We start from the raw sequence: 57,671 nt of genomic DNA, 5'->3' as shown, positions 1-57,671 counted from the left end.
TACCATGGGCAGAAGGGCCACTACGGCGTCGCCCTGCTCTCCCGCCAGGCTCCACTGACGTTGCACAAAGGCTTCGAGAGCGACGAGGAAGACGCCCAGCGGCGTTTCATCTGGGGCACCTTCGCCGATGCCAACGGCGTGCCGGTGACCATCATGAACGGTTACTTCCCCCAAGGCGAAAGCCGCGACCACCCGACCAAGTTCCCGGCCAAGGAGCGTTTCTACAACGACCTGCAGCAACTTCTGGAAAGCCGTTTCAGCAACGACCAGCCCGTAGTGGTGATGGGCGACGTGAACATTTCCCCGGAAGACAGCGACATCGGCATCGGCCCGGACAACATGAAACGCTGGCTGAAAACCGGCAAATGCAGCTTCCTGCCGGAAGAGCGCGAGTGGATGGCACGCCTGAAGAACTGGGGCCTGGTGGACAGCTTCCGGCACCTGAACCCGGACGTCACCGACCGCTTCAGCTGGTTCGACTACCGCAGCCGCGGTTTCGAAGACGAGCCCAAGCGTGGCCTGCGCATCGACCTGATCCTCACCTCCCATGGGCTGCTGCCACGGGTCAAGGATGCCGGGGTGGATTATGAACTGCGCGGCATGGAGAAACCTTCGGACCATGCGCCGATCTGGCTGCAGTTGAGCTAAATCCAGGGCATACACAAACCTTGCACAAGCCTGTGGGAGCTAAGCTTGCTCGCGATGAACGATGACACGGTCCCGCCGTTAAACCGAGTCGCCTGGATCGCGAGCAAGCTTTGCTCCCACAGAACGCAGCTTCTGACAAGTCGCACGCCTGTCACTTTTCAGTAACCTGACTGACTTAATCTTCCGGCACTTCCTCAGGTTCAGAAGGTGTCGGCATGCGGCTGCGCGTTGTTTTTTTCATGGGCCTCTGGCTGCCGCTTACGGCATGGGCCAGCGGCCTGCCGATTCCCGAACACGGCCCCGCGCTGCGCCTGCAAGGCTCGAACACCATCGGCGCCACGCTGGGGCCGGCGCTGGTCAAGGCGCTGATGGTGGATCAGGGGCTGCTCAAGGTCCGTACCGAAATCACCGACCGTGAGAACGAGCAGCGTATCGTCGGCCAGGCCGCCGATGGTCGGCGGGTGGAAATCGACATTGCCGCCCATGGTTCCAGCACCGGGTTTTCCGCCCTCAAGCACGCCAGCGCCGAACTGGCGGCCTCTTCGCGACCAATCAAGGACAGCGAGCTCAGGGAGCTGGCACATCTGGGGGACCTGAAAAATCCCAGCGCCGAACAGGTCATCGCCATCGATGGCCTGGCGATCATTCTTCATCCACAAAACCCGCTGCGCCAGCTCGACACCCGGCAACTGGCGAAGATATTCAGCGGCGAGGTAAACACCTGGGAATCGGTGGGCGGCGCCGGCGGCCCGATTCATCTCTACGCCAGGGATGAGCAATCCGGCACCTACGACACCTTCAAGGAACTGGTGCTCAACCGACAGGGAAAACGCCTGGCCCCTTCTGCCCAGCGCTTCGAATCCAGCGAACAGCTTTCCGACGCTGTCAGCCAGGACCGGCAAGGCATCGGTTTCATCGGTTTGCCCTACGTGCGCCAGGCCAAGGCGCTGGCGATTGTCGACGGCGACTCCCAGCCCATGATGCCGCTGACCCACCTGATCGCCACCGAAGACTACCCTTTGTCGCGCAGGCTGTTCTTTTACCTGCCACCGCAAGAAACCAACCCGTGGGCCGAGGCACTGGTTGAGTTCACCCAAAGCGAAAAGGGCCAGGCCATCGTCGCGGCCAACGGGTTCATCGCACAAACCGTCCAGGCCATGGCCGTCACCCCCAATGCGCTGATGCCTGAGGGTTATCAGGCCCTGAGCCGCCATGCCCAACGGCTGTCGGTCAACTTTCGCTTCGAAGAAGGCAGCGCCAGCCTCGACAACAAGGCCCAGCAGGACCTGGGGCGTGTGCTCGCCTATATAAAGCAGCACGACAAGCTCGACCGCCGAGTGACGCTGGTTGGGTTTGGCGACGCCAAGGACGACCCGGCACGCGCCGACCTTCTATCCCGGTTGCGGGCCATGGCAGTGCGGCGCGAATTGGTCAAACACGGTGTGGCGCTGCGCGAAGTACGCGGCTTCGGCGCCCTGATGCCGGTGGCGGCCAACAGCGAGGATGAAGGCCGGGTGAGGAATCGGCGGGTGGAGGTCTGGGTTTACTGACACCGAAAGGCCAAATGTTTATCCCGCCAGCCACGGCGTAGGACCTGACCGCCTCGCCTTGCGCCGTTGCCTACAACTACGCCAGAATCCGCCGGCTTGTGCGCCTTGGGGTCGGGCTTTATCGTTTTCCGGTCGCTGACGAATCAGCGATCGGGTTTGGTAGCCCGGTTTTCCTGGTGCACGTGCAACCTGACGCAGGGGATTTCTATGCCCTCTGTTTTATGGTGGTCATGCGCAGGGCGTCCTCGGACGCGCCGGGTTGCCAGGTAACCGGTCTACCAACCTTCGTATGGCCACCTCCCTTCGTTTGGTAGCGAAAGGGATGGCTCCAATTTCTTACCTGGAGTTTCATCTATGTTCAAACCAACACCTAATCCGCCAGACACCGATCCAACCACCCTCAACACCAAAGAATTCGACAAAGCCGCCGACCGCGCCCTCGACTTCTACCTCAAGCCCAAACCCACCAAGCCCGAGCCTGCTCCAAGCCAAGTCTTCACCGTCGTCAACGGCATCGACACCGAAGCCCTGCTCGCCAACCTCAGCGAAACCCTGGCCTCGGCCAATGCCATGGTCAGCGACCTGGCCTTCGATCTGGAAGGTTCCCGGCGCCACGTCGCCCTGGGCATTCAGCAACTGATCGAACTGAGCGGCTTGCTGGCGAACCGAGCGCTGGATAACGTCGACCCACGCTAGCCGCTACCACACACTCCCACTGTGAGAGCGGGCTTGCTCGCGAAGGCGGTGTGCCAGTCAGCACTTGATTGGCAGGCAGATCGCCTTCGTGAGCAACCCCGCTCCGATTACATCGCGAATTCATTTCCAACATAAGCAACTATTAAGTCCAGCAAGAGTTCTTCAGGCAGACCCGCTCCACGACAACACTTATCGCACTTGTTTACACATCACTTCTTGCCAACTTTTATTCCAAAATCCATAGTCCGGCGCCTCACACAAAACCAAGTACGAGCAGTTCGCCATGAAGTTCACCACTATCACCACCGCAGCCGCCATGCAAAAAATGAAGAATTTCATTATTGCCTGCCCTACGGAAAAACTGACTTATGCAAAAAAACGCTTTCAGCAGCTTGGATATCATTCCGCCTTGGAAATGTCTGACGAAGACATTCTCAGCGCATTAAAACCCAATGAACACAACATGCAGGCTTTTATTCAACAATACGAGGCCGTTAAAGACACCCCCCTTATCGATTTGCCCCTTGACACTCGACTTCTTAACTTGAGCAACAGTTTTATCAACACTGCCGTACCCCCGGCGATAGAGTTGATTCTCGCCACCCTTGACGAAAACACACCCTCACCAGCCTGCATCTCCCAGCACATCAGCACGCACATAGATGATCTGTTCAATGACCGGGAGCATCTGCGAAAAAAGCTCCGCTTGATATTGTCACTGATCCAGCAACCAATACTCCAATCAGAAATCATCTACACAGACCTGAACACTTTCCGTCATATTTACCAACCCATTACATCCCCTGACGCAACAGAGTCTGAAGAAACCTACGGCCTGGCCTTCCTGGATCTCATGGGAGTTGAATTATGCATCCTGATTAATCAGCCCTGCATTGAGTTGAACGCACGGCATACACCTAAGATTGCAGGATTCCAGAACGAGTTTTATCTATACACCCTACTGCATGAGCTGACGCATTTACTGATTGGATCGAATGACGACTCCTACAATACGCCCACCGAGGAAACAGAAGATATCAACCTCTATTCCACTGCCAACCTCAAACCACACGAAATCGACAACGCGGACAACTATTGCACCTTAATATTCATCACCCTCGCCCTTATGCATAAGCGGGGGTACCTGGACCTCACTCAATTCTAAGAAAAAATCAATCCGCTGCTCTGGTGCAATTGACTGAGCGAAGGTGCCTTTGCGCCGATAGGAACCGATGTCAGCCGCGCTACCTCCAGCGTGAAACGCTTGGTCCATCATCCTCAAAGATTGGGGAGTGCTTAAGCCTTGCGAAATTTTAGTGCGAGCCCAAAAACCTGCTACATTTTATTTTAGCACGCAGGCAATACGCCAGATGCTACTTATATATGAGCCTATATTTTCCGCTCATAGGCAACAGAGTTAAAGAGGGAATTCCGCAAAGAACTGATTGATGCCGCTGCCCGCTCGATGACAACAAACCTATCTACATGGAGTTCATAGATGATTCGTCAACCCTGCGCTGTAATCGGTAATCTTGCCGCCGCTGTTGTTGTTTTGCTAACCGCAACCAATGTAGTCCACGCAGAGGCGCCCCATAGCTTTACTATTAAAAACAATAGCAGAGACACAATAAGCATAACCAGCATGCATGGATATTGTATAAAATCAATAGATACACCGCAGCCTATTGCCCCGGGAGGAACCGCAACCGTGAACTGGGTCGACTCCAACAATAGCACTGAAATTGAATGGATGGCTGCGCACGGACCCCATAGTGCTCGCACTCGCGCCGTCCACCCCAACTCCAAGGGAATAGATGGATTTATGTGCGCTGACGCACAAAAATGGGTCGTTTTTCAAATGAGTAATTACGCGGGATCCTATGGAATGGTTCATCGCAAAATAAGCGGCGACTGGTATAACGGCCAATTTTGGGCTGTGTCCGCCGAGATAACCTCTGACGGAGGCTGGCAATGGATAGATTCGAACCAAGTTCCCGACTCTGGCGTTTCAGCCTCTTGCAGCCATATGAACACAGGATGCTTCGGGACATTTGGCGAAATGGTCAGCAATGGTAAGGACAGTTATAACTGGCCCCGCATTTATAAAACAGAGGACGGATATCAATTTCAATTCAACTAATCCTTCGCGATCAAAGACAGTTCACCATGCCGCTCCCTATTCGGCTTGGTGGTCTTGCCAGAAAATCCCCAGCTAGAACATAGCGCTATCCGTGCCAATGGTGCTGGGTATGTGGCGTTTTTGGCGGAAGAGGTTCGTATTCGCTGGCTGTAACGCCCATTCTTGCCTGCTTGCGTAAAAGCATAGCGGGCATTGAATGGCATGGTTTGGCGTACGATTTGCCCCATTTTTGCCCCCCGGGCCGATTAGAATCCGAGTTTTTGTCTGGCGGAGCATAATTACACCACTATGTGGGCGGGTTCTGCTTGGTGTTTAGAGATAATAAAGTCGGGGGGTTTATGCTTATGACTACCTGAATTTCTCGCTAAAACGCAAAAAATCAGAAGCGACTCAGAGCGAGATAGCGGATACCCCCAAAATCATTCACCTGGCCAGGTATCCAGCGTGGATGGAATACCAGTAGCAGGAGCGGATCCATACATAGTAGCGTTGCGCCTCTACGCCCCCAATCGGGTGAACGTGCAACGGAGCAGGCAAATGGATTTTGTAGAACGCTTGAACGCAATGTCAGCTAAGGTTAATCAGCTAGCGTCGACGATACAAACTGAGGAAGCAACAAAGACTGCTTTTGTCATGCCGTTCATTCATACCGTGCTGGGCTATGATGTGTTCGACCCATCCGAAGTCGTCCCCGAATACGTTTGCGATGTCGGCACGAAAAAAGGAGAAAAGATTGATTACGCGATCTTGAAAGACGGCCAAATCCAGATATTGATCGAAACAAAAAAAGTCGGCGAGCCGCTCAATATTAACCATGCGAGCCAACTTTTCCGATATTTCCATGTCACCACTGCCCGAATCTCCATCCTTACAAATGGAAGGTTCTATCGGTTCTACACTGATCTTGATGCACCAAACAAAATGGATGAGAAGCCATTTTTAGAAGTCGATCTGCTTAATATTGATGAGCACGTCATCCCTGAGCTTCAAAAGCTTACGAAATCCGCTTTCGATGTTGATTCAATCATCAATGCCGCAGGCGAACTGAAGTACGTGGGAAACATAAAAAAGGAAATAGCTAAGCAGTTCACCCAGCCTGATGATGATTTCGTTCGTTTCTTCGCATCGCGTGTCTACGAAGGGGTTATCACCCAAAAAATCCGAGATCAGTTCACTCAGCTCACCAGGAAAGCCGCTTCCCAGTTTCTCAGTGACCAGATCAACGACAGATTGAAGTCAGCGATGAGCAAAGCCACGTTTCCCACGCTCGCAGAATCGGTCGTCGCTGAAAATCAGGCTGAAGCCCAAGAGGAGCCTGAAGACCGCATTCTGACTACGATGGAGGAGTTGGAAGGTTTTCATATCATCAAAGCGATTGTCCGGACCGTCATAGACGCAAAGCGCATAGCTAGCAGAGACACGCAGAGCTACTTCGGCATCCTCCTAGACGACAACAACCGAAAACCTATCGCAAGACTTCACTTCAATCGTAGTCAAAAATATCTTGGGATTTTCGACAAAGACAAAGTCGAAACGCGCCATCCTATTAACTCGCTGGACGAGATCTATGAGTTTTCAGCCCCGCTGAAAGAGACGATCTCTTTTTACCAAGAAATCTAAGCAAGGATTTCCCAGTCTTTGTTCTGCAAGCCCAAGGGCTGGGATAACGCTTATTTTTGCGCGTTCATGACCTCTGTAGCTTGGGATTTGAAGGCCGTATTTTCGGGCTGTAAAGCCAGAACTCACGCTTGCGTAGTAAATGCATACTGGGCATTGAGTGGCGTGGTTTGGCGTGCGGTTTTCCCCAAGGCTCGGGACACATCCGCACGAGATAGACCGATGATGGATTGGACGGATTAATCGCAACGCCCACCGCCCTGCTTGCTTAGAACCGCTTTTTGAATCCCTCATGTAGCAAATTCTTAGCAATCGCGGCTTGGCTTCTTTGATTCGGGCGGTGCTGCTCGAATACACGTTTTTGGGGATCGGTACTCGGAAGACAGGTTAACAATTCACATCTGCCAGCCCAATCCGTGGCCGCCGAATTGCCTCTCTGTTGCCGCCCCCGCTATGATCGTTGGCTTATGCCACAAAAATGTCCCGTGGCGTTGAGGGAGGGAAAAACGATGGCATATTTGTGGGAACCAGTATGTGGATTGTATTCAAGCACGGCGTCGTTCTTTCCATGCCTAGGATGGCTGGAAAATTTTGGTAATTCGTCACTTTTCACAACTCTCTTTGGTGCATTGGCTGGAGCATATGCAGGTGCATGGGCTGCTCAGCGCATCGCAGCGAAAAGTAAACTCCAAGAAGAACTCCTTAGAGAGATTCGCAGCACCAATTCGGCATTATTGTTAGGTCAAGCAATTTTCAATATTGGCCTATCAAGCAAAGTACACAGTGCTCTACCACTCAAAACCGCTTACGAAGAAGAAGTTAAAATTTTTAAAGAGAATCCTGAGGATTTTATCGAGAAACTGAAAGGTCCAGTAAATCTGGAAAAGGTAACCTGCGTAACCATACCAATCAGCGCCTTACACACGCTCGTACTTACTGAAATCTCATCATCTGTAGGTGCCGTGCGGGCCCTTCTTCATCTGAAAATTGCTGTTGATAGCCACCTTGACGCTTTGGCAAATCGAAATGGCATTATTGAACTCTTCATCAATAAAACACTCCCCAAGGACCTCAAGTTCGAAGATATGTATTTTGGCGAGCCTCGCGACGGTGTAACGCACAGAGGATATGCCGACAGCATCAGGGATATATATACAACTGCAGATGACATTATTTTCTTCAGTAAAAAGCTATGTGAAAGCCTTCACCTACACGCCATGGAACTAAGAGACAGGTATCGAAGAGTCTCAAAAAACCGTGTGACAATTTCGAAGTTAGTAATCGACCCCAATATAGATCCTAGCCTGATACCCGGAGACGATTCATATTCAAAGTGGATTGCTGGCTATCAACCTACCCATACGAAAATCAAGGCGCCCTGGTGGCGTCCGTGGCGAAAGTAAGACTCTTTCCACCGTTGATTTCATTCAATGAATAGACTAAGAGTCTAATCTGGCAAGTAGTTCATCCATCATGTCTCTAAGCACATTACGAAGTGGCTGCTCGCCCTCGCCACCGAGCGTTTTTGCCCATTCGTTAATGTGAAGCTCGAAGCTAAATTTTTGCGTGCGAGGATCAGAATCAGCTTTTTTTGCCTTTTCCAAAGCTTCAACCAATCCAATTTTCCCCGCTTCCACCATACACATCAACCTTTCGAACTCATGCACGGTTAAAAAGTAAATATTATCCTCAGGAATAAACTCCTGCGCAGAATAACTGCTTCGTATTTTATCTAGCTCCTGCCTACCAACAACTTTTGCCAAGGTCATCCCATTGCCAACATAAAGCTCTTTGTATGTCACAGCTAGCAAATAGGTTGTATCTCGCTTACGAATCACTGGATGATTATCATTTAACAAAGCTAAGCGATGGGAAACTTCGTGCCCCTGCTGGAAAGCTTTGATAAGTGATGTTTGGGTTGCGCGACGCACATCTCCACGTTGCAACGCAACCATACCAGCCTGTGACATTTCAACACCTTTAGCATCTATTAGGACGTTTGCATTTCCGTCCACGGCCATAAAATCTACTAGCTTCCCTTCTCCTGCAAGAATTTTTTTTAGTTCTTTTTCATCAGCGACCTGCAATTTTGATTTGCCCAGCCAACTACCAACGTATCCTTCGAAAGCTTTGCCAAAAGGGTTATTAAATTTATTAAGATCATCGCGCTTGAGGAAGTCGTATATAAAGTACCCTAAAGAACGCTCAAGAACATGAGGGGAGACACACCAATATTCCGAACCAACATTAATAAGTGGAAAATTCAGAAAAAACGTCTGCTGCAAGAACTCATTAGGATGCCGGCAATCTTCGTCCTTCCCTACAACAGCTTGATGCAACTGCGAAACTTCAATAGAGATCAATCGTAAAAAAGCGTCTACCTCCACAGGTGAAAAAGAAGATGACAACTCAAAAAAAACGGTCCGCTTTAAAACCGGACCATCTCTATCGATAAGTGCAATTAGCGATAATGCTAAACGTAAAAAAATTTCTACTGAAAGGCCAGACACTTTTAAAAACCGGGTTTTGAAATAGTGATTTTTTGGAACCTTTGCAAATAGTATCTCTTGCCGAGCAACATCACTCATGCCGCTCTTTACTTGATGAAAAAATTGCTGATAGGCCAAAGCCCGCATGAATAGTCGAACATCAGCATACTCATTAGGCATACGCCCGCTATCCGTAAGATCATATATGCACTGCAACATTTCTTGCATTTCTTGCTGTGAAATATCCGGCCTTCTAATCGGATTATTTACAAGAGGATCTAGATACACCCACTTAATCAACAACAGAATTAACCAGGGGTGCTTAGACACCTGTCCAAACTTGCCCTTGGTAGGCGCATACAAATATTCAAGCGAGCAACGCAGTATGCTAAGAGCATTATAGCATCGAAGTTTTGACTGAATATTTTGAACCCTCTCTTCAAATTTCTTCATTTTTTCGCCCCCATTATCGCCCCTCAAATCATTACTCAACTTATATCTTAAATACTAATAATCATCTACAGTTAACAACCCATAGCTGATTCAGCATTGTTGTGTAGCTCTGGCTCATCATCTCCCGTCGCATCTCCCAATCCGGATTAACTCGCACACTGGCAGACCGCAGCATTCCCCTGCCCCATCGCCCGTTGATCTGATCCAACACTGCCATCAACTTTGTGGCATTAGCAGGCTGGGAGGTCGCAAACAGGTCGTCGGTGTACTCCCCCGGCTGACAGAGGTTCATCAACAGCACCTCAGCCTTGCTGTACTTGAAGCCTGGCCGGAACACCCGGTCGAGCGCGTCTACCGCTGCCTTGGTCAGCAGCCGCACATCGTCGGTGGGGTACGGCAGGTCAATCAACACGCCGTTGGCGTACTTCGCCTCCTCCGGGTTGAACATGCCGGTGCGGATACTGACGCGGATCTTCTTGCAAAGTGACTTCTGCGCCCTGAGCTTTTCCGAAGCCCGCATCATGTAGGTGGCTACCGCCTCCTTGATCGGTGCCAGCTCCGTGAGCCGCTTACCAAACATCCGACTACAGCAGATTTCCTGCTTCGGTGGGTCCGGTTCATCCAGCTCCAGGCACGGCGTGCCGGCCAGCTCCCGGGAGGTCTTCTCGATCACCACGCTGAACTTCTTGCGAAGCGTCCACGGGTCGGCCTTCGCCAGGTCCATCGCGGTCTTGATACCCATGGCGTCCAGGTGAAGCTTCATCTTGCGACCGATACCCCAGACCTCAGACACGTCGGTGTTGCGCAGCACCCAGTCGCGCTTGAACGGGTCGCAAATGTCGACCACGCCGCCCGTTTGCACCTGGAGCCGCTTGGCCGTGTGATTCGCCAGCTTCGCCAGGGTTTTGGTATGAGCGATCCCCACCCCGACCGGGATACCGGTGCAGCGCAACACATGGCTGCGAATCATGCGGCCGAGAGCATCCCGGCCGTCGATGCCGGTGAGATCCGCAAAGGCTTCGTCGATGCTGTAAACCTCGACAGCAGGCACCATTGATTCAATAAGGGTCATAACGCGCTCGCTCATATCGCCATAGAGCGCGTAGTTCGACGAGAACGGAACGATGCCGTGCTTCTGCAGCTTGTGCTTGATCTGGAAATACGGCTCGCCCATTTTCACGTAGGGCTTGGCATCGTAGCTGCGGGCGATCACACAGCCGTCGTTGTTACTCAGCACCACGATGGGCACGCGGGCCAGGTCCGGGCGAAACACTCTTTCGCAACTGGCGTAGAAGCTGTTGCAATCGATCAGGGCGAAAACTGGTTGGGCTTTAGACATGGCTGCGCACGCTGCAGGTGATGACGCCCCAAACGACCAGCTCGTCGCCCTCGAGCACGTACCTCGGTGGGTACTTTGGGTTCTCCGACAGGAGAATTACCTCCTTCCCACGAATGCAAAGGCGTTTGCATACGGGTTCGTTGTTTAGCAGCGCCACGACGATGTGGCCATGCGCAGGTTCCATCGCACGATCCACAACGGCTAGGTCCCCTTCAAAGATCCCAGCGCCCTGCATGCTCTCCCCGGCGATGGAAACCAGGTAGACATGCGGGGCGCGAATGTTCAGAACCTCATCCAATGAGATGTGCGCTTCGATGTGGTCCGCTGCCGGGGAAGGAAACCCGGCGGGTACTCGAAACGAACACAAAGGCAGCTTCAAGCCACCCGTAGCGATAGGGCCTAGAACTGAAAAGCTCATGACGCACGACTTCCAAAATACTGTACGAACATACAGTTAACTTTGTACAAGTTTCTTGGTCAATTTGTATAGGAAAAATCTGACAGGCGGGTCAGCCCATCCGCGGGAGATTCTTGCAGTACGGGGGATGGCGGGTTCATCGATTTAACTCTGGCCCAACCGATTGGCTCTCCATCCTCGCCATCCCATTCCTGTTAAACTGCGCTCCCATCGCATTTGTCACCTCAGATCCTCATGCCCTCACACACAGCATCACCGCAAGCCCTTTCCCGCCGCTTCAGCGTGGCCCCCATGATGGACTGGACTGACCCCCACTGCAGGTTCTTCCTACGCATCCTCTCCAAGCACGCCCTGCTCTACACCGAGATGGTCACCACTGGCGCGTTGCTCAACGGCGATCACGAGCGTTTCCTGCGCCACCACGAAGCCGAGCACCCCCTGGCGCTTCAACTCGGCGGCAGTGTCCCGGCCGACTTGGCCGCGTGCGCGCGGATGGCTCAGGAGCATGGCTATGACGAGGTCAATCTCAACGTCGGCTGCCCAAGCGATCGCGTGCAGAACAACATGATCGGTGCATGCCTGATGGGGCATCCTGAACTGGTGGCCGATTGTGTGAAGGCGATGCGTGATGCTGTGTCGATTCCGGTGACGGTCAAGCATCGGATCGGGATCAACGGGCGGGACAGTTACGAGCAGTTGTGTGAGTTCGTCGGGACGGTGCGTGACGCCGGTTGTACGAGTTTTACCGTGCATGCGCGGATTGCGATTCTGGAAGGGCTGTCGCCCAAGGAGAACCGTGAGATCCCGCCGCTGCGGTATGACGTGGCGGCACAGTTGAAGAAGGATTTCCCGGAGCTGGAGATTGTGCTCAACGGCGGGATCAAGACGCTGGAAGCCTGCCACGAGCATTTGCAGACATTCGACGGTGTGATGCTGGGACGCGAGGCGTATCACAACCCGTATCTGCTGGCCGAGGTGGATCAACAACTGTTTGGCAGCAGCGCGCCTGTCATCAGTCGGGCCGAGGCGTTGGCGCAGTTGCGGCCTTATATCGCCAAGCACCTGGACGCCGGCGGGGCGATGCATCACATCACTCGCCATGTACTGGGGCTGGGTACCGGGTTTCCTGGGGCGCGCCGTTTTCGGCAGTTGTTGTCGGTGGACATCCACAAAACCAAAGACCCGTTGGCGCTGCTGGATCAGGCGGCGGGCATGCTGGAAGGACGCTAACTGTCACTTGCTTTGAACCTGAGTCCTGTTTTGGCATCGTATCTACCGATACCCGCCCCGGCCTTTCAAACATCCGTTTTCAGGTTGTTGCCGCTGGGGCCATCGATCCCCCTTCACGCCCTTGAGTGGCTGCCGGCCCTCGGGTAATGTCAACAGACCCATAGGACAGAGCACGCTCATGACTTCCAAGCTGGAACAACTCAAACAATTCACTACCGTAGTGGCCGATACCGGCGACTTCGAAGCCATCGCCCGCGTTAAACCCGTGGATGCCACCACCAACCCTTCCCTGCTGCTCAAGGCCTCGGCCATTCAAGGCTACGCCGAGCTGCTGAACGCCTGTGTGGCCGATTGCAAGGGCGATGTAGGCCTGGCCAGCGACCGTTTTGGCGTGGCGGTCGGGCAAGAGATTCTCAAGGTGATTCCGGGGCGTATTTCCACTGAAGTGGATGCGCGTCTGTCGTTCGACACCGAGGCCATGCTGAAACGTGCGCATCGCCTGATCGACCTGTACGAAAAGGCCGGCGTTGGCCGCGATCGCGTGCTGATCAAGATCGCGTCCACCTGGGAAGGTATTCGCGCCGCCGAGCAGCTGGAGCGTGAAGGCATCCAGTGCAACCTGACGCTGCTGTTCTCCTTCGCCCAGGCTGCGGCTTGCGCCGATGCCGGCGTGTTCCTGATTTCGCCTTTTGTCGGCCGCATCTACGACTGGTACAAGAAGGCCAACGGCAACGACTACACCGGTGCCGATGATCCGGGCGTGCAGTCGGTGACGCGTATCTACAACTACTACAAGGCCAATGACTACAAGACCGTGGTCATGGGCGCAAGCTTCCGCAACCTCAACCAGATCGAGCAACTGGCCGGCTGCGACCGCTTGACGGTCAGCCCGGATCTGCTGGAGAAACTGGCCGCCGACGAGGGCAAGCTGGAACGCAAACTGGCGCCTGGACAAGCCGGCGAAGCGCGCTTGAGCCTCAATGAAGCGCAGTTCCGCTGGTTGTCCAACGAGGACGCCATGGCGACTGAGAAACTGGCTGAAGGCATTCGTCAGTTCGCCCGGGACCAGGAGAAGCTTGAGGCGTTGCTGCAAGCCAAGCTTTGAGGTGATTTCGAAGTAATAAAGAGGGCGAACCTGGGTGGGTTCGCCCTTTTTTATAGGCTTGGGAAGGTGGCGGCTGGCCGGGCGCCATCGCGAGCAGGCTCGCTCCCACAGGGGGCGCTGGGCAGATAAACATTGTGGGAGCGAGCTTGCTCGCGATGAGGCCCGCTCAGTCTACGCAAACCTATGAATCAGGGCCGCTCCAGCGCACTCACCAGGTCATGGAACGCTTCACGATTGGAGTCGTTCAGCCCCATGAGGATCTTATGGGCTTCCAGCACCTTGATCCGCACTTCCTCTTCCGATTGATCCTGATCGGGCAGATCGTCCAGGCACTCAGGGCATGGCACGGGATCGCCGACGATATTGAATACCTGGTCAAAGCCCATGGATTGCAGCAACCGGGTGATGTCGTTGTGGGTGGTGACCACGGTCGGCAGCAGGCCGACCTTTTGCCGCGACAGGATCGACAGCTTGGCCAGCAGGCCCAGAGTGGTACTGTCGATGCTGCGGGTTTCGGTCAGGTCGATCACGATGGCGTTGAAGTTCAACGCGGTGAAGATCCGCTCAATAGTCGCATCCAGCGCCGAACAGAGGGTCAGGCGCACTTCACCGACAAACTTCAGGACAAAGGTGCCGTCCTGCTCGGCGAACTGGATTCTACCGGTACTCATCAAAGATTCCTGCTCAACACTAACAGGGCGATATCATCCGGCATCTCCCCTAGCGTGGCTAATCCAAACACTTGACGCAAGCCTTCCAGGCTGCCGCCCGCTGCGCTTACCCGTTCAGGCAAGGCCGCTTCTTTCTCTTTGAGTGTAGGTTCTGACAAAAGGTCCAGAATGCCATCAGACATCAGCGTCAAACTGAAGGTCGGTGGCAGTTCCAGTACGTGGTCTTCGTAGGTGGCCTCGTTGAACAGGCCCACCGGCAAACCACGCCCTTCCAGGTAACGAACACTGTCAGGCGTATACAACACAGGCAACGGCAGATGACCGCCGATGCTATAGGTCAACAAACCCGTCTCCTCGTCGATGACCCCACCGACCATTGTCACGTGTTTGCCCAGCTTACAACTGATCAGGCCCCGGTTGATATGACCAAGGACTTCTGATGGCTTGAACTCAGGCAACGTGCCGTTGCGCTTGGATTCGAACAGCAGGCGCGTGGTCATGAACTTCAACAGTACCGTGACGAACGCTGACGAAGCGCCATGGCCGGAAACGTCCGCCAGATAGAACGCCACTCGACGTTCATCGACCCGGAAATAGTCGACGAAATCTCCCGACAGATACAAAGACGGGATGATCTGGTGGGCAAAACGGAAATCGTCGACGGTCCAGGGACTGACCGGCAACATGTTCATCTGCACCTGGCGGCCGGCGTTCTGGTCTTCCTGCAACAGGTTCAGGCTGGCTTCCAGCTCGCGGTTGGCGGTTTCCAGCTTTTCGCGATAACGCTGGTTCTCCACCAACAGGCGCGAACGGTCCAGGGCCCGGCGCACCGAGTGCTCGAGCACGGCCAAGTCTTCAAGGGGCTTGATCAGGTAATCGGCCGCGCCCAGGCGCAACGCCTCGACCGCGTCGTTCATCACGCCCGCACCCGAAACCACGATGACCGGGGTCTGCGAGGAAAGCTCGGTGACTTGGCGAATGAGTTCGAGTCCGCCCATCTGCGGCATGCGCAGGTCGCAGATGACCAGGTCGGGCTTGTCTTGCTCGAATACCTGAAGACCCTGTTGACCGTTGCTGGCCTGCAGGACGCTGAAACCACTGTCTTCCAAGTAGGCTGCGAGGCTGGCTCGCACCACTTCGTCATCATCGATTATCAGCAGCGTGGCACTGGTTTTTGGCATGTGGGCAAACGGCGCCAGAATTAGGTTGGCGTAGCGGGCTGGGCAACTGGGCCTGGCGCTCACTACTGGATTCGCTTTCTAGCCTCTCTGTCGTACCGGATGTAGGCCCTTGTCCTACACACAGTTACATCAGAGGTGCCCTTCTAAGGCGCAGACGGTACTCCCATCCGCGGGGCGTTTCAAGCTCATGCAGATAGCCGCTTGCCGTCTTGGTTTGTCAAAGTACAGAGAGTTATAAGAACCGAGCGAAGCGTAACTCAATGGAAGGTTCGATCCCTGCTTAAACAGTGCCTCAAAACAAAGAAGGCGGCCCTGAGGCCGCCTTCCTGGGGTTACCGGGCGAAATTAAAAATCATCTTCGACCTGGCCATCCTTGACCTTGAATTCACGGTTCTGCAGGAAGGCGTTGCGGATAAACACATACTTGTCGCCACTCACCAGTTTTTCGGCGGACAACAGGCTGGCGCGGGTATCGACGATGTTCAGGCCGTAGATCGAGTTACGCACCGAAACGTTGTCGATGTAACGATAAGGGGCCGTGTAGTCATCGACAAGCTTGGCCGGCGCGTCACGCAAGGTGCTTGGTCCCAACAACGGCAGCATCACGTACGGGCCACTGCCGACTCCCCAATAACCCAGGGTCTGGCCGAAATCTTCATCGCTGCGTTGCAGGCCCATATGGGTGCCCACATCGAAGAACCCCAACAGACCGAAGGTGGTGTTGAAGATCAACCGGGCCGTGTCGACGCCGGCTGCGGCCGGCTTGGCCTGCAGAACATTGTTGGCCAGATTGCCTACGTCGCCGATGTTGCGGAACATGTTGTGGATGCCGTCTTCGAGGAACTGCGGCGTCACGTACTGATAACCCTGGGCCAGCGGCTTGAGGGCGTAGGTATCAACGGTGTCGTTGAAGGTAAAGATCGGGCGGTTGATGCTTTCCCAAGGATCGTCTTCCGTTGCGGCCTGGGCGGCGAAGGGGACTAGCAGGACGCAGGCAGACAAACACAGCTGAGCTAGACAATGGCTCCAGCGCATAGGGAAAACTCCTTGGATTATTCAGGCAAGGGCGCCGAGCCCAGGCGGTAAGGGCGCTAGTATAAAGCGGAACGCTTGGATAGACAGCACTGAAAGAGAAGCTGCTCGTAGGATTTTTCCGCACCCGGCGCCTTCATTTCACTGTCATTGGACTGTCATTGAGGCACGTTAGGCTGCGGGATATTTCAAGGACGTTCCCATGCCCCGCGCCGAAACCCTGCCCCTGCCCGCACCCAGCCTGACCGCCGTACTGTTTGGCTTGAGCGGTTGTCTGGTGGATTTCGGGGCAAGGGCGCGACAGTCAGGCGCAGTGCCCACCGAGCATTCGCAGCCAACCCCCGGCGCCCTCGAAAGCCTGCGCCTTTTGCAGCTTCAGGAGATTCCCTGCGCCTGGCTCGACGAACTGCCACCTGCCATCATTCATAGCCTGGCTGCTTCGTTACCGGCGTGGATCAAATCGCCGCAACTTCCAGCAACAAATTATCCGTGGCCGGCCCCGCATGCCTGCTGGCAGGCCTTGATGGCGTTGAACGTCCAGCAATTGGACGGTTGCGTGCTGGTCAGCGGCGAGCCGCGCTTGTTGCAGTCGGGGCTCAATGCCGGCCTGTGGACCATCGGCCTGGCGTCCTGCGGCTCGCTGTGTGGCCTGGCGCCGAACGAATGGCAGCTCCTGAGCCAACAGGAACGAGAGACCAAGCGCGCCAAGGCCACCGTGCAGTTGTTCGGCCTGGGCGTGCATTCGGTGATCGATCACCTGGGTGAACTCGACACCTGCCTGGCGGATATCAGCCTGCGTCGGCTCAAAGGTGAAAAGCCCTGACCGAGATCATGCAGGGTGCACGAGGGTGGATTACTCTTAAAGCAAGCCACGGACTTTTGACGCACCGTCGCGGTCCATGGCTGTGCCTATCAATAAAGGGAGTACGCCAATGCCTGCCCGCGAATTGCAGAAACAACTTGATGAACTGCGCGAGCAATTGGAACAGAACCCGCCGCTTTCCGAACCGGAGCGCGAGAATCTGCATCAACTGATGATTCAGCTCGAAGCCGAGATCGAACTGGATAATTCGCTTCAGAATGCCGACCTGGTCGATGGTGTGAACCTGGCCGTCGAGCGCTTCGAACTGGATCACCCCACTATTGCCGGGACGTTACGCAACATCGTACAAGCCTTGGGCAACATGGGAATCTAAACCCGCCAGATGCAAAAAAGCCCCGCTATTGATAGCGGGGCTTTTCATTTTTCACGATATGAAATGCAATCCCCTGTGGGAGCGAGCCCGCTCGCGATAGGTGGCTCAGCCAACATCAATGCTGAATGTGCCTGACTCATCGCGAGCAGGCTCGCTCCCACAGGATTATTTATTGCCGGACCAGGCGATGGTTCGGCAGCTGCACCTCTTCGGTACTGCGATACGGGTTGATGTCCAGCCCACCCCGCCGCACATAGCGCGCATACACCGTCAATTTTTCCGGTTTGAGCAAGCGTTGCAGGTCGAGAAAGATCCGCTCCACGCACTGTTCGTGGAAATCCGAATGCTGGCGGAAGCTGACGATGTAGGCCAACAGGCTGGCAGGGTCCAGCGCCGCACCGCGATATTGCACCGCCACGCTTCCCCAGTCCGGCTGGCTCGTCACCGGGCAATTGGATTTGAGCAGATGGCTGTGCAGGCTTTGCTCCACGATGCGCGAATCATCGCAGCGCAGCAGCTCCGGGCGCGGATGCTCGTAGGAGTCGACGGTGATGTCCAAGTCATCGATGCACACGCCGGGTAATGCCACGACCCCTTCACTTTCCACGTCCTTGAGGCTGCGGATGCGCACGCCCACCGGTTTACCGGCGGCCGCCGACAGGTCCTGACGCAAGGTCGCTTCCAGGCTCGCGGTATCAGCGAATGGCGTCTGGTTCAGCGAGTTGAGGTACAGCTTGAAGGATTTGGATTCGATGATGTTCGGTGAATCCGCCGCGATTGCGAATTCACCAATGGCCACCACCGGTTTGCCAGACGGCAGCAGCCATGACAGCTCGAAACAGTTCCAGAAATCCACGCCCTTGTACGGCAGGGTCTCGGCCGTCAGGCCCAGTTCCGCCCATTTCGCGGTGCGCGGGATCGGAAACAGCAGTGACGGCGTGTACGTGGCGATGTATTCGCTGGATTTGCCCAGCGGCGAATGTTCGGCTGCGGGATGCATGACGGAAACCTGACTGAAGAATCAGCCAATTCTATCAGCCTTTGCCCCAGCCTTTGAGTGCTTACTGACTGACTGTCAGCTTGCCTTTCATCCCGGCCTGGTAGTGGCCGGGCACATTACAGGCGAACTCCAGCCGCATGGCCTTGTTGAAGGTCCAGGTCAGCTCGGCGGTTTTGCCCGGCTCCACCAGCACACTGTTGGGGTCTTCATGGCGCATGCCGGCCTCCCCGTGCCCCATGGAGTCATGGGCCATCCCTTGCTTCATTGCGGTCGGGGTCAGTTGTCCGCTCTGTTGCATCTTGAGCATTTCCTGCTGATGCTGGGCGTGCATCGCGGCATTGCCCAGGTTGAACTCATGCAGCAACTGACCTTTATTGATCAGCACGAACCGAACGGTCTCGCCAGCCTTGATATCAAGTGCACCGGGGTCGAAGGTCATGTCCCCCATCACCACATCGATGCTGCGACTGGCCTTGGCCGCCGAGGCAGGCTGGCCGAAATCAAAATGGCCCGGTGACGCCCACGTGGGCGTACTGAGCACCAGTGCAAAGGCGGTCAGGATCAAGCGGTTTGCCATTAACATGTCCATACTCCTGTCAGATTCAGCGTGTGAGAACTCTATCTCTGCACACCTGCCAATCGGCTTACGGCTCGATTACAACTTTGTCAGGTAGAGCCACGGCTACGTCCGACGCGGTATAACGCCCTCGTTCCAACAACGCCTTGAGCTGCCTATGAAACTGCTGATCGTCGAAGACCAAACCAAAACCGGCCAATACCTGCGCCAGGGCCTGACCGAAGCCGGGTTCAACGCCGACCTGGTGGCCGATGGCATTACCGGCCAGCAATTGGCCTTGAGCGGTGAATATGCCTTGCTGATCCTCGATGTGATGCTGCCCGGCCGCGATGGCTGGCAGATTTTGCAGGCCGTGCGCGGGGCCGGCCTGGATACGCCGGTGCTGTTTCTCACCGCGCGGGATGCGGTCCAGGATCGCGTGCATGGCCTGGAGTTGGGCGCCGACGATTACCTGGTCAAACCCTTTGCCTTTTCCGAACTGCTGGCGCGAGTCCGCAGCCTGTTGCGCCGTGGTAGTTCGACGCCCCAGGAAACCAGCTTGCGACTGGCGGACCTGCGCCTGGACCTGATCCGCCGCCGCGTCGAACGCAGCGGCCAGCGCATCGACCTCACGGCCAAGGAGTTCGCGTTGCTGGAAATGCTCCTGCGTCGCCAGGGCGAGGTCCTGCCCAAATCCCTGATTGCTTCCCAGGTCTGGGATATGAATTTCGACAGCGACACCAACGTCATCGAGGTCGCGATACGGCGCCTGCGAATCAAGATCGACGACGATTTCCCCAGCAAGCTGATCCACACCGTGCGGGGCATGGGGTATGTCCTTGAAGAGCGCAACCTGTGAGGGGGCGTTGGTCGCTGAGCAGCCGGCTGGCGCTGCTGTTCGCCGCCTGCACCGCCGTGGTCTCCCTGTTTGCCGGCGTGCTGTTCAGCCGTGGCAGCGAGGCGCACTTCATCGAGCTGGATCAGCAACTGCTCGAAGGCAAACTGATCGGCCTGCGTCGCGCCCTGCAGGGGCTTGATGCCGAGCAAACCCAAAACCGTCTGGCAGATGAACTCAGTCGCCAGGCCGACCTGGCCTTGCGCATCAAGGATAGCGATGGCGTGCGCTGGTACGACAGTTCGCTGCGGATTCCGGCTCAGTTGCCGGAGCGTCCCGGCCTGTCCACCCTCAGCGATGCCGACACTGACTACCGGGTATTGAATGCACCGCTGTACCCCGACCGCCCGGACTCGCCGCAACTGACGCTGCTGCTGGACATCACCCACCACCAGCATTTCCTGCAACGCATGCAGCGCCTGATCTGGCTGACGGTCGGCCTCTCGGCCCTGGCTACCGCCCTGCTCGGGGCCTGGGCCGCCCGGCGCGGCTTGCGACCGTTGCGGCGTATGGGGGCCATCGCCGGCAGCGTCTCGGCCCGCTCTCTCAATGCCCGACTGCCGGAAGAACACATGCCCGCCGAACTGGCGGAACTGGCCCACAGCATCAATGACATGCTCCGACGTCTCGATGATGCGTTTCAACGGCTCTCGGCGTTCTCTGCCGACATCGCCCATGAACTGCGCACCCCTTTATCGAACCTGCTGACCCACACCCAGGTCACCCTCACCCGCGAACGCTCGCTGGAGGATTATCGCGAAGCACTGCACAGCAATCTTGAAGAGCTGCAATGGATGGCGCAGTTGGTCAACGACATGCTCTATCTGGCCAAGGCTGACCACGGCTTGCTGGCACCCAGCCGCGAACCGCTGGAACTGGCTCAGGAAGTGGATCTGCTGCTGGAGTTTTTCGCCCCGCTGGCCGAAGACGCCCACGTCCGCTTGAGCCGTGAAGGCAACGGCCGCATCGACGGAGACCGCAGCATGTTGCGCCGGGCCCTGTCCAATTTGCTGGACAATGCTTTGCGCTTCACGCCTGACGGTGGCGAAGTACGGGTACATATTGTCGAGGGCGCTGGGCAGATGCATGTGAACGTGGAGAACAGCGGTGACGGGATTTCAGCGCATTTGCTGCCGCGTTTGTTCGACCGTTTCTATCGCGCCGACCCGGCCCGCCAGGAAGGCAGCAGTGAACACGCCGGGCTGGGGCTGGCCATCACCCGCTCCATCGTCCGCGCCCATGGCGGGCAGATCCGCTGCGAATCGGCCGATGGCTGGACGCGGTTTTTGATCGAGTTGCCGAAGGAAGATTAAGCCCAACGCAAACCCTGGTGGCGAGGGGATTTATCCCCGCTGGGCTGCGAAGCGGCCCTAAACCCTGGCACCTGGGTGTAGCAGGCAGGTTGAGTTGACTGTATTGGGGCTGCTTCGCAGCCCAGCGGGGATAAATCCCCTCGCCACAGAGAGTGTCGCCCTTGGCACAAGGTTTTGCGCTGATTCAGGAATAGCGCAACGCCTGTGCCGGCTCGACCTTCGCCGCACGCCAGGCCGGGTAAACCGTGGCGAGGAAGCTCAGGATGAACCCGGCCGAGCAGATCAGCACTACATCACCGCGTTGAAGCTCCGAAGGCAGGTTGCTGACGAAATACACGTCGGAACTGAAAATATGCTGGCCAGTGACCCTTTCCACCCAACCCACTAAATCACTGACGTTCAGTGCCGCAATCACCCCCAGCACGCCGCCAATCAGCGTGCCGACCACGCCAATCACCGTGCCCTGGACCATGAAAATCGCCATGATCTGCCGCGGCGTGGCGCCGATGGTGCGCAGGATCGCGATATCCGCGCCCTTATCGTTCACCACCATGATCAGGGTCGCGATGATGTTGAAGGCCGCCACCGCGACGATCATCAACAACAGCAGGCCGATCATGGTTTTTTCCATCTTCATGGCACTGAACAGGCTGCCCTGAGTGTGGGTCCAGTCGTCGGCCTTGTAGTCCGCGCCGAGGCCCGTGGCGATGTCGCCGGAAACTCGCGGCGCGGCGTACAGGTCCTTGACCGCCAGGCGCACACTTTGCACCTGCTTTGGCTGCCAATGTTGCATTTGCGCGGCGTCGGCCACGTGGATCAGCGCCATGGAGCCATCCAGTTCGGCGCCTACCTTGAACACGCCGACCACATTCAAGCGCTGCATCCGCGGGGTGATGCCGCCCGGCGCAGTGCTGATTTCCGGCACGATCAGGGTCAGTTTGTCCCCGACGTTCAAACGGAAGCGCCGAGCAGTGATTTCGCCGATCACCACGCCAAACTCGCCCGGTTTCAAGGCATCGAGACGCCCCTGGACAATATGCTGGGCGACAATGGACACCTTGCCCTCCTGGGCCGGGTCGATGCCGCTGATCTGGATCGGTTGCATCGCGCCTTTATGGCTGAGCATGCCTTCCATTTCAGTGAACGGCACGGCAGCGATCACCTCAGGATTTTTCAGCGCCGCGGCAGCCACCGGCTGCCAGTCGTCGATCGGCTTGACGCCGACGATGGTGGCGTGGGGCACCATGCCCAGGATGCGCGAGCTCATTTCGCGCTGGAAGCCATTCATCACCGACAGCACCACGATCATCGCCAGCACCCCCAGGGCGAGGCCGATCATCGAGGTCATGGAAATGAACGAAACAAAGCGATTGCGGCGCTTGGCGCGGGTATAGCGCGTGCCGATGAAGATCGATAACGGTCTGAACATTCGCGGGGCACCGTATGAAAATAAAAGACCCGGCGCTTGCAGCAAGCGCCGGGTTTCGGTCGGTCAAATGGGCGTCAGGCAACCTTCCTGCAAGTGCAGGACGCGGTCCATCTGCCGGGCCAGGTTCATGTCGTGGGTCACCACCAGGAACGCGGTACGCATTGAGGTACTGAGTTCCAGCATCAGGTCCTGAATGCCTTGGGCGGTGTGGGAGTCGAGGTTGCCGGTCGGCTCGTCGAGCATCACCAGCCCCGGCTTGTTGACCAGGGCCCGGGCAATCGCCACGCGCTGGCGCTCGCCACCGGACAACTCCGCCGGCTTGTGCTCCAGACGATGGCCCAACCCGACCCGCTCCAACAACGCCGTGGCCCGCTGGCGGGCTTCAGGGATCGCGGTGCGACCGATCAGCAGCGGCATGCAGACGTTCTCCAGCGCGGTGAACTCGGGCAGCAAATGGTGGAACTGGTAAACGAAGCCCAGGGAACGGTTACGCAGCAGGCCACGGGCCTTCTCGTTCAGCGCCGAGAGTTCTTCGCCGGCCAGCCAGACACTGCCGGCAGTCGGTGTATCGAGGCCGCCCAACAGATTGAGCAAGGTACTTTTGCCCGACCCGGACGTACCGACAATCGCCACACGCTCGCCCGGATGCAGCTCCAGCTGCAAGCCCGACAACACTACCACCGATTCCGGCCCCTCCTCGTAGGATTTGCCCAGGTTACGGCAGCTCAAGATTGCTTTTTCACTCATACCCGACTCACTCATAACGTAACGCCTCCGCAGGCTGGGTGCGCGCGGCACGCCAGGCTGGATACAGGGTGGCGAGGAAACTCAGGACCAACGCGGCGCCGCAGACCATCAACACATCGTCTGTCTGCAACTGCGACGGCAGGTAGTCGATGAAGTACACGTCGGCGTTGAGAAACTTGTGCCCGATCAGGCCTTCGAGAGCGGCAATCGCGGCGCTGACGTTCAGCGCGGCAAACATCCCGACCAAGGCGCCGACCACCGTACCGATCACGCCAATGACCGTGCCCTGGACCATGAAGATCCGCATGATCTGCCCCGGTGTAGCGCCAAGGGTGCGCAGGATGGCGATGTCGCCTTTCTTGTCATTCACCACCATCACCAGAGTGGAGATGATGTTGAACGCGGCAACGGCGACGATCAGCAGCAATAGCAGGCCGATCATGGCTTTTTCCATGCGGATCGCCTGGTACAGGTTGCCGTGGGTGCGGGTCCAGTCTCGGGCGTAGTAGCGGTCTTCGCCGAGCTGCTGGGCGATGGTCCACGCGACGCGCGGCGCCTGGAACAGATCATCGAACTTCAGCCGCAGGCCCTGGACCTGATCCGGCTTCCAGCGATGCAGGCGCGCCAGGTCCTGAAGGTTGGTGACGCCCAGGTAACCGTCCAGCTCGCCGGCGCCGACATGGAAGATGCCGACCACGGTAAAGCGCTTCATGCGCGGGAACATACCGCCCGGGGTCACGGTGACTTCCGGTGCCACGAAGGTCAGCTTGTCGCCGATGGCGGCGCCGAGCTTGGCAGCGGCCTTGTCACCGATGACGATGCCAAAGCTGCCCGGCGCCAGGTCGTCGAGTTTGCCCTGCTTCATGAAGTTGTCGATGATCGACACCTGCCGCTCAAGCCCAGGGTCAATGCCATTGAGCAAGACCTTGGAAACCTTGCCATTGTGGGTCAGCAGCCCCTGCATCTGGGTGAACGGCGCAACCGCCAGCACCTGCGGGTTCTGCTTGACCTTGGCGGCCAGGCTCGGCCAGTCGCTGATGGCTTCGCCGGTTTCGAGGGTGGCGTGGGGCACCATGCCCAGCACGCGAGTGCGCATCTCATGGTCGAACCCGTTCATCACCGACAGCACGACGATCATCACGACCACGCCAAGGGCCAGCCCGATGATTGAAGTCAGGGAAATGAACGATACGAAATGATTGCGACGTTTTGCACGGGTATAACGCGTGCCGATAAATACGAAGAGAGGTCTGAACATGTCGGGGCTTGTTCGGAGGGAAAAGGAACGTCCTTGTGGCGGGGGTCACAAACCAGCTTTACACTCAGACCACCGCCGCTACCATGGGTTCGCCATGTCGACATTAGATGAAGAAGATCGCCGCGAATACTACCGTATCGAGGACACGATCGCACTGGAAATTCGGCCCCTCTCCATTCCTGAAGCTGCTGGCCAGGAAGTGTTGCAGGATGCTTCTCCACTGTTCAATCTGCTCAGCGAATTGCACCTGAGCGAATTCGAATCGCAACACCTGCTGCGCCAGATCAGCGAGCGCGAGCGCAGCATCGCGGCTTACCTCAAGGCGATGAACAAACGCATCGACCTGCTCAGTCAGGTCATTGCCCTGACGGCGCTCGGCGAAATCGGCGAACCGCAGCCGGTGATCATTTCCGAGGGCGGCATCGACTTCCAATACCCCACCCCCATTGCCGTCGGCGCGCACCTGTCGATCAAGATGGTGCTGATGCCCCAGGCCCTGGGGCTGTTGCTCCGGGCCCGGGTCACTCATTGCGACCCCAAGGGCGACGGCTATGACGTGGGCACCGAGTTCGAACGCCCCACCGACGCCCAGCGCCAGTTGCTGGCCCGCTACATCCTGCAGAAACAGGCGCAAGAGCGACGCCTGGCGCGGGAACTGAACGAATCCGGCATCAATAAGGAAGAACCGTGACCCTCATTTATGGCCACCGTGGCGCCAAGGGCGAAGCGCCAGAAAATACCCTGACCGGTTTTCAGGAGTGCCTCAAGCACGGCGTGCGCCGATGCGAGCTGGACCTGCACCTTTCAATGGACGGCGAGTTGATGGTGATCCACGACCCGACCCTCAAGCGCACCACCGATCGCCGGGGCAAGGTGGTGGAGCATTCGGCCGCCGAGCTGGTGACCTACGATGCGCGCAAGGGTGGCCCGGGCTGGATCAAGCCGTGCCCGATCCCGCGCCTGGAGGAGCTGTTCGAAAAATGTGATTTCGAGCATTGGCAACTGGAGGTCAAGAGTGCCTCACGCACCCGCGCCGCCGCCACCGTGCTGGGGATCCGCGAAATGGCCCAGCGTTTCGGGTTGCTGGACAAAATCACCATCACCTCCAGCTCCCGGGAAGTGCTCAAGGCTGCCCTGGACCTGACCCCGGACATCTCCCGCGGGCTGGTGGCCGAATACGCCTGGCTCGACCCACTGAAGGTCGCCCAGAGTTACGGCTGCGAGATTCTGGCGCTCAACTGGACGCTGTGTACGCCGGAACGCCTGATCAAGGCCCAGCGTCAGGGGTTGCATGTATCAGTGTGGACCGTCAACGAACCCGCGCTGATGCGCAGGCTCGCCGACTTCGGCGTTGACAGCCTGATTACAGACTTTCCCGGTTTGGCCACTGCCACCCTCGAGAATTGCTGAAATCGGTCTCCCCGGCCGGCTCAGGCCACCGGCCGGAGCCGCTCAAAAAAGCCGGTTGAGCCCGTCATAGGCCGCTACCCGATAGGCTTCGGCCATGGTCGGGTAGTTGAAGGTCGTGTTGACGAAGTATTTCAGCGTGTTCAACTCGCCCGGCTGGTTCATGATCGCCTGGCCGATGTGAACGATCTCCGACGCCTGGTAACCGAAGCAGTGCACGCCCAGCACTTCCAGCGTCTCGCGGTGGAACAGGATCTTCAGCATGCCCTGCGGCTCTCCGGCGATCTGCGCCCGCGCCATGCTCTTGAAGAAGGCCTTGCCCACTTCATAGGGCACCTTGGCCTGGGTCAGCTCCTGCTCGTTCTTGCCGATCGAGCTGATCTCCGGAATGGTGTAGATGCCGGTCGGTACGTCGTTGACGAAGCGCCAGCTCCCGTTGTCGACAATGCTGCCGGCCGCTGAACGGCCCTGGTCATGGGCGGCGCTGGCCAGGCTCGGCCAACCGATCACGTCACCGGCACCGTAGATGTTCGTCACACAGGTGCGGTAGTTCTCGTCAACTTCGATCTGGCCACGGCTGTTGACCTTCACGCCGATGTTTTCCAGGCCCAGGGTGTCGGTGTTGCCGGTACGGCCGTTGCACCAGAGCAAGGCGTCGGCCTTGATTTTCTTGCCGGACTTGAGGTGCAGGATCACGCCGTTGTCCACGCCTTCGACGCGGTCGTAGTCCTCGTTGTGCCGCACGGTGATGTTGTTGTTGCTGAAGTGATAGCTCAGGGCCTGGGAGATTTCCGAGTCCAGGAAGCTCAGCAACTGGCCGCGGTTATCCACCAGTTCCACCAGCACACCCAAGCCGCTGAAGATCGAGGCGTATTCGCAACCGATCACCCCGGCGCCGTAGACAATCAGCTTACGCGGGGTGTGGCCCAGGCTCAGGATCGTGTCGCTATCGTAGATACGTGCGTGGTTGAAATCGATATCGGCCGGACGATACGGGCGCGAGCCGGTGGCGATGATGATGTGCTTGGCCACCAGCTTTTCGACCACGCCATTGCCGCAGACCACTTCAACGGTCTGCTCGTCGGCAAAGCTGCCGGTGCCGAAGAACACGTCGACCCGGTTGCGGGCGTAGTAACCGGTGCGCGAGGCGACTTGCTTGGAGATCACCTTCTCGGCGCTCTTGAGCACGTCCGGGAAGGAGAACCAGCGCGGCTCGCCGATGGCGCGGAACATCGGGTTGGTGTTGAACTGCATGATCTGCCGGACCGAGTGACGCAAGGCCTTGGACGGGATGGTGCCCAAGTGGGTGCAGTTGCCACCGACCTGCCGACGGCTGTCGACCATCGCGACCTTGCGCCCTGCCTTGGCGGCGTTCATTGCCGCGCCCTCTCCCGCCGGGCCGGAACCCAATACCACCACGTCGTAGTTGTAGACAGCCATGCGTACTCCTCAGAACAGGCCGCGGCGCCACATTTGGCACCACGGCTAAATCATGCCGGCCAGCGACATGAAGGAACAATTTGGGGCCGGTTCATGAGCCCGGCCACAGTCTATAGAAGCGTCAACGCCGCGCACATTACCCCTTGGTCGCGTCGTAGGCTAGGGGGCGTTCTCAATTAGTTTCCCCACCGCGTTGTGCCTTAAAGCGGGCCAGGCAAGGCGCAGGCCGCTGGGAATGGTGTTCCCTTTCCAAGGCCTGCAACGCAGCATGGCCCGCTTTAAGGCGCAACCCGGAGGGCCGGGCCTGCTGTTGTGCAGGGCTGCGTTGCTCGAAGCTTATTTGGAATGACCAAACCACGCTTCTCGCGCCTTGCCCTGCACAACCGCAGACCCGGCGCGGTGGGGAAACTAATTGAGAACGCCCCCTTTGCCTGCGCTATTTCGCCACAGGTGCGCTTTCAGCGCGCTGTCATCATTGGGTTTTTCCGCCAGTCATCCGTTCAAATGCTTCATTGGTGCGAACGATGAAACGGTCATTGTCCCGCAATACGAAAAATACCCCGATGCCATGCTTCTGGGCATAGTCCCAACCCCGTTCAGGACCGAGAATCAGCAACAGCGTCGATAGTCCATCGGCCATCAACGCCGAAGGATGAATCACCGTGACTGACGCGAGGTTGTGTAGGACCGGTGCACCGGTGCGCGCATCAAAGGTGTGGGAATAACGCCTGCCGCCCTGTTCGAAATATTTGCGGTAGTCGCCCGAGGTGGAAACCCCGTAGCCGTTGACCTCGATGACGCGCTCAGCCACCCGCCGGTCGTCCCGGGGTTCTTCCAGGGCGATACGCCAGGCGGCACCATCGGGTTTGCGTCCGGCGGCCTTGAGTTCGCCAGTGACCTCGGCCAGATAGCTGTCGATGCCCAAGGCCTTGAACCGGCTGGCGATCCGGTCGACGGCATAACCGGCGGCGATACTGTTGAAGTCGACTTCCACCGCGGCGTCTTTGCACAAGCGGTCGCCGTCGATGCGCAGATGAGCATGCCCGACGCGTTGGCGCACCTGGGCCAGGGCTTCTGCGGTCGGTACTTTCTCTGCTCGGGACTGGGGACCGAAGCCCCACAGGTTGAGCAGCGGCTCCACCGTCAGATCGAAAGAACCGTCGCTTTGGGAGGACAACTGCTCACCCACGCGGATCAACTCCAGGACAGGGCCAGGCATGATCTGGCAGCTATTGGCCGGCAACGCATTGAACCGTTCGATGTCCGAATCGCTGCGATAGGTCGAGAACTGTCGATCCACTTCGGCGAGGATGCTTTCCACCTCGGCCCGCACCGCTTTCGGTGCAGGCGCGGCGGAATGCCTGACGTACTGAATCGAATAGTGGCTGCCCATGGTCGGGCCGTCGAAGCGCTCCAGGGTGTCGCCGTTGCCGCAACCGGACAACACGCCGACCAGCACCACAAGCCCCATCCATCGTCCAGTTAACAAATCTTCATCCCCCCTCGAAACCGCGCCGGCCATTATGGGCTTCAGCGCCCTTCAGTCCAGATGCAAAAAACTGTGGGAGCGAGCCTGCTCGCGATAGCGTCGGATCAAACGACATTGATGTGACTGACACACCGCTATCGCGAGCGGGCTCGCTCCCACAGTGGGTGCAGCGCTTTCATACAAGATTGTCAGAGTGAGTACCTACCCATGCCTTCCAACACCAGCAACGGCAAGGCGATCTTTCGCGTTGTCAGCGGCAACTTCCTGGAGATGTTCGACTTCATGGTCTATGGCTTCTACGCCACGGCCATTGCCAAGACGTTCTTCCCGACCGACAGTGCTTTCGCCTCGCTGATGCTGTCCCTGGCCACATTTGGCGCCGGGTTCTTGATGCGCCCGTTGGGGGCGATTTTTCTCGGGGCCTACATCGACCGGCACGGCCGCCGCAAAGGCTTGATCATCACCTTGGCGATGATGGCCGCCGGCACCGTGCTGATCGCCTGTGTGCCGGGTTACACCACCCTCGGCGTGGCGGCACCGCTGCTGGTGCTGTTGGGGCGATTGTTGCAGGGCTTTTCCGCCGGGGTTGAGCTGGGTGGCGTGTCGGTGTATCTGGCAGAAATTTCCACGCCGGGGCGCAAGGGTTTCTTTGTTAGTTGGCAATCCGCCAGTCAACAGGCCGCCGTCGTGTTTGCCGGCCTGCTGGGCGTTGGCCTCAATCACTGGCTGAGTCCCCAGGAGATGGGCGAATGGGGCTGGCGCGTGCCGTTTCTGGTGGGTTGCATGATCGTGCCGGTGATATTCGTGATCCGTCGCTCCTTGGAAGAAACACCTGAATTCCAGGCGAGAAAACATCGCCCTACCCTGTCGCAAATCATCCGTTCCATCGGTCAGAACTTCGGCATCGTCCTGGCGGGCATGGCGCTGGTGGTGATGACCACGGTGTCGTTTTACTTGATCACGGCGTACACGCCGACCTTCGGTAAAGCCGAATTGAACCTGTCGGATCTGGATGCGTTGCTGGTGACGGTATGCATCGGGCTGTCGAACTTCTTCTGGCTGCCGGTGATGGGCGCATTTTCCGACAAGATCGGACGCAAGCCCTTGCTGCTGGGGGCGACTATCCTGGCGATCCTCACGGCATATCCGGCGCTGTCCTGGCTGGTGGCGAACCCCAGCTTCAGCCATTTGCTGATCGTGGAGTTGTGGTTGTCGTTCCTGTATGGATCGTACAACGGCGCCATGGTAGTCGCCTTGACGGAAATCATGCCGCTGGAAGTGCGCACCACCGGCTTCTCCCTGGCCTACAGCCTGGCAACAGCGACCTTCGGCGGGTTTACGCCAGCGGCCTGTACTTATCTGATTCATGTGCTGGGCAACAAGGCCGCGCCGGGGATCTGGCTTAGTGGCGCGGCGGTGTTGGGGCTGATTGCTACCTTGGTGTTGTTCAGGGGCAATCGCCATGAACTGCGGACTGCACAGGCCTTGGCGGCGAGCGGCGCCTGACAGATTGCTATCGCGAGCAGGCTCGCTCCCACAGGATTTACTCGGTCCAATGTGGGAGCGAGCCTGCTCGCGATGAGGCCAGCCCGGGCGACAGAAAACCCAGACAAAAAAACGCCCCGACAAGTCGGGGCGTTTTCATGTGCAGCTAAGGCTTAGCGCGGGAATGCTGGCGGGTTTACACCGGCCATGTCTTCCATCACGCGAACGACCTGGCAGCTATAACCGAACTCGTTGTCGTACCAGACGTACAGCACAACGCGGTTGTCCTGAACGATGGTCGCTTCAGCGTCGACCACGCCGGCATGGCGCGAGCCAACGAAGTCGGTGGACACCACTTCCTGGGAATTGACGAAATCGATCTGCTTGTGCAGGTCGGAGTGCAGCGCCATATAGCGCAGGTACTCGTTCATCTCTTCACGGGTGGCGGCTTTCTCAAGGTTCAGGTTGAGGATGGCCATCGACACGTTCGGCGTCGGTACACGGATCGCGTTGCCGGTCAGCTTGCCGGCCAGCTCAGGCAAAGCCTTGGCAGCAGCGGTGGCGGCACCGGTCTCGGTGATCACCATGTTCAGCGCGGCGCTGCGGCCACGACGGTCGCCTTTGTGGAAGTTGTCGATCAGGTTCTGGTCGTTGGTGTACGAGTGAACGGTTTCAACGTGACCGTTGATGATGCCGAACTTGTCGTTCACAGCCTTGAGCACCGGCACGATGGCGTTGGTGGTGCACGAAGCGGCGGAGACGATCTTGTCGTCAGCGGTGATTTCGTTGTGGTTGATGCCGTGAACGATGTTCTTGAGCTTGCCCTTGCCAGGTGCGGTCAGAACAACGCGGTCGACACCCGGGCATGCCAGGTGCTGGCCCAGGCCATCGGCGTCACGCCATACACCGGTGTTGTCCACCAGCAGTGCGTCCTTGATGCCGTACTGGGTGTAATCCACCTCGGTCGGGTTCTTCGCGTAGATCACCTGGATCAGGTTACCGTTGGCCGTGATGGTGTTGTTTTCTTCGTCGATGGTAATGGTGCCGTTGAACGAACCATGGACCGAATCGCGACGCAGCAGGCTGGCGCGCTTGGTCAGGTCGTTCTCCGCGCCTTTGCGCACCACGATGGCACGCAGGCGCAAACCATCGCCACCACCGGTTTTCTCGATCAGGATGCGCGCCAGCAGACGACCGATACGACCGAAGCCGTAGAGCACGACGTCGGTGCCTTTGCGTGCCGAAACGTTTTGCTGGCCAACCACATCAGCCATCTCTTCGCGAACGAACTGCTCGGCGCTACGGCCGTTGCCTTCGTTACGGAATTTGAACGCCAGCTTGCCCAGGTCCACCGAAGCCGCGCCGAGCTTGAGCTCGCTCATGGCCTTGAGCAGAGGGAATGTTTCGTGGACGGAGAGTTCGCTGTCGTCGGAAGAACGGTGGCGAGCAAAGCGGTGAGCCTTGAGAATCGCGATGACAGACTGGTTGATCAGGCTGCGGCCATAGATCGAGCTCACCACGTTGTTATTGCGGTAGAGCTGACCGATGAGAGGGATCATCGCTTCTGCGAGTGCTTCACGATCGATCCATTCACCAAGACACTGGTCGGGCTTCTGAGTCACGGGAACCTTCCACATGTAGGGGCTGAAAAAAGGGGCTACATTATGCCGCCGACTCTTCGGCGGAGCAATGCGCGCCTGTCGCACCGTGGTTTTCCTGTTCGCCAGGGTAGTCTGCGACTGACAGGCGCCCCCTTCCCCCGCTACAATTGCCGACTTTGTCGCAACGCTGGAGCTCAACCTTCCGTGCCCGTTCTGCGTCTCCCGCTTCTCCCTGCCGCGGCAGGTAAACAGCACTGGGGCAACCTGCCCGGTGCCGCCCTGAGCCTGGCCATTGCCGAGGCTGCCAGCGCTGCAAAGCGCTTTACCCTGCTGCTGACCGCCGACAGCCAAAGCGCCGAGCGGCTCGAACAGGAACTGAGTTTCTTCGCCCCGGATTTGCCTGTGCTGCATTTCCCGGACTGGGAAACCCTGCCCTACGATCTGTTTTCGCCCCACCAGGACATCATTTCCCAGCGAATCGCCAGCCTTTATCGATTGCCGGAGCTCAGTCATGGCGTTTTGGTAGTGCCGATCACCACGGCCCTACATCGTCTGGCACCGACCCAGTTTTTGCTCGGCAGCAGCCTGGTGCTGGACATCGGCCAGAAGCTCGACGTCGAGCAAATGCGCAGCCGTCTTGAAGCCAGTGGCTATCGTTGCGTCGACACGGTGTACGAGCACGGCGAGTTCGCGGTACGCGGCGCGCTGATCGATCTGTTCCCGATGGGCAGCAAGTTGCCTTACCGCATCGACCTGTTCGATGACGAAATCGAAACCCTGCGCACTTTCGACCCGGAAAACCAACGCTCCATCGACAAAGTACAGTCGGTGCGCCTGCTGCCGGCCAAGGAATTCCCGCTGCAAAAAGACGCCGTGACCCGCTTCAAGGCGCGCTTTCGCGAACGCTTCGATGTGGATTTCCGTCGCTGCCCGATCTTCCAGGACCTGAGCAGCGGGATCACTCCCGCCGGTATCGAGTACTACCTGCCGCTGTTTTTCGAAGAAACCTCCACCCTGTTCGATTACCTGCCCCAGGACACTCAGGTGTTTTCCCTGCCCGGCATCGAGCAGGCGGCGGAAAACTTCTGGAACGATGTGCGCAATCGCTACGAAGAGCGCCGCGTCGATCCTTCCCGTCCTTTATTGCCACCGGCCGAGCTGTTCCTGCCGGTGGAAGACTGCTTCGCCCGGCTCAAGAACTGGCCACGCGTGGTGGCAAGCCAGCAGGACGTGGAAACGGGCGTCGGCCGCGAACGCTTCCCGGCCAAGGCCTTGCCGGACCTGGCGATCGAAGCCAAGGCCACGCAGCCACTGGCGGCCCTGGCCGGTTTTCTCGACGGTTTCCCCGGCCGCGTGCTGTTCACCGCCGAATCCGCCGGTCGTCGTGAAGTGCTGCTGGAACTGCTTGAACGCCTGAAACTTAGGCCGAAAACCGTCGATAGCTGGCCAGACTTCGTCGCCGGCAAAGACCGCCTGGCGATTACTATCGCGCCGCTGAACGATGGCCTTGTCCTGGAAGACCCGGCCCTGGCGCTGGTGGCCGAAAGCCCATTGTTCGGCCAACGCGTCATGCAGCGTCGGCGTCGCGAGAAACGTGCCGACGCCGCCAACGACGCGGTCATCAAGAACCTCACCGAGCTGCGCGAAGGCGCGCCAGTGGTGCACATCGACCACGGCGTAGGCCGCTACCTGGGTCTGGCGACCCTGGAAATCGACAACCAGGCCGCCGAGTTCCTCACCCTTGAATACGCCGAAGGCGCCAAGCTCTACGTGCCGGTGGCTAACCTGCACCTGATCGCCCGCTACACCGGTAGCGACGACGCCCTGGCGCCGCTGCATCGGCTGGGTTCGGAAACCTGGCAGAAAGCCAAGCGCAAGGCCGCCGAACAGGTGCGCGACGTGGCCGCCGAGTTGCTGGACATCTATGCCCGTCGCGCCGCCCGCGAGGGCTACGCCTTCGCCGACCCGAAAGCCGACTACGAAACCTTCAGCGCCGGGTTCCCCTTCGAGGAAACCGTCGACCAGCAAACCACCATCGAGGCCGTGCGCGCTGACATGCTCGCGCCCAAACCGATGGACCGGCTGGTGTGCGGCGATGTCGGTTTCGGCAAGACCGAAGTGGCGATGCGCGCCGCATTCATTGCCGTGCACGGCGGCAAGCAGGTGGCAATCCTGGTGCCCACCACCCTGCTTGCCCAGCAGCACTACAACAGTTTCCGCGACCGCTTCGCCGACTGGCCGGTGACCGTGGAGGTGATGAGCCGCTTCAAGTCCACCAAGGAAGTGAACGCGGCGGTGGCCGATCTGGCCGAGGGCAAGATCGACATCGTCATCGGCACGCACAAACTGCTGCAGGACGATGTGAAGATCAAAAACCTGGGGCTGGTGATCATCGACGAAGAGCACCGCTTTGGCGTGCGCCAGAAAGAACAGCTCAAGGCCCTGCGCAGCGAGGTCGACATCCTGACCCTGACGGCCACGCCGATCCCGCGCACGCTGAACATGGCAGTGTCGGGCATGCGTGACCTGTCGATCATCGCCACGCCGCCGGCCCGTCGCCTGTCGGTGCGCACCTTCGTCATGGAGCAGAACAAAAGCACGATCAAGGAAGCCCTGCTGCGCGAGTTGCTGCGTGGCGGCCAGGTCTATTACCTGCACAACGACGTCAAGACCATCGAGAAATGCGCCGCCGATCTGGCCGAGCTGGTGCCGGAAGCGCGCATCGGCATCGGCCACGGGCAGATGCGCGAACGTGAACTCGAACAGGTGATGAGCGATTTCTACCACAAGCGCTTCAACGTGCTGATCGCCTCGACCATCATCGAGACCGGCATCGATGTGCCGAGCGCCAACACCATCATCATCGAGCGCGCCGACAAATTCGGCCTGGCCCAGTTGCACCAGTTGCGCGGTCGAGTCGGGCGCAGTCACCACCAGGCCTACGCCTACCTGTTGACACCACCGCGCCAGCAGATCACCCCGGACGCGGAAAAGCGCCTGGAAGCCATCGCCAACACCCAGGACCTGGGCGCCGGTTTCGTGCTGGCCACCAACGACCTGGAAATCCGCGGTGCAGGCGAGTTGCTGGGCGACGGCCAGAGCGGCCAGATCCAGGCGGTGGGCTTCACCCTGTACATGGAAATGCTCGAACGGGCGGTCAAGTCGATCCGCAAGGGTGAGCAACCGAACCTCGACCAACCGTTGGGCGGCGGGCCGGAAATCAATCTGCGGGTGCCGGCGCTGATCCCGGAAGACTACCTGCCGGATGTCCACGCACGGCTGATCCTCTACAAACGCATCGCCTCGGCCACTGACGAAGAAGGCCTCAAGGACCTGCAAGTGGAGATGATCGACCGCTTCGGTCTGCTGCCGGAGCCAACCAAGAATCTGGTGCGTACCACCTGGCTCAAGCTCAAGGCCGAGCAACTGGGCATCAAGAAAGTCGACGGCGGCCCCAATGGTGGTCGTATCGAGTTCGAAGCCCAGACGCCGGTCGATCCGCTGGTACTGATCAAGCTGATCCAGGGCCAGCCCAAACGCTACAAGTTTGAAGGTGCCACGATGTTCAAGTTCATGGTGCCCATGGAACGCCCGGAAGAGCGTTTCAATACCGTAGAAGCGCTGTTCGAGCGCCTCACTCCGACCCCTGCTTGAAGGACGCCCCATGCGCCTGTTTCGCTCACTGACCTTGTTGATGACCCTGGTCGCTCCCCTGGCGTTTGCCGATGACCTGTATCAGGTTGAAATGATCCTGATGCGCCAGAACGCCGAACCGGCGATTGTCAGCCGCGCCGCACCGGAGGACTGGGACGCGGGCGCGCAACGCCTGGACGCGAAGAGCCAGCGCACGCCTGCATTGGGTCACATCGTGGAAAAACTCAACGCCAGTGGTCAGTACACGGTGCTGATGCACAAAGCCTGGCAGCAGAACCTGGGCGAACAGGGCAGCCGAATCGCCGTCAGTGATGGCGCAGAACAGTTCGGCCAGTTTCCCATCGAAGGAACCCTGGAACTGAAACTGGGGCGGTTTACCGACGTGGACGCCGACTTCTGGATCAACCAGATCGACACCAATGGCCTGGTCACTTCCAGCGAACGCCTCAAACAGCAGAGCCATACCAAAAATGGCCAGTTGAATTTCCTCGACAACGGCCACCTCGGCCTGCTGATCAAAATCACCTCGCTGACTGCGCCTGCGCCACGGCAGGCGCCTGACGTCATTCCGGACTGATCGGCGCGCCTATGCCCTCGCCCCTGAGCAAACCCCTGGCACCCTCCTGGGTCAATCGATTCAAGGAACAGAGCCTGGAGCGCGGGCGCCGTTACGCGCTGGAAAACCGCGTCAGGATCGTCGAGGCCGGCGACAGCACCATCACCGCCAGTTGTGAAGGCTCTGGGGGTAACGTTTACCGCCAGACGATTCGCCTGAAAGAGTCAGCCAAAGGCACGTTGATTCTGCTTGAAGCCGCCTGTACCTGCCCGGTGCGCATCAACTGCAAGCACTGCGCGGCGGTGCTGCTGCAAGTCCAGGAAACCCTGGCCTACCCGGCCGCCGAGAAAGACGCGCAGTTGCTGGAGAAACTCCAGGCCGTGCTGGAAAACCGCAGCCCCAAGGCCCCGCCGCAAGTGCTGGTGGACAACGTCCAACCAATGCCGCGGCTGTGGCTGGCGAGCATCGAGTTCAGCGCTTTCGAGCCGCGCAATGGCAAGATGCAGCGCTACATCCAGCACCGCGCCGCCCTGTCTTTCAGCTACCTGGACGAATACGTCAGCGGCCAGCGCAACACTGACGTACTGATTCGCCAGGACACACAGACGCTGCGGATAAAACGCCAGACAGAAGTGGAGCAGTCCTACCGCGAACAGCTTCGAATCCTCGGCTTCAAAATCGCAACCCGACAAAGCAAGGCCCTGCCCGAAAGCGCCGGTGAACTGTACGAGATGGTCAACGACAGTGCGTGGCTGACGTTCACCCTCAACGATCTGCCGAAACTGCGCAGCCAGGGCTGGGAGTTGCAGATCGACGAGGATTTCGGTTTCGACCTGACGGCGGTGGACGAATGGTACGCCACGGTCGAAGAAACGCCGGAACGGGACTGGTTCGATCTGGAACTGGGGATCATCGTCAACGGTGAACGATTGAGCCTACTGCCGATTCTGCTGAACCTGATGCGTTCGCACATCGAGCTGTTCAACCCGGAACGCCTGGCCAGGCGCCGCGATGACGAACTCATTCTGGTCAACTTGCCCAACCGCCCGAACTCCGAGTTCGGACCGCAGCAAGTGGCCCTGCCCTATGGCCGGCTGAAACCGGTGCTGGCCACCCTGGGCGAGTTCTACCTGCAAGAACCGGGCACCACCAAACTGCGCTTGAACAGCGCGGATGCCCTGCGCCTGAACCCGCTGCAAGACATGCCCTTGCGCTGGGAAGGCGGCGAACACATTCGTGGCCTGGCCCAACGCCTGCGGGACATCAAGGACTTCACCAGTACCGCGCCAGAAGGCCTGAACGCCACGCTGCGGCCTTATCAGCTCGAAGGTTTGAGCTGGATGCAATCGCTCAGGCAGCTGGAAGTCGGCGGCATCCTCGCGGACGACATGGGCCTGGGCAAAACCCTGCAAACCCTGGCGCACATCCTCAGCGAAAAAAACGCCGGGCGCCTCGACCGCCCTTGCATGGTGGTCATGCCCACCAGCCTGATCCCCAACTGGCTCGACGAGGCCGCCCACTTCACCCCGCAACTCAAGGTATTGGCCTTGTACGGCGCCGGGCGCAAGAAGCACTTTGACCGGCTGAACGATTACGACCTGGTCCTCACCACCTATGCGCTATTGCCCAAAGATGTCGAGCGCCTGGCGGCGCAGCCGTTGCATGTGCTGATCCTCGATGAAGCCCAGTACATCAAGAACCCGAACAGCAAAGCCGCCGAGGCGGCCCGCGAACTCAACGCCCGCCAGCGGCTGTGCCTGTCCGGTACGCCGCTGGAAAACCACCTGGGTGAATTGTGGTCGTTGTTCCACTTCCTGCTGCCGGGATGGCTCGGGGACGTCAAGAGCTTCAACCGCGACTACCGCGTGCCGATTGAAAAGCGCGGCAGCGATGTGCGACTGCAGCACCTCAACGGTCGGATAAAACCTTTTCTGCTGCGCCGGACCAAGGAGCAAGTGGCGACAGAACTGCCACCCAAGACCGAGATCATTCATTGGGTCGAGCTCAGCGATGCCCAGCGGGATGTCTACGAAACCATGCGCCTGGCCATGGACAAGAAGGTACGCGACGAGATCACCCGCAAAGGCGTGGCTCGCAGCCAGATCATCATTCTCGAGGCGCTGCTCAAGCTGCGCCAAGTCTGTTGTGACCTGCGCCTGCTCAACGATGCCGCCCTGCCTGCCCGCGGCAGCACCTCGGGCAAGCTCGACAGCCTGATGGAGATGCTCGAAGAGCTGTTTGAAGAAGGTCGCCGGGTGCTGCTGTTTTCTCAGTTCACATCGATGCTGTCGCTGATCGAAGACGAACTGAAGAAACGCGGCGTCGATTACGCCATCCTGACCGGCCAGACCCGGGACCGACGTACGCCGGTCAAGGAATTCCAGAGCGGCAAGCGTCAGATCTTTCTGATCAGCCTGAAGGCCGGCGGCGTAGGCCTGAACCTCACCGAGGCGGACACGGTGATCCACTACGATCCATGGTGGAACCCCGCCACCGAAAACCAGGCGACCGACCGCGCCTATCGCATCGGCCAGGAGAAGCCGGTGTTCGTCTACAAGCTGATTGCCCGAGGCACGGTGGAAGAGAAGATTCAGCTACTACAGAAGGAAAAATCCGACCTCGCAGCCGGCGTATTGGACGGGCGCGTGGCCGGAGACTGGAAACTGCAAAGCGACGATATCGAGGCACTGTTCGCGCCATTGCCGGACAAGCTGGAAAAACGCTGATTCACAGCAATCCCTGTGGGAGCCGAGCCTGCTCGCGATAGCGGTGATTCAGATGTTGAAGATGTGGCTGTGCCGCCGTCATCGCGAGCAAGCTCGCTCCCACATGGTCCTGAGGTGAGCGCAGCATAGGTCTGCACCCCGAATCTCCTGTGGGAGCGAGCCTGCTCGCGATAGCGGTGGTTCAGTTGTTGGAGATCTTGGCTGTGCCGCCGTCATCGCGAGCAAGCTCGCTCCCACATTGCCCTGAGGTGAGCGCCGGATAGGTCTGCACCCCGAATCTCCTGTGGGAGCGAGCCTGCTCGCGATAGCGGTGATTCAGATGTTGAAGAGGTTGGCTGTGCCGCGGTCATCGCGAGCAGGCTCGCTCCCACATTGCCCTGAGGTGAGCGCAGCATAGGTCTGCACCCCGAATCTCCTGTGGGAGCGAGCCTGCTCGCGATAGCGGTGATTCAGTTGTTGGAGATCTTGGCTGTGCCGCCGTCATCGCGAGCAAGCTCGCTCCCACATTGCCCTGAGGTGAGCGCCGGATAGGTCTGCACCCCGAATCTCCTGTGGGAGCGAGCCTGCTCGCGATAGCGGTGATTCAGTTGTTGGAGATCTTGGCTGTGCCGCCGTCATCGCGAGCAAGCTCGCTCCCACATTGCCCTGAGGTGAGCGCTGGATAGGTCTGCACCCCGAATCTCCTGTGGGAGCGAGCCTGCTCGCGATAGCGGTGATTCAGTTGTTGGAGATCTTGGCTGTGCCGCCGTCATCGCGAGCAAGCTCGCTCCCACATGGTCCTGAGGTGAGCGCAGGATAGGTCTGCACCCCGAATCTCCTGTGGGAGCGAGCCTGCTCGCGATAGCGGTGGTTCAGTTGTCGGAGATGTTGGCTGTGCCGCCGTCATCGCGAGCAAGCTCGCTCCCACATTGCCCTGAGGTAAGCGCCGGATAGGTCTGCACCCCGAATCTCCTGTGGGAGCGAGCCTGCTCGCGATAGCGGTGATTCAGTTGTTGGAGATGTTGGCTGTGCCGCCGTCATCGCGAGCAGGCTCGCTCCCACATTGCCCTGAGGTGAGCGCTGGATAGGTCTGCACCCCGAATCTCCTGTGGGAGCGAGCTTGCTCGCGATAGCGGTGATTCAGATGTTGAAGAGGTTGGCTGTGCCGCCGTCATCGCGAGCAGGCTCGCTCCCACATTGCCCTGAGGTGAGCGCAGCATAGGTCTGCACCCCGAATCTCCTGTGGGAGCGAGCTTGCTCGCGATAGCGGTGGTTCAGTTGTTGGAGATGTTGGCTGTGCCGCCGTCATCACGAGCAGGCTCGCTCCCACATGGTCCTGAGGTAAGCGCCGGATGGGTCTGCACCCCGAATCTCCTGTGGGAGCGAGCCTGCTCGCGATAGCGGTGGTTCAGTTGTTGGAGATCTTGGCTGTGCCGCCGTCATCGCGAGCAGGCTCGCTCCCACATTGCCCTGAGGTGAGCGCAGCATAGGTCTGCACCCCGAATCTCCTGTGGGAGCGAGCTTGCTCGCGATAGCTGACTAACCGGTAGATACCTTGTCACTTTGAAAATCCCTCACCGGCGTGCGCCGATCCGTGGTGCTGCCGGTCAACAACGAATAGTCAAGGCTGCGCTTTTGCAGCTCCTCCTCAATCAAGGCCAGCATTGAGGTGAACTGGGAAAACAACAGAATCTTGCCCGAATAGCCCTTGCTGGCAGCAGGAAACCTTTGCGCCCGTTTTCACTGCCTGTTCCGCTAGCCAGCCATCAATACCCGCGCCAACGTCGACTTCACCTTCCCCATCCCATCATGCAGCGCCTGCTCGATTTCCGCCATGGTGATCACAGCCGTGGACTTGCCCGCCGCCGGATTCACCACCAGCGCCAGGCAGGCGTAATCAAGCTCCAGTTCACGGGCCAGCGCCGCTTCCGGCATGCCGGTCATGCCGACGATGTCGCAACCGTCGCGCTCCAGGCGGGCGATTTCGGCCACGGTTTCCAGGCGCGGGCCCTGGGTGCAGGCGTAGACGCCATGGCTGCTGTAGCCACAGCCTTCGGCGGCCAGGGCGGCGATCAGTTGCTGGCGCAGCGCCTCGCTGTAGGGGTAGCTGAAATCAATGTGGGTAACCGCCTCCAGGTCATCGGCAAAATAGGTGTGCTGACGGCCGCTGGTGTAATCGATCAATTGGTGAGGCACGCAGAAATGCCCGGTCCCCATCGCGGCGTGAATCCCGCCCACGGCGTTGACCGCCAGGATCGCCTCGGCGCCGGCCTGCTTCAGGGCCCAGAGATTGGCGCGATAGTTCACTTGATGAGGTGGAAAGCGATGAGGATGGCCGTGACGGGCCAGAAACAGCACTTCGCGCCCGGCGTAGTCACCGATCTGCACCTCGGCCGATGGCGCACCATAGGGCGTTTCTACTGCCAGGGACTGGCGAATGGTCAGACCTTCGAGTTGGGTCAGGCCAGTGCCGCCGATAATTGCGTAAACGGTCATGACAAATGTCCTTAATCGATCAGTTGGGCGGCTTTCAGCGCGCTGATTGCCGTCAGCCAGCGTGGGTCCTGGCGGTACTCGGTGGAGGCGAAGGCCTGCCCGCGCATGCGTGCGATGCGCGCCGATGGTTTGACCTTCAACCGCTGGGCGGCGCTCAAGGCCAGTTCGGCGGCGGCGCGGTCGTTGCACACCAGCCCCATGTCGCAACCGGCCGACAACGCCGCCTCGATACGACTGGCGGCATCACCCACCACATGAGCACCCGCCATCGACAGATCATCGCTGAAGATCACACCATCGAACTGCAATTCGCCACGCAGAATGTCCTGCAGCCAGCGCCGGGAAAAACCGGCCGGATTGGCATCGACCTGCGGATAAATGACATGGGCCGGCATGACGGCCGCCAGTTGCTTGCTCAGTTTGGCGAACGGAACGAGATCGTGGGCGCGGATCTGTTCAAGGCTGCGCTCATCGTTGGGAATGGCCACATGGGAATCGGCTTCGGCCCAGCCGTGGCCGGGGAAATGCTTGCCGGTGGCAGCCATACCGGCGGCGTTCATACCCCGAATGAAGGCACCTGCCAGCAGCGCTGCGCGCTCGGGGTCGCCTTCGAAGGCACGACTGCCGACCACCGCGCTACGTTGATGATCGAGGTCCAGCACCGGGGCAAAACTCAAATCGAGGCCGACCGCCAGCACTTCAGTGGCCATGATCCAGCCGCACTGCTCGGCCAGGTATTCGGCATTCGGGTTGTCGGCAATCGCCCGCATTGCCGGCAAACGCACAAACCCCTGGCGCAGGCGCTGCACACGCCCGCCTTCCTGATCGACCGCCAGCAGCAGGTCGGGGCGGATGGCGCGAATCGAGGCGCTCAGCTCGCGCACCTGGCGTGGATGCTCGATATTGCGAGCAAAAATGATCAGGCCACCCAGTTCGGGCTGGCGCAACAGGTGGCGATCTTCGGCCGTCAACCAGGTACCGGCGACGTCCACCATCAACGAGCCTTGCAGGCCAGCAGTCATAATATTTCCTTGATAACAATGAACCCGCACAGCGGCGCACGCACGACCGCGCCGCCGGGCTCCAGGCCCGGCAGGTCACGGTTATGCAATGAAATATAAAGCGGGTTCGAAACGAGAGTCGGCATGGGCCGCTAGCTTAGCGGATGTAGGCAGCCGCGCCCACCCGTGCACTCAGGCCTTGGCGAGCGCCGGGGTTGATTTGCTGCGCGGGCGCAACTGCGCGGCAGCCATGGCCTCATCGGTGACGCCACTTTCGGCGCGCATGCCAGCAGCCAGGAATGGCACCATCAGACGCATCACTTGCTCAATCGAGGTATTCACACCGAAATCGGTTTCAGCGATGGCCCGCAGCGCCTTGATGCCGGACATGCTGAAGGCAGCGGCGCCGAGCATGAAATGCACGCGCCAGAACAACTCGATCGGCGGAATGCGCGGCGCGGCCTCGTTGACCAGAAGCATATAGCGGCGGAAAACCTTGCCGTACATGTCTTCCAGATACCGCCGCAGGTGGCCTTGGCTCTGGCTGAATGCCAGGCCCAGCAAGCGCATGAAAATGGAAAGGTCGTTACCGCTGCGTGGCTGCACGACAAGGGCTTGCTCGACCAGGATCTCCAGCAGCTCTTCCAGGGTTGGCTTGACGTCAGGCTTGGCCTGACGCCGCTCCAGCTCACGATCCAGGCTGACACAGAAAGGCCCGAGGAAACGCGAGAACACGGCCTGGATCAGCGCTTTCTTCGAACCGAAGTGATAATTCACCGCCGCCAGGTTCACCCCGGCCTTGCTGGTGATCAGACGCAATGAGGTTTCAGCGAAACCTTTTTCCGCGAACAATTGCTCGGCAGCATCGAGAATGCGTTCTACGGTTTCCGACTGGGCCATGGCTACTCCGCCTGACAAACACTTGTTTGAAACATACGTTTCAGCCTTGGGGTTGTCAAGCCTGCCGGGACGTTTTGCGAACGCTCGGTCAGATATTTAACCACACCTGCGGCCCGCTGTAGCCCATGACGTTTTTGCGGCCCGACCGACCGTCCAGCGGCCTGTGCGAAAAGGAGGATTGCCAAGCCGCGCCCACTGTATATAATCCCAGTCACTGTATAAAAAGACAGAGCGATCAATATGCTAAAGCTGACGCCACGCCAAGCAGAGATTCTAGCCTTCATCAAACGCTGCCTCGAAGACAACGGCTACCCGCCGACCCGCGCGGAAATCGCCCAGGAACTGGGCTTCAAGTCGCCCAACGCGGCTGAAGAGCACCTCAAGGCGCTGGCTCGCAAGGGCGCTATCGAAATGACCCCGGGCGCGTCCCGTGGCATTCGCATCCCCGGTTTCGAGGCCAAGGCCGACGAAACCACCCTGCCGATCATCGGCCGGGTAGCGGCAGGTGCTCCGATCCTCGCCGAGCAGCATGTCGAGGAGTCCTGCAACATCAACCCATCGTTCTTCCATCCGCGAGCTGACTACCTTCTTCGCGTGCACGGCATGAGCATGAAGGACATCGGCATCTTCGACGGCGACCTTCTTGCGGTCCACACCACTCGCGAAGCCCGCAACGGCCAGATCGTGGTGGCGCGAATCGGTGATGAAGTAACCGTCAAGCGTTTCAAGCGCGACGGCAGCAAGGTCTGGCTGATTGCCGAGAACCCCGAGTTCGCCCCCATCGAAGTCAATCTTAAAGATCAGGATCTGGTCATCGAAGGCTTGAGTGTCGGCGTTATTCGCCGCTAAAGGAGGCTTTATGCAGTTCCCACACACACCACAACACACTCAACTTCCGCTGTTCGAGGCGTTCATGGCCCAACCGCTGGTTCCCGCCCTCAAAGAGGTGATCGAGTCACCTTGGGGCGCCGAGCCCGAGGCCTTCAGCGAACTGTCGTTACGTGGTGCCGCCGGGAACTGCCTGAACCTGCTGGCGCCGATCCTGCGCGAGCTGAGCCAGGACCAGGACGCTCGCTGGCTGACGCTGATCGCACCACCGGCCAGTGTCACCCAGGCCTGGCTGCGAGATGCGGGCCTGAACCGTGAGCGCATCCTGCTGCTACAGCCGCGAGGCACTCAAAGCGCCCAGCAACTGACCTGCGAAGCGTTGCGCCTGGGCCGCAGCCATACGGTGGTCAGTTGGCTCAATCCGTTGACCACGACCGCACGGCAACAGTTGATCAGCGCCGCGCGCACCGGGGACGCACAAAGCCTGAATATTCGATTGGGCTAAAAAACGCAGGGCTTCTCCAGGACAGAGAAGCCGGCCAGGAACACTATCGTCCAAAAAGCCGACAGGCGGGATCAATGAAGAACCCGCGGCCCCTCTTCCTTGTTGAATTCGCCTTCAACCAGACGACCTGCCATCTGCACGCCCACACTCAACATCGCCTTGGCGACTTCGACGTGCTGGCCTTGCAGGAAGGCCTTGGCGTCCTCGGAGAAGTTCAAGGTAACCAGAGAACCCTCGTCCTCGGCCCTGCGCAGCTCGATGCGGCCATCAGGAAGTTCGACAATTTCTAGAAAGGACGTTGGCATAAAAGTCTGTTCTCCACGAAAGGCGAGGATTATATAGTCATCGGCCAGGCTTCGCTCGGGATCTTGACCAAGCGTTATGGGCGAATATTACGGATCGGGGGAAAACTCAGCACTCGTTCAGCCCTTCGCGAAAGCGGATTGCCAAGCTCTTGAGGTTCTGGCGCCAGCTTTCCAGCTCCTCTCGGCTCAATGCCTGCTCGGGCTCTTCTTCGTCCAGATTGACCGCCATGATCAAAGGCTGGGTCACGTCGCCCTTAGGCTTGCGAGGAGCGCGGGGCGGCTCAAACAGTGCCGCGTGTGCCGCCAACAGTTGCGCCAGCCAGGTTTGCGGGTTGTGCGCCAGCTCGACCATTTCGGCCAGTTCCGGAATGGCGACGGTTTCCAACACCTCTTGTGTCAACAACAGTTCGGCCCGGGGCGCATTTGCCTGCGGCAGACGGTAGAAACCGGCAATTTCGTGGCAAAGCCCCAACAACGCGCCGTACAGATGAAACAGCGCTGATTCGCGCCCAGCCTGGGTCAGCGCGGGGGAATTCATCGCACGCCCATCCTCTGCCCTGGCGAGCGCTTCGAGCGACAGGCCGGCAAAATAAATTTTCTGATTGGTGCGGGTGTAGAGTTCGTGGGCCATGGCGGCATTCTCCCCAACGAAATAAAAGCTTCACGCAAGGGCGACAGTGTCGTGGAACAACCGAGGCCACTGCAAGGCAAAAACAAAAAGGCCGCATGAAAACCTACGAGTTGTCATGCGGCCTTTTGTTTACTTGAGGCTATTGGGACGGCTGCGCCCGAAATATCGGACTGGTCCAGCGGGAGCAAGCTCCCTCGCCACAGAGGCCCCGTACGCCACAAGAAAGCACTTTATCAATCAGCGCTTGTCTTCAACCTTCCATTTGCCGCCGTCGTAGTACGCCTTCCAGCCGGTTGGCTTGCCGTCGACTTCGGTCTGCACGTACTGCTCCTTGGTCTTGCGGCTGTAACGAATCACCGCCGGCCGACCCTCCGGATCCTTCTGCGGAGCTTCGCAGAGGAAATGGTACTTCGGATCGATTTCATCCTTGTGCGGCACGATCTCCAGCACCAGCGGCGCACGGGTCTCGCGGTTTTTCGGGAACTGGCTCGCCGCCAGGAACAGGCCGGACGCACCGTCGCGCAGGATGTAGGTGTCGTTGACCTTCTCGCACTTGAGTTCAGGCATCTTCACCGGGTCCATCTTCGGCGGCGCCGCGTCACCGCTCTTGAGCAGTTTGCGGGTGTTCTTGCAGGTCGGATTGGTGCAGCCGAAGAACTTGCCGAAACGGCCGGTCTTGAGCTGCATCTCACTGCCACACTTGTCGCACTCAAGGCTCGGACCTTCATAGCCCTTGATGCGATAGGTGCCCTCTTCGATCTCGTAACCGGCGCAATCGGGATTGTTACCGCAGATGTGCAGCTTGCGCTTCTCATCCAACAGGTAGGCATCCATCGCTGTGCTGCAGATCGGGCAGCGGTGCTTGCCGCGCAGCACCAGGGATTCCGATTCCCCCTCGTCGTCCGCGGCGATTTCGTCGCCCGGCACCAGGTTGACCGTCGCCTTGCAGCGCTCTTTGGGAGGCAGACTGTAGCCCGAGCAACCCAGGAACACGCCAGTCGAGGCGGTACGGATCTGCATCGGACGACCACACGTCAGGCATGGGATGTCGGTCATGACGGGCTGGTTGGCCCGCATGCCGTTCTCGGCACTTTCGGCTACTTCGAGTTTTTTCTTGAAATCGCCATAAAACTCGTCGAGGACGTTTTTCCAGTCCCGCTCACCCTGGGCCACATCGTCGAGGTTCTCTTCCATGCCGGCGGTGAAGCCGTAGTCCATCAGGTTGGAGAAACTCTCGGACAAACGTTCGGTAACGATGTCGCCCATCTTTTCCGAATAGAACCGACGGTTGTGCAGCGCCACGTAGCCGCGGTCCTGGATGGTGGAAATGATCGCTGCGTAGGTCGAAGGACGACCGATGCCACGCTTTTCCATTTCCTTGACCAGGCTGGCTTCCGAATAACGGGCCGGCGGCTTGGTGAAGTGCTGGGTCGGATCAAGCTTGATCAACTTCATCACATCGCCCTGGGCCATGTCTGGCAGGACGTCGTCGTCACCCGGCTTGGTGATTTGCGGCATGACGCGGGTGTAGCCGTCGAACTTCAGGATGCGGCCCTTGGCGCGCAGCTCGAAGTCGCCGGCACCGACGGTGACCGTGGTCGACAGGTATTGCGCCGGCAGCATCTGGCAGGCCAGGAACTGGCGCCAGATCAGCTCGTAGAGGCGCTCGGCATCGCGCTCCATGCCCGACAGCTTGCTTGGCTCGGTGTTGGCATCGGAGGGACGAATCGCTTCGTGAGCCTCTTGTGCGCCTTCCTTGCTGCTGTAGACGTTCGGCGTCTCCGGCAGGTATTTCTTGCCGAACTCGCTTTCTATATAAGTGCGCGCCATTGTCACGGCATCGGCCGAGAGGTTGGTCGAGTCGGTACGCATATACGTGATGTAGCCCGCTTCGTACAAACGCTGGGCCATCATCATGGTTTTCTTCACGCCGAAACCCAGGCGGTTACTCGCGGCCTGTTGCAACGTGGAGGTGATGAACGGTGCCGACGGCTTGCTGCTGGTCGGTTTGTCTTCACGCTTGACGATGCTGTAGCTGGAAGCCTTGAGCTTCTCCAGCGCAGCCATGGCCTGGGCTTCATTGAGCGGCTTGAAGGCTTCACCCTTCTCACGGGCCACGTCGAAGCGCACGGTGGCGCCCTTGGCGGTGCCGAGGTCGGCGTGGACTTCCCAGTATTCTTCAGGGATGAACGCACGGATCTCCCGCTCGCGCTCCACCACCAGCTTCACGGCGACCGACTGCACACGCCCGGCCGACAGGCCACGGGCGATCTTGGCCCACAGCAGCGGCGAAACCATGTAGCCCACCACGCGATCAAGGAAGCGCCGCGCCTGTTGGGCGTTGACCCGATCGATGTCCAGCTCGCCTGGCTGGGAGAAGGCCTCCTGGATGGCCTTCTTGGTGATTTCGTTGAACACCACGCGCTTGTAGCGGCTGTCATCCCCACCGATGGCTTCGCGCAGGTGCCAGGCAATGGCTTCCCCTTCGCGGTCCAAGTCCGTCGCCAGATAGATGGTGTCGGCATCCTTGGCGAGCCGACGCAGTTCTTCGATGACCTTTTCCTTGCCCGGGAGGATCTCGTACTTGGCTTTCCAGCCGTGTTCCGGATCAACCCCCATGCGCGAGACCAGCTGCTTGCGCGCCTTGTCCTTGGGCGACAGCGCCGGCGCTTCACCGGCAGCAGCCTTGCCGCGCTTGGCGGCTGGCTCCTTGCTGGCGCTAGCCGAACCGCTGGTGGGCAGGTCTCGGATATGGCCGATACTCGACTTCACCACGTATTGGTTGCCCAGATACTTGTTGATGGTCTTGGCCTTAGCCGGGGATTCCACAATGACCAGCGATTTGCCCATGGATCAGAAAATTCCTGAATTCTAAAAAGTGAAAGGCGGTTGGCGCCTGACGCGGCACCGCTATATATAGTGGCTGCAAGGTGAGGTCAAGCGCAGGGTTGCCCCGGTATCGGCCTCAAGGCTTGGAAAAAAGGCTCTCTTCGGCCTGCACCAAAGCAAAGCGTGGCACCTGCTCGCCGTCAACTTCGACAGACTCCTGGAACATGCTCAACGGTCGCACCCAAAAGCCGTAATCGCCATACAGGGCTTGATAGAAGACCACTTCTTCCTCGGTCTCGGAATGCCGCGCGATGCTGAATACGCGGTACTGCGGACCTTTGTAATGTTGGTAGAGCCCAGGTTGTATCGGCATGCTTCGGCCCTCGCTCAAATATTTTTTAAATAAAAACAAAATCTTTTTTTCTAAACCCGGAAAAACAAAAACCGGGGCACTTGGCCCCGGCTTCCATCGACGTAACGCTTAGACGCGTTCGAAGACAGTGGCGATGCCCTGGCCAAGGCCAATGCACATAGTGGACACCCCAAAGGTGCCGCCGTTCTGCTTCATGACGTTGAGCAGCGTGCCGGAGATACGCGCACCGGAGCAACCGAACGGGTGACCCAGGGCGATCGCGCCGCCGTGCAGGTTAACCTTCTCGTTCATCTTGTCGAGCACTTTCAGATCTTTCAGCACTGGCAGGGCCTGTGCGGCGAAAGCTTCGTTGAGCTCGAAGAAGTCGATATCGGAAATACTCAGACCCGCACGCTTCAAGGCTTTCTGCGTCGCCGGTACTGGACCATAGCCCATGATTGCTGGATCAACACCGGCCACGGCCATCGAACGAATCACCGCCATCGGCTGGATGCCCAGGTCCTGGGCACGCTGGGCCGACATCACGATCATGCACGAAGCACCGTCGGTGATCTGCGAAGAAGTACCGGCTGTCACGGTGCCGCCCTTTGGATTGAAGGCCGGCTTGAGGGCCGCCAGGCTTTCCAGGGTGGTTTCCGGACGAATGGTTTCGTCGTAGTCGAACAATTTCAGGAAACCGTTCTCGTCATAGCCCTGCATCGGGATGATTTCGTCCTTGAACTTGCCTTCCACGGTCGCCTTGTGGGCGAGCTGGTGGGAGCGCACGCCGAAGGCGTCCTGCTGTTCGCGGGTGATGCCGTGCATTTTGCCGAGCATTTCCGCGGTCAGGCCCATCATGCCCGAGGCTTTTGCCGCGTACAGCGACATGTGCGGGTTCGGATCGACGCCGTGCATCATGCTCACGTGGCCCATGTGCTCGACACCGCCGACGACGAACACATCACCGTTGCCGGTCATGATCGCCTGAGCAGCGGTATGCAGCGCGCTCATGGACGAACCGCACAGACGGCTGACAGTCTGTCCGGCCGCGGTGTGAGGGATCTGGGTCATCAGCGAAGCCATGCGGGCGATGTTCCAGCCCTGCTCCAGGGTCTGGTTCACACAGCCCCAGATCACGTCTTCGACTTCGTTGGGGTCGACCTTGACGTTACGTTCCAGCAGCTTGCTGATCAGGTGCGCCGACATGTCTTCGGCGCGGGTGTTGCGGTGCATGCCGCCCTTGGAGCGGCCCATCGGCGTACGACCGAAGTCGACAATCACGACGTCTCTAGGATTCAAGCTCATAAATGTTCTCTCGCTCTAGTCGTTGGGCGCTTAACCGAAGAAGCTCTGGCCGTTCTTGGCCATTTCACGCAGCTTCGCGGTCGGGTGGTACAGCGCGCCCAAATCAGCGTACTGGTCTGCCAGGGCAACGAACTCGGCCACACCGATCGAATCGATGTAGCGCAGCGCACCGCCACGGAATGGAGGGAAGCCGATACCGTAGACCAGACCCATGTCGGCTTCGGCGGCGGTTTCAACAATGCCGTCTTCCAGGCAACGCACGGTTTCAAGGCACAGCGGGATCATCATCCAGTTGATGATGTCCTCGTCGGTGACTTCGCGCTGCTCGTAGACGATCGGCTTGAGCACTTCCAGCACCGACGAGTCGGCCACTTTCTTCTGCTTGCCGCGCTTGTCGGTCTCGTAGGCGTAGAAGCCCTTGCCGTTCTTCTGGCCCAGGCGCTTGGCTTCGTAGAGCACGTCGACGGCCGACCGGCGGTCGTCTTTCATGCGGTCCGGGAACCCTTCAGCCATGACATCGCGACCATGGTGGCCGGTGTCGATGCCGACCACGTCCATCAGGTACGCAGGGCCCATTGGCCAGCCGAATTTTTCCATGATCTTGTCGATGCGCACAAAGTCCACACCGGCGCTGACCAGCTTGGCGAAACCGCCGAAGTACGGGAACAGAACGCGGTTGACCAAAAAGCCCGGGCAGTCGTTGACGACGATCGGGTTCTTGCCCATTTTCTTGGCGTAGGCCACGGTGGTGGCGATCGCTAGTTCGCTGGACTTCTCGCCACGGATCACTTCCACCAGCGGCATCATATGCACCGGGTTGAAGAAGTGCATGCCGACGAAGTTTTCCGGACGCTTGAGGGCCTTGGCCAGCAGCGAGATGGAAATGGTCGAGGTGTTCGAAGCGAGGATAGTGTCCTCTTTGACCTTGTCTTCGACTTCAGCCAGTACCGCCTGCTTGACCTTCGGGTTCTCGACAACGGCTTCGACCACCAGGTCGACATGGCCGAAATCGCCGTAGGACAGGGTCGGACGAATGCCGTTGAGCACTTCGGCCATCTTCGCCGCGGTCATGCGACCTTTATCGACGCGGCCAACCAGCAGCTTGGCCGCCTCGGCCAGGCCTTGCTCGATACCGTGCTCGTTGATGTCTTTCATCAGGATCGGCGTGCCTTTGGACGCCGACTGATAGGCGATACCGCCACCCATGATACCGGCGCCGAGTACGGCGGCCTGCTTCACGTCACGGGCGATTTCGTCGTAGGCCTTGGCCTTTTTCTTCAGTTCCTGGTCATTGAGGAACAGACCGATCAGGCTTTGTGCAGCCGAGGTCTTGGCCAGTTTGACGAAGCCGGCGGCTTCGACTTCCAGGGCCTTGTCGCGACCGAAGTTCGCGGCTTTCTGGATGGTCTTGATCGCTTCGACCGGCGCCGGGTAGTTCGGGCCTGCTTGACCTGCGACGAAACCCTTGGCGGTTTCGAAAGCCATCATTTGTTCGATGGCATTGAGCTTGAGCTTTTCAAGCTTCGGCTGGCGCTTGGCCTTGTAGTCGAACTCGCCACTGATGGCGCGCTTGATCGTTTCGAGGGCCGCTTCCTGGAGTTTGCCTGGCTCGACCACGGCATCCACGGCGCCGACTTTCAGTGCGTCTTCAGCACGGTTTTCCTTGCCGGCGGCAATCCACTCGATAGCGTTGTCGGCACCGATGAGGCGCGGCAGACGCACGGTACCGCCAAAGCCTGGGTAGATGCCCAGCTTGACTTCCGGCAGGCCGATCTTGGCCGTGCTGGACATGACGCGGTAATCCGCTGCCAGGCACATCTCAAGGCCGCCACCCAGGGCGATGCCATTGATGGCCGCGACGGTCGGTACGTTGAGGTCTTCGAAGTCGCTAAAAATACGGTTCGCTTCGAGGTTGCCAGCGATCAGTTCGGCATCGGGCAGCTTGAAGTTATCGACGAATTCGGTGATGTCGGCGCCGACGATGAAGACGTCCTTGCCGCTGCTGACGATCACACCCTTGATCGAAGCATCTGCCTTGATAGTGTCCACAGCCTGACGCAGTTCATTCAGGGTTAGACGGTTGAACTTGTTGACGGACTCACCCTTGAGATCGAACTTCAGTTCGACGATGCCACTTTCAAGAGCCTTAACCGTGATGGCTTTACCTTCGTAAATCATCAACTGATCTCCACGATATGGAAGCTGAACAGTACACGTTGAACGCTGACTGCTGGTTCGGCATTGACGTTTACCGCCGATGCTACGCCAATCCGCCAGGCACACCCGTCAACGCGATAGTCGGGGTTCTGTAGGAACGTTCGGAAAATACAAACGCTCAATTCATACGCCCGTTTGATTTGGGTACGCCACCTTCACGGAATTTCCGACAATTGTCAATCGCCCTAAACAGGGGCTTGAACGCGACTTCCCGGTCATTTGCGTACCGCACGGATCCGCAACACGGCGCTGCATGTACAGCCATTCATAGGATCAATAATTAGAAAAGTCGCCCTAATTCCAAGCGCGCTGGATTCAACCGACTACTCTGTCGGGAGCGCGACTGAAGATTTTGAGCAAAGGACGTTACGAACGAACGTCCGGATAGGCGTTTTGATTACCGGCCTGCCTGGCCAACCCGCCCGATGAGACTGTCGGGCTTTTTTATGCCTCAGGCCAGCGCCTTGAGCACCGCGCAAATATCCTGCAACACAGTGGCTTCGCCCTTCTCGCCCCAATACAAGGCGATCATTTGCCCGTCGGCCTCGATTTTGTAGACGTTGGGGGGCAATTTTTCGAAATGATTGAGCAACGACTCATCCTGGCAGACTTCGCGCCACTGATTGACCCATACGCCCGGCGCGGTTTGCCAGTAGGTCCAGATAGCCGGCTGCTTGCCCCGTCGGGGCCGATGGTACTGGGCGCAGGGGTTTGGCGCCTGCTGCCCGAGCCAGTGGGGCCACTCCTGCGGAGCCAGTTGCATGGCCAGGCCAAGGCGTCGCGCCTCCATGCGCAACGCCATGCGACCGCTCTGAACACGGGACGGGCGCAACCATGCCAGGGGGCTTAATACCACCAACAGGATTGACACCACTATCCAGACCGTCATATTCGTACTCCCCGAATTCTGATGAGCCATGACGATTGACCCACGTCGCCGTCGATGCGCTTGAAACCAGCCATACTTACCGTATCGCAATTCTCTGGAGTGCCTTCCATGTACTACGAACACGTCCTGGTCGCCGTCGACCTCACTGAAGAATGTGATCCCGTCGTCAAGCGTGCTCTGGCCCTTTGCGAAGGTCGAGACACCAAACTGTCGCTGGTTCACATCGTCGAACCCATGGCCATGGCCTTCGGTGGTGATGTGCCGATGGACCTTTCCCAGTTGCAACAACAACAATTCGATCAAGCCAAGGAACGCCTTGACCGGCTGATCGTGAAATACCCCGCCCTGAAAAAGGAATACAGCCACCTGACCTACGGCCAGCCGCGTCAGGAGATCCATCACCTGGCCAAGGAACAGGGTTGCGACCTGATCGTCGTGGGCAGCCATGGCCGTCATGGCCTGGCACTGCTGTTGGGCTCTACAGCCAACGACGTGCTGCATGGCGCGCCTTGCGATGTGCTCGCGGTGCATCTGGTCAAGCGCACATAAAACCTAAACCTGTGGGAGCGAGCTTGCTCGCGAAAGCGTCCTGACAGTCAACATTGAAGTCGACTGATACACCGCTATCGCGAGCAAGCTCGCTCCCACAGGGGAATAGCGTTTCAAATAAAAATCCCGGCGTTCATCTCTGAGCACCGGGATTCTTTACAACAGTGGATCAAGCGTCCAGTTCAGCCCAGCGCTCGACCAGTGCATCCAACTCGGCCTGCAACTGCTCCAGGTGCGCAATCACCTTGGCGGTTTCGGCGGCAGGTCGCTGGTAGAACCCGGTGTCGGCCATTTCGGCTTGCACCGCTGCGATCTGCTGTTCCTTCGCGTCGATATCACCCGGCAATGCTTCCAGCTCACGCTGCAACTTGTAGCTGAGCTTCTTCTTTGCCGGTGCCGCCGCCGGTGCCGCAGCAACCGGAGCAGGCTCGGCCTTGACCACCGCCGAATTCAGGTCGGCCTTGCCGGACTTGCTCTCAGTCACGCCCAGCAAGCGCGGCGAGCCGCCCTGGCGCAGCCAGTCCTGATAACCACCGACGTATTCACGCACCAGGCCTTCGCCTTCGAACACCAGGGTGCTGGTCACCACGTTGTCGAGGAATGCCCGGTCGTGGCTGACCATCAGCACAGTGCCATTGAAGGTCAGCAGCACCTCTTCCAGCAACTCGAGGGTTTCCACGTCCAGGTCGTTGGTCGGTTCGTCGAGCACCAGCAGGTTCGCCGGCTTGCTGAACAGTTTGGCCAGCAGCAGACGGGCACGCTCACCGCCGGACAACGCCTTGACCGGAGTACGGGCACGTTGAGGGCTGAACAGGAAGTCGCCCAGATAGCTCAACACATGGCGGCTCTGGCCATCGATGTCGATGAAATCGCGGCCTTCGGCAACGTTGTCGATGACGGTTTTTTCAAGGTCCAACTGATGGCGCAACTGGTCGAAGTAGGCGACGTCGATCTTCGTGCCCTCCTCCACCTTGCCATTGGTCGGTACCAGACCGCCGAGCATCAGCTTGAGCAAGGTGGTCTTGCCGGTGCCGTTGGCGCCCAGCAGACCAATGCGGTCACCACGCTGCAGCACCATGGAAAATTCCTTGATCAGGAACGGGCCGCCAGGGTGCGCAAAACTCACGTTCTCAAGAACCATCACCTGCTTGCCGGACTTGTCAGCGGTATCCAGCTGAATATTGGCCTTGCCGGTGCGCTCGCGACGCTCACTGCGTTCCATGCGCAGTGCCTTGAGCGCTCTTACACGGCCTTCGTTGCGGGTGCGACGGGCCTTGATACCCTGGCGAATCCAGACTTCTTCCTGGGCCAGCTTCTTGTCGAACAGCGCGTTTGCGGTTTCTTCCGCCGCCAGCGCCGCTTCCTTGTGCACCAGGAAGCTGGCGTAGTCGCCGTTCCAGTCGATCAGGCCACCGCGATCCAGTTCGAGGATACGGGTCGCCAGGTTTTGCAGGAAAGAACGGTCGTGCGTGATGAACAGCACCGCGCCCTGGAAATCCTTCAGGGCTTCTTCAAGCCAGGCGATGGCGCCGATGTCCAGATGGTTGGTGGGCTCGTCGAGCAGCAGCAGGTCCGGCTCGGACACCAGGGCCTGGGCCAACAACACCCGGCGACGCCAGCCACCGGACAGCTCGGCCAGGGTCTTGTCGGCCGGCAGTTGCAGACGGCTCAGGGTGCTGTCCACCAACTGCTGCAGGCGCCAGCCATCGCGGGCCTCGAGGTCGTGCTGCACATGCATCAACTTGTCCAGGTCGGCATCAGTGACGATGTTCTGGCTCAGGTGGTGATACTCGGCCAGCAGCGCGCCGACACCGTCCAGGCCTTCGGCGACCACGTCGAACACCGTCCGCTCGTCGGCCACCGGCAGTTCCTGGGGCAATTCGCCGATTTTCAGGCCTGGCGCGCGCCAGACCGAGCCGTCATCGGGCTTCTGATCGCCCTTGACCAGCTTCATCATGCTGGACTTGCCAGTGCCGTTGCGGCCGATGATGCACACCCGCTCACCACGGGCGATCTGCCAGGACACCTTGTCCAACAACGGCATAGCGCCGAAAGCAAGGGACACATCGCTGAATTTGAGCAGGGTCATGAGCTTCTCCAAAAACCGGGCGCGCATTCTACCTGAGATGAGGCCTCAGAAGTCCGCCAATTTCGCCCTCGAAGCACTCTGCATAACAAATGTTGCGAACTTGCGCGGATGACCCCGCAAAGCTTTCGCCCATTGCTGGCAAAAGGCTAAGCTACAGACAGTTACCCTGGGTCAAACCTTGGGCTTGTCATGTTTTTTTCTGCCCGGACGTATCATGCGCAGTCGCCTTTTCAGTGTTTTATCTTGCTTGTTTGTATGTGCCACTGCCGTTCAAACCGCCCAGGCGGTGGATATCTCCACCCAGCGTCAGTATTACGATGAAGCCAAGCGTGCCTTGGCCAAAGGTGATTCCGGCCCCTATTTTCGCTACAGCCAGGCCCTGCGTGACTATCCGCTGGAACCCTACCTGGCCTACGACGAACTGACCGCTCGCCTCAAGAGCGCCAGTAATGCCGAAATCGAGAAATTTCTCGCCGAACATGGCGACCTGCCCCAGGCCAACTGGATGAAGCTGCGCTGGTTGCGCTGGCTGGCCGACCGTGGCGATTGGGCGACCTTCGTCAAGTACTACGACCCCAAGCTCAACTTCACCGAACTGGACTGCCTCAACGCCCAGTATCAGCTCAGTCATGGCCTCAAGGCCGAAGGCTACGCCAACACCGAAAAGCTTTGGCTCACCGGCAAATCCCAACCGGCCGCGTGTGATGCGCTGTTCGGCCTGTGGGCGACCCAGGGTCAACTGACTGAACAGAAGCGCTGGGAGCGCGCCAAACTGGCCGCCCAGGCCCGCAATTATCCACTGGCTAAAAGCCTGATCAGCGGCCTGAGCACCCTCGCCCCTCGCGGCCAACTGCTGATAGACGTGGCGCAAAAACCGGAACTGCTCAATCAGCCATCGCGTTTCCGTCCGGCCGATGAGCCGATGGCCGATATCGTCAGCCTCGGCTTGCGGCGCCTGGCCCGTCAGGATCCAGAGAAAGCCATGGCGCTGTTGGACGGCTACGCCAGCACCATGCATTTTTCCAAGCCTGAGAAAGTCGCCATCGCCCGGGAAATTGGCCTGACCCTGGCCAAGCGTTTCGACAGTCGCGCCTTGGGCGTGATGACTAAATATGACCCGGAACTGCGCGACGATACCGTCTCGGAATGGCGCTTGCGCCTGCTGTTGCGCCTGGCCCGCTGGGACGACGCCTATGAGTTGACCCGCCGCCTGCCCGAGACGCTGGCCAGCACCAGTCGCTGGCGTTACTGGCAGGCCCGCAGCCTGGAGCTGGCGCAGCCTCAGAATCCCGAGGCGCTGACGCTTTACAAGCATCTGGCCCGTGAGCGGGACTTCTACGGTTTCCTGGCCGCCGATCGTTCTCAATCGCCCTATTCGCTCAACAACAAGCCGCTGGTGATGAGCCAGGCGCTGATCAATAAAGTGCGCAACACACCGGGTATTCGTCGGGCCCTGGAGTTTCATGCCCGGGGTC

The 57,671-nt window shown here is 58.8% G+C and carries 49 protein-coding genes (2 of these 49 only partly in view); 23 read left to right on the top strand and 26 right to left on the bottom strand.

From position 1 onward, the window contains the following. The 7 genes from xthA to AC3I65_RS08870 form a co-directional block, all read left to right on the top strand. Nucleotides 1–648, top strand: the 3' portion of a protein-coding gene (xthA, locus tag AC3I65_RS08900; protein ID WP_047229304.1) for an exodeoxyribonuclease III. The gene continues 165 nt to the left of window position 1, outside the view; only the last 648 of its 813 coding nucleotides appear in the window; its start codon lies off the left edge, out of view; it ends in the stop codon at nt 646–648. Between the two features lie 215 nt (nt 649–863). Beyond that, on the top strand, nt 864–2,198 hold the full coding sequence (locus AC3I65_RS08895) for a substrate-binding domain-containing protein (protein WP_288915679.1): 1,335 nt from the start codon (nt 864–866) through the stop codon (nt 2,196–2,198). 354 nt (nt 2,199–2,552) lie between these two features. Beyond that, nucleotides 2,553–2,894, top strand: coding sequence for a DUF6124 family protein (locus tag AC3I65_RS08890; protein ID WP_107322893.1), 342 nt, complete (start codon nt 2,553–2,555; stop codon nt 2,892–2,894). A gap of 283 nt (nt 2,895–3,177) precedes the next feature. After that, entirely contained in the window at nt 3,178–4,059 is an 882-nt protein-coding gene (locus AC3I65_RS08885; protein WP_288915676.1) for a hypothetical protein, read from the top strand. Between the two features lie 333 nt (nt 4,060–4,392). After that, the gene (locus AC3I65_RS08880; RefSeq protein WP_188251492.1) at nt 4,393–5,034 is read left to right on the top strand and encodes a hypothetical protein; all 642 of its coding nucleotides are present in this window, start codon (nt 4,393–4,395) and stop codon (nt 5,032–5,034) included. A 537-nt stretch (nt 5,035–5,571) separates the two neighbouring features. After that, the gene (locus AC3I65_RS08875; RefSeq protein WP_188251491.1) at nt 5,572–6,654 is read left to right on the top strand and encodes a type I restriction endonuclease; all 1,083 of its coding nucleotides are present in this window, start codon (nt 5,572–5,574) and stop codon (nt 6,652–6,654) included. Between the two features lie 506 nt (nt 6,655–7,160). Then, the gene (locus AC3I65_RS08870; RefSeq protein ID WP_188251490.1) at nt 7,161–8,054 is read left to right on the top strand and encodes a hypothetical protein; all 894 of its coding nucleotides are present in this window, start codon (nt 7,161–7,163) and stop codon (nt 8,052–8,054) included. A gap of 36 nt (nt 8,055–8,090) precedes the next feature. Here AC3I65_RS08870 and gapS1 read toward each other — a convergent pair whose 3' ends face one another. The 3 genes from gapS1 to AC3I65_RS08855 form a co-directional block, all read right to left on the bottom strand. After that, on the bottom strand, nt 8,091–9,593 hold the full coding sequence (gene gapS1, locus AC3I65_RS08865; protein ID WP_488523639.1) for a GapS1 family protein: 1,503 nt from the start codon (nt 9,591–9,593) through the stop codon (nt 8,091–8,093). 61 nt (nt 9,594–9,654) lie between these two features. After that, on the bottom strand, nt 9,655–10,932 hold the full coding sequence (gene umuC / locus AC3I65_RS08860) for a translesion error-prone DNA polymerase V subunit UmuC (RefSeq protein ID WP_488523638.1): 1,278 nt from the start codon (nt 10,930–10,932) through the stop codon (nt 9,655–9,657). Next, on the bottom strand, nt 10,925–11,350 hold the full coding sequence (locus AC3I65_RS08855) for a LexA family protein (RefSeq protein ID WP_173407140.1): 426 nt from the start codon (nt 11,348–11,350) through the stop codon (nt 10,925–10,927). Before AC3I65_RS08855 ends, umuC begins: the two co-directional genes overlap by 8 nt. Nucleotides 11,351–11,584: 234 nt before the next feature. Here AC3I65_RS08855 and dusA point away from each other — a divergent pair, with 234 nt between their 5' ends. Next, nucleotides 11,585–12,580 (top strand): tRNA dihydrouridine(20/20a) synthase DusA, encoded by a 996-nt coding sequence (gene dusA / locus AC3I65_RS08850; protein ID WP_160892998.1) that lies wholly within the window; start codon nt 11,585–11,587, stop codon nt 12,578–12,580. A gap of 178 nt (nt 12,581–12,758) precedes the next feature. Then, on the top strand, nt 12,759–13,685 hold the full coding sequence (tal, locus tag AC3I65_RS08845) for a transaldolase (protein ID WP_047227233.1): 927 nt from the start codon (nt 12,759–12,761) through the stop codon (nt 13,683–13,685). A 188-nt stretch (nt 13,686–13,873) separates the two neighbouring features. Here tal and rssC read toward each other — a convergent pair whose 3' ends face one another. The 3 genes from rssC to AC3I65_RS08830 form a co-directional block, all read right to left on the bottom strand. Next, entirely contained in the window at nt 13,874–14,356 is a 483-nt protein-coding gene (gene rssC, locus AC3I65_RS08840) for an anti-sigma factor antagonist RssC (protein WP_047227232.1), read from the bottom strand. After that, on the bottom strand, nt 14,356–15,537 hold the full coding sequence (rssB, locus tag AC3I65_RS08835; protein ID WP_047227231.1) for a two-component system response regulator RssB: 1,182 nt from the start codon (nt 15,535–15,537) through the stop codon (nt 14,356–14,358). The genes rssC and rssB overlap by 1 nt, the downstream gene beginning before the upstream one ends. Nucleotides 15,538–15,882: 345 nt before the next feature. After that, a complete protein-coding gene (locus tag AC3I65_RS08830; RefSeq protein ID WP_488523637.1) occupies nt 15,883–16,572 on the bottom strand; it encodes an MlaA family lipoprotein in 690 nt (229 codons plus the stop codon). Between the two features lie 199 nt (nt 16,573–16,771). On the opposite strand from AC3I65_RS08830, the gene pcrP reads away from it, so the two are divergent. Then, entirely contained in the window at nt 16,772–17,392 is a 621-nt protein-coding gene (pcrP, locus tag AC3I65_RS08825) for an HAD superfamily inactivated hydrolase PcrP (protein WP_160893000.1), read from the top strand. 109 nt (nt 17,393–17,501) lie between these two features. Further along, nucleotides 17,502–17,765 carry a DUF4404 family protein gene (locus tag AC3I65_RS08820; RefSeq protein WP_047227228.1) on the top strand — a complete coding sequence of 88 codons (264 nt, stop codon included), beginning with the start codon at nt 17,502–17,504 and terminating at the stop codon, nt 17,763–17,765. 169 nt (nt 17,766–17,934) lie between these two features. Here AC3I65_RS08820 and queF read toward each other — a convergent pair whose 3' ends face one another. Beyond that, complete coding sequence (queF, locus tag AC3I65_RS08815) at nt 17,935–18,765, bottom strand: NADPH-dependent 7-cyano-7-deazaguanine reductase QueF (protein WP_139050702.1); 831 nt, start codon at nt 18,763–18,765, stop codon at nt 17,935–17,937. 61 nt (nt 18,766–18,826) lie between these two features. Continuing rightward, the gene (gene copI / locus AC3I65_RS08810; RefSeq protein ID WP_047227226.1) at nt 18,827–19,348 is read right to left on the bottom strand and encodes a copper-resistant cuproprotein CopI; all 522 of its coding nucleotides are present in this window, start codon (nt 19,346–19,348) and stop codon (nt 18,827–18,829) included. Between the two features lie 151 nt (nt 19,349–19,499). Between copI and AC3I65_RS08805 the strand changes: the two genes are divergently transcribed. Together AC3I65_RS08805 and AC3I65_RS08800 are read left to right on the top strand one after the other, a co-directional pair. Beyond that, nucleotides 19,500–20,180, top strand: coding sequence for a heavy metal response regulator transcription factor (locus AC3I65_RS08805; RefSeq protein WP_047227225.1), 681 nt, complete (start codon nt 19,500–19,502; stop codon nt 20,178–20,180). Next, on the top strand, nt 20,177–21,529 hold the full coding sequence (locus AC3I65_RS08800) for a heavy metal sensor histidine kinase (RefSeq protein ID WP_288916202.1): 1,353 nt from the start codon (nt 20,177–20,179) through the stop codon (nt 21,527–21,529). The genes AC3I65_RS08805 and AC3I65_RS08800 overlap by 4 nt, the downstream gene beginning before the upstream one ends. 184 nt (nt 21,530–21,713) lie before the next feature. Here the strand turns inward: AC3I65_RS08800 and AC3I65_RS08795 are convergent, their stop codons facing one another. The 3 genes from AC3I65_RS08795 to AC3I65_RS08785 form a co-directional block, all read right to left on the bottom strand. Beyond that, nucleotides 21,714–22,958 (bottom strand): lipoprotein-releasing ABC transporter permease subunit, encoded by a 1,245-nt coding sequence (locus AC3I65_RS08795; protein WP_488523636.1) that lies wholly within the window; start codon nt 22,956–22,958, stop codon nt 21,714–21,716. A 63-nt stretch (nt 22,959–23,021) separates the two neighbouring features. After that, entirely contained in the window at nt 23,022–23,705 is a 684-nt protein-coding gene (gene lolD, locus AC3I65_RS08790; protein WP_162843734.1) for a lipoprotein-releasing ABC transporter ATP-binding protein LolD, read from the bottom strand. A 7-nt stretch (nt 23,706–23,712) separates the two neighbouring features. Further along, entirely contained in the window at nt 23,713–24,963 is a 1,251-nt protein-coding gene (locus tag AC3I65_RS08785) for a lipoprotein-releasing ABC transporter permease subunit (protein WP_047227222.1), read from the bottom strand. A gap of 94 nt (nt 24,964–25,057) precedes the next feature. Here AC3I65_RS08785 and AC3I65_RS08780 point away from each other — a divergent pair, with 94 nt between their 5' ends. Together AC3I65_RS08780 and AC3I65_RS08775 are read left to right on the top strand one after the other, a co-directional pair. Then, nucleotides 25,058–25,654, top strand: a complete 597-nt coding sequence (locus AC3I65_RS08780; protein ID WP_488523635.1) for a PilZ domain-containing protein — start codon at nt 25,058–25,060, stop codon at nt 25,652–25,654. Then, on the top strand, nt 25,651–26,373 hold the full coding sequence (locus tag AC3I65_RS08775; RefSeq protein ID WP_047227220.1) for a glycerophosphodiester phosphodiesterase: 723 nt from the start codon (nt 25,651–25,653) through the stop codon (nt 26,371–26,373). The genes AC3I65_RS08780 and AC3I65_RS08775 overlap by 4 nt, the downstream gene beginning before the upstream one ends. A gap of 42 nt (nt 26,374–26,415) precedes the next feature. Here AC3I65_RS08775 and sthA read toward each other — a convergent pair whose 3' ends face one another. Together sthA and AC3I65_RS08765 are read right to left on the bottom strand one after the other, a co-directional pair. After that, nucleotides 26,416–27,810: a Si-specific NAD(P)(+) transhydrogenase gene (gene sthA, locus AC3I65_RS08770; RefSeq protein ID WP_047227219.1), complete on the bottom strand. Its 1,395-nt coding sequence runs from the start codon at nt 27,808–27,810 to the stop codon at nt 26,416–26,418. A gap of 472 nt (nt 27,811–28,282) precedes the next feature. Continuing rightward, the gene (locus tag AC3I65_RS08765) at nt 28,283–29,281 is read right to left on the bottom strand and encodes an FAD:protein FMN transferase (protein ID WP_488523634.1); all 999 of its coding nucleotides are present in this window, start codon (nt 29,279–29,281) and stop codon (nt 28,283–28,285) included. 225 nt (nt 29,282–29,506) lie between these two features. On the opposite strand from AC3I65_RS08765, the gene tcuC reads away from it, so the two are divergent. Further along, nucleotides 29,507–30,805 carry an MFS transporter gene (tcuC, locus tag AC3I65_RS08760; RefSeq protein ID WP_076385588.1) on the top strand — a complete coding sequence of 433 codons (1,299 nt, stop codon included), beginning with the start codon at nt 29,507–29,509 and terminating at the stop codon, nt 30,803–30,805. A 152-nt stretch (nt 30,806–30,957) separates the two neighbouring features. Here tcuC and AC3I65_RS08755 read toward each other — a convergent pair whose 3' ends face one another. Then, complete coding sequence (locus AC3I65_RS08755; RefSeq protein ID WP_047227217.1) at nt 30,958–32,421, bottom strand: glyceraldehyde-3-phosphate dehydrogenase; 1,464 nt, start codon at nt 32,419–32,421, stop codon at nt 30,958–30,960. Nucleotides 32,422–32,589: 168 nt separating this feature from the next. Here AC3I65_RS08755 and mfd point away from each other — a divergent pair, with 168 nt between their 5' ends. The 3 genes from mfd to AC3I65_RS08740 are packed head-to-tail and all read left to right on the top strand — an operon-like array spanning nt 32,590 to nt 39,321. Further along, on the top strand, nt 32,590–36,039 hold the full coding sequence (mfd, locus tag AC3I65_RS08750; RefSeq protein ID WP_047227216.1) for a transcription-repair coupling factor: 3,450 nt from the start codon (nt 32,590–32,592) through the stop codon (nt 36,037–36,039). 10 nt (nt 36,040–36,049) lie between these two features. Next, entirely contained in the window at nt 36,050–36,616 is a 567-nt protein-coding gene (locus AC3I65_RS08745) for a CsiV family protein (protein ID WP_047227215.1), read from the top strand. Between the two features lie 11 nt (nt 36,617–36,627). Beyond that, nucleotides 36,628–39,321: an SNF2-related protein gene (locus tag AC3I65_RS08740; protein ID WP_488523633.1), complete on the top strand. Its 2,694-nt coding sequence runs from the start codon at nt 36,628–36,630 to the stop codon at nt 39,319–39,321. A gap of 1,734 nt (nt 39,322–41,055) precedes the next feature. Here the strand turns inward: AC3I65_RS08740 and AC3I65_RS08735 are convergent. Genes AC3I65_RS08735 through AC3I65_RS08720 form a run of 4 tightly spaced genes read right to left on the bottom strand, consistent with a single transcriptional unit; the run spans nt 41,056 to nt 43,697 of the window. Further along, nucleotides 41,056–41,796 carry an S-methyl-5'-thioinosine phosphorylase gene (locus AC3I65_RS08735; protein ID WP_047227213.1) on the bottom strand — a complete coding sequence of 247 codons (741 nt, stop codon included), beginning with the start codon at nt 41,794–41,796 and terminating at the stop codon, nt 41,056–41,058. An 11-nt stretch (nt 41,797–41,807) separates the two neighbouring features. Continuing rightward, a complete protein-coding gene (nagZ, locus tag AC3I65_RS08730) occupies nt 41,808–42,806 on the bottom strand; it encodes a beta-N-acetylhexosaminidase (RefSeq protein ID WP_488524302.1) in 999 nt (332 codons plus the stop codon). Between the two features lie 8 nt (nt 42,807–42,814). Continuing rightward, nucleotides 42,815–42,943: a hypothetical protein gene (locus tag AC3I65_RS08725; RefSeq protein ID WP_268990177.1), complete on the bottom strand. Its 129-nt coding sequence runs from the start codon at nt 42,941–42,943 to the stop codon at nt 42,815–42,817. Between the two features lie 46 nt (nt 42,944–42,989). Next, nucleotides 42,990–43,697, bottom strand: coding sequence for a TetR/AcrR family transcriptional regulator (locus tag AC3I65_RS08720; protein WP_047227211.1), 708 nt, complete (start codon nt 43,695–43,697; stop codon nt 42,990–42,992). Between the two features lie 240 nt (nt 43,698–43,937). On the opposite strand from AC3I65_RS08720, the gene lexA reads away from it, so the two are divergent. Beyond that, on the top strand, nt 43,938–44,546 hold the full coding sequence (gene lexA / locus AC3I65_RS08715) for a transcriptional repressor LexA (protein WP_047227210.1): 609 nt from the start codon (nt 43,938–43,940) through the stop codon (nt 44,544–44,546). Between the two features lie 10 nt (nt 44,547–44,556). Beyond that, a complete protein-coding gene (gene sulA / locus AC3I65_RS08710) occupies nt 44,557–45,030 on the top strand; it encodes an SOS-induced cell division inhibitor SulA (RefSeq protein WP_047227209.1) in 474 nt (157 codons plus the stop codon). A 71-nt stretch (nt 45,031–45,101) separates the two neighbouring features. Here sulA and AC3I65_RS08705 read toward each other — a convergent pair whose 3' ends face one another. From AC3I65_RS08705 to AC3I65_RS08675, 7 genes are all read right to left on the bottom strand, one after another. Beyond that, entirely contained in the window at nt 45,102–45,335 is a 234-nt protein-coding gene (locus AC3I65_RS08705) for a hypothetical protein (RefSeq protein ID WP_047227208.1), read from the bottom strand. A gap of 106 nt (nt 45,336–45,441) precedes the next feature. Next, nucleotides 45,442–45,966, bottom strand: coding sequence for a DUF6586 family protein (locus AC3I65_RS08700; protein WP_107322906.1), 525 nt, complete (start codon nt 45,964–45,966; stop codon nt 45,442–45,444). Nucleotides 45,967–46,203: 237 nt separating this feature from the next. Continuing rightward, entirely contained in the window at nt 46,204–48,816 is a 2,613-nt protein-coding gene (gene topA, locus AC3I65_RS08695; RefSeq protein ID WP_047227206.1) for a type I DNA topoisomerase, read from the bottom strand. 115 nt (nt 48,817–48,931) lie between these two features. Beyond that, nucleotides 48,932–49,168 (bottom strand): DUF1653 domain-containing protein, encoded by a 237-nt coding sequence (locus AC3I65_RS08690; RefSeq protein ID WP_047227205.1) that lies wholly within the window; start codon nt 49,166–49,168, stop codon nt 48,932–48,934. Nucleotides 49,169–49,276: 108 nt separating this feature from the next. Next, nucleotides 49,277–50,452: an acetyl-CoA C-acyltransferase FadA gene (fadA, locus tag AC3I65_RS08685; RefSeq protein ID WP_025212747.1), complete on the bottom strand. Its 1,176-nt coding sequence runs from the start codon at nt 50,450–50,452 to the stop codon at nt 49,277–49,279. A 30-nt stretch (nt 50,453–50,482) separates the two neighbouring features. Then, nucleotides 50,483–52,630, bottom strand: a complete 2,148-nt coding sequence (fadB, locus tag AC3I65_RS08680) for a fatty acid oxidation complex subunit alpha FadB (protein ID WP_047227204.1) — start codon at nt 52,628–52,630, stop codon at nt 50,483–50,485. 490 nt (nt 52,631–53,120) lie between these two features. Continuing rightward, complete coding sequence (locus tag AC3I65_RS08675) at nt 53,121–53,558, bottom strand: hypothetical protein (RefSeq protein WP_488523632.1); 438 nt, start codon at nt 53,556–53,558, stop codon at nt 53,121–53,123. A 108-nt stretch (nt 53,559–53,666) separates the two neighbouring features. Here AC3I65_RS08675 and AC3I65_RS08670 point away from each other — a divergent pair, with 108 nt between their 5' ends. After that, on the top strand, nt 53,667–54,107 hold the full coding sequence (locus AC3I65_RS08670) for a universal stress protein (protein WP_047227202.1): 441 nt from the start codon (nt 53,667–53,669) through the stop codon (nt 54,105–54,107). A gap of 169 nt (nt 54,108–54,276) precedes the next feature. Here the strand turns inward: AC3I65_RS08670 and AC3I65_RS08665 are convergent, their stop codons facing one another. After that, a complete protein-coding gene (locus tag AC3I65_RS08665; protein ID WP_488523631.1) occupies nt 54,277–56,196 on the bottom strand; it encodes an ATP-binding cassette domain-containing protein in 1,920 nt (639 codons plus the stop codon). 214 nt (nt 56,197–56,410) lie between these two features. On the opposite strand from AC3I65_RS08665, the gene AC3I65_RS08660 reads away from it, so the two are divergent. Further along, nucleotides 56,411–57,671, top strand: partial view of a transglycosylase SLT domain-containing protein gene (locus tag AC3I65_RS08660; protein ID WP_076385604.1) — the 5' portion only. It continues 668 nt past the right edge of the window; only the first 1,261 of its 1,929 coding nucleotides appear in the window; it begins with the start codon at nt 56,411–56,413; its stop codon lies beyond the right edge, outside the window.

It is taken from the genome of Pseudomonas sp. N-1-13 (genome assembly GCF_057787095.1).
Note: the sequence above shows the minus strand (reverse complement) of the source record. Positions and strands in the feature narration are given on the sequence as shown.

Coding starts and splice junctions, on each gene's coding strand:
- AC3I65_RS08885 (WP_288915676.1), top strand. CDS start 3,178: ATGAAGTTCACCACTATCACCACCGCAGCCGCCATGCAAAAAATGAAG.
- AC3I65_RS08780 (WP_488523635.1), top strand. CDS start 25,058: ATGTCGACATTAGATGAAGAAGATCGCCGCGAATACTACCGTATCGAG.
- lolD (WP_162843734.1), bottom strand. CDS start 23,705: ATGAGTGAAAAAGCAATCTTGAGCTGCCGTAACCTGGGCAAATCCTAC.
- sulA (WP_047227209.1), top strand. CDS start 44,557: ATGCAGTTCCCACACACACCACAACACACTCAACTTCCGCTGTTCGAG.
- AC3I65_RS08805 (WP_047227225.1), top strand. CDS start 19,500: ATGAAACTGCTGATCGTCGAAGACCAAACCAAAACCGGCCAATACCTG.
- umuC (WP_488523638.1), bottom strand. CDS start 10,932: ATGTCTAAAGCCCAACCAGTTTTCGCCCTGATCGATTGCAACAGCTTC.
- topA (WP_047227206.1), bottom strand. CDS start 48,816: ATGGGCAAATCGCTGGTCATTGTGGAATCCCCGGCTAAGGCCAAGACC.
- AC3I65_RS08745 (WP_047227215.1), top strand. CDS start 36,050: ATGCGCCTGTTTCGCTCACTGACCTTGTTGATGACCCTGGTCGCTCCC.
- rssC (WP_047227232.1), bottom strand. CDS start 14,356: ATGAGTACCGGTAGAATCCAGTTCGCCGAGCAGGACGGCACCTTTGTC.
- AC3I65_RS08880 (WP_188251492.1), top strand. CDS start 4,393: ATGATTCGTCAACCCTGCGCTGTAATCGGTAATCTTGCCGCCGCTGTT.
- AC3I65_RS08755 (WP_047227217.1), bottom strand. CDS start 32,421: ATGTGGAAGGTTCCCGTGACTCAGAAGCCCGACCAGTGTCTTGGTGAA.
- AC3I65_RS08855 (WP_173407140.1), bottom strand. CDS start 11,350: ATGAGCTTTTCAGTTCTAGGCCCTATCGCTACGGGTGGCTTGAAGCTG.
- AC3I65_RS08875 (WP_188251491.1), top strand. CDS start 5,572: ATGGATTTTGTAGAACGCTTGAACGCAATGTCAGCTAAGGTTAATCAG.
- AC3I65_RS08725 (WP_268990177.1), bottom strand. CDS start 42,943: ATGCCGACTCTCGTTTCGAACCCGCTTTATATTTCATTGCATAACCGT.
- lexA (WP_047227210.1), top strand. CDS start 43,938: ATGCTAAAGCTGACGCCACGCCAAGCAGAGATTCTAGCCTTCATCAAA.
- fadA (WP_025212747.1), bottom strand. CDS start 50,452: ATGAGCTTGAATCCTAGAGACGTCGTGATTGTCGACTTCGGTCGTACG.
- AC3I65_RS08765 (WP_488523634.1), bottom strand. CDS start 29,281: ATGGGGCTTGTGGTGCTGGTCGGCGTGTTGTCCGGTTGCGGCAACGGC.
- copI (WP_047227226.1), bottom strand. CDS start 19,348: ATGTTAATGGCAAACCGCTTGATCCTGACCGCCTTTGCACTGGTGCTC.
- AC3I65_RS08740 (WP_488523633.1), top strand. CDS start 36,628: ATGCCCTCGCCCCTGAGCAAACCCCTGGCACCCTCCTGGGTCAATCGA.
- AC3I65_RS08820 (WP_047227228.1), top strand. CDS start 17,502: ATGCCTGCCCGCGAATTGCAGAAACAACTTGATGAACTGCGCGAGCAA.
- AC3I65_RS08830 (WP_488523637.1), bottom strand. CDS start 16,572: ATGCGCTGGAGCCATTGTCTAGCTCAGCTGTGTTTGTCTGCCTGCGTC.
- AC3I65_RS08890 (WP_107322893.1), top strand. CDS start 2,553: ATGTTCAAACCAACACCTAATCCGCCAGACACCGATCCAACCACCCTC.
- AC3I65_RS08870 (WP_188251490.1), top strand. CDS start 7,161: ATGGCATATTTGTGGGAACCAGTATGTGGATTGTATTCAAGCACGGCG.
- AC3I65_RS08895 (WP_288915679.1), top strand. CDS start 864: ATGCGGCTGCGCGTTGTTTTTTTCATGGGCCTCTGGCTGCCGCTTACG.
- rssB (WP_047227231.1), bottom strand. CDS start 15,537: ATGCCAAAAACCAGTGCCACGCTGCTGATAATCGATGATGACGAAGTG.
- sthA (WP_047227219.1), bottom strand. CDS start 27,810: ATGGCTGTCTACAACTACGACGTGGTGGTATTGGGTTCCGGCCCGGCG.
- tal (WP_047227233.1), top strand. CDS start 12,759: ATGACTTCCAAGCTGGAACAACTCAAACAATTCACTACCGTAGTGGCC.
- pcrP (WP_160893000.1), top strand. CDS start 16,772: ATGCCCCGCGCCGAAACCCTGCCCCTGCCCGCACCCAGCCTGACCGCC.
- AC3I65_RS08720 (WP_047227211.1), bottom strand. CDS start 43,697: ATGGCCCAGTCGGAAACCGTAGAACGCATTCTCGATGCTGCCGAGCAA.
- queF (WP_139050702.1), bottom strand. CDS start 18,765: ATGCATCCCGCAGCCGAACATTCGCCGCTGGGCAAATCCAGCGAATAC.
- gapS1 (WP_488523639.1), bottom strand. CDS start 9,593: ATGAAGAAATTTGAAGAGAGGGTTCAAAATATTCAGTCAAAACTTCGA.
- dusA (WP_160892998.1), top strand. CDS start 11,585: ATGCCCTCACACACAGCATCACCGCAAGCCCTTTCCCGCCGCTTCAGC.
- AC3I65_RS08700 (WP_107322906.1), bottom strand. CDS start 45,966: ATGGCCCACGAACTCTACACCCGCACCAATCAGAAAATTTATTTTGCC.
- AC3I65_RS08735 (WP_047227213.1), bottom strand. CDS start 41,796: ATGACCGTTTACGCAATTATCGGCGGCACTGGCCTGACCCAACTCGAA.
- AC3I65_RS08665 (WP_488523631.1), bottom strand. CDS start 56,196: ATGACCCTGCTCAAATTCAGCGATGTGTCCCTTGCTTTCGGCGCTATG.
- AC3I65_RS08675 (WP_488523632.1), bottom strand. CDS start 53,558: ATGACGGTCTGGATAGTGGTGTCAATCCTGTTGGTGGTATTAAGCCCC.
- AC3I65_RS08785 (WP_047227222.1), bottom strand. CDS start 24,963: ATGTTCAGACCTCTCTTCGTATTTATCGGCACGCGTTATACCCGTGCA.
- tcuC (WP_076385588.1), top strand. CDS start 29,507: ATGCCTTCCAACACCAGCAACGGCAAGGCGATCTTTCGCGTTGTCAGC.
- fadB (WP_047227204.1), bottom strand. CDS start 52,630: ATGATTTACGAAGGTAAAGCCATCACGGTTAAGGCTCTTGAAAGTGGC.
- AC3I65_RS08670 (WP_047227202.1), top strand. CDS start 53,667: ATGTACTACGAACACGTCCTGGTCGCCGTCGACCTCACTGAAGAATGT.
- AC3I65_RS08690 (WP_047227205.1), bottom strand. CDS start 49,168: ATGCCGATACAACCTGGGCTCTACCAACATTACAAAGGTCCGCAGTAC.
- AC3I65_RS08705 (WP_047227208.1), bottom strand. CDS start 45,335: ATGCCAACGTCCTTTCTAGAAATTGTCGAACTTCCTGATGGCCGCATC.
- AC3I65_RS08795 (WP_488523636.1), bottom strand. CDS start 22,958: ATGTTCAGACCGTTATCGATCTTCATCGGCACGCGCTATACCCGCGCC.